Genomic DNA, 57,671 nt, shown 5'->3' with positions numbered 1-57,671 from the left:
ACCTAAAATGGCTAGAGCGTGCGGATAGAACTTATTTATTATTTTCAATTTAACAAAATTTGGATTAAAGGAAAAGATTATTCAAAGCGCAAACTTAGTCTATTTCTTCGTAATCAACATAATCTCCTACTTTTTTGGTTTCCTTGGGATTTTTGGAGTTTGTAGTGTTATAAATTACTTCATCTGTTGTTTGCGTTTTTTTCCAATTATTCTGTTGTTGCTGTTGCTGATGTTGCATCTTCTGACCTGCCTTTTCGACTACTTTTTTTACAATTAAAGGCAAAAACAGTTTTGCTAAAAATCTAAATATGTAGTAGAAAGCAATCATATAAAAAAGTACTTTCAGAAAACCAGTAAAAGAGGCTATTTGCATAAATTTGTATTTTTTGTCAAAATTAATAAATCCTGAGCTAATCTTGAGGACAAAAATAAAATATCATTCTTAATTAAATGATAAATTACAGTACATTTGGAAAGCCTAAATTCTATTTAAATTTAAATTTATATGTGTAAAATAAAATATTTCATCTTATTTGCGACGATCTTATGTCCATTTTTGCATTACGGACAATTTACAGATCAAATTAACTCCAATCGGCCCGGCGAAACAATGTCGGCATTCTCAGTAGGTAAATCAGTTTTTCAAATTGAAACAGGTGTTTATGGAATTCACGAAAAACACAGCATTCTAAACTATACCAATAATGGATTAGGAGCAGACATGATGCTTCGGTGGGGATTATTTGTAGAGGAATTAGAAATTATAGCCAATTTTCAATACCAAGACCAACAGCAAACAAGCAGATTTCAAAATGAACGACAGTCAGGATTAAAAGAAACTGTTTTTGGAGCAAAATATCTAATATACGATCCGTTTAAAAACTATGAGAAAAAAGTAAACTTATACAGTTGGAAAGCAAATCGAAAATTCACTTGGCGTCAACTAGTTCCTGCTGTCTCTGTATTTGCAGGAGCAAATCTGACTCTTGCTGATAATCCATTCTCTTTTTCTCCTGAAGCCAGTGTATCTCCAAAAATAATGTTGATCACCCAAAACCATTTAGGCGATGGAAAATGGGTTTTTGTAACAAATATAATCGCTAATTATTTAACTACTGACTTCCCAAGTTACGGTTACGTGCTCACACTTACAAGAGGTTTTGGTCAGAAATGGTCGGGATTTATTGAAAATCAAGGATATAAAAGTGATTTTTACAGCGATGCAATTGTTCGAGGCGGTGCTGCATACTTATTCAATAATAACCTTCAAATTGATGCATCGATTAGTAATAGTTTAAAAAATACTCCTTCTATTTTATATGGAGGAATTGGACTATCATGGCGATTTACAGGAAATTATAAAGAAGTGAGAATGGATATTAAGCCAGAAGATTCTAAAAAGAAGGCATCCAAAAGAGTTCGCAAAACAAAAAAAGGTTAAATACAGAATTTAAATTATAGCATGATTACAATACACGAAGCAGTAACTAAAGGTGAATTAAAAGAATTTGTAAAATTTCCTTTTTCACTGTATAAAAATAATAAATATTGGGTTCCTCCTCTTATTGTGGATGAACTTGAAGGTTTTGATAAAACAAAAAACCCAGCTTTTGAAACGGCAGAATCTTATTTCTATATTGCCAAAAGAAATAATGAAATAGTAGGTCGGATAACTGCAATTATCAATTGGAGTGAAGTAAATGATCAAGGAAAGAAGAAGGTACGTTTTGGTTGGTTTGATGTAATTGACGATATCGAAGTCACAAAAGCACTTTTAGAAAAAGTATATCAACTTGGGCGTAAAAATAATTTAGAATATGTAGAAGGACCAATGGGTTTTTCAAATCTTGATAAAGTAGGCGTTTTGACAGAGGGTTTTGACGAAATTGGAACAATGATAACGTGGTACAATCATCCTTATTATGCTACTCACTTTGAAAAACTTGGATATTTAAAAGAAAAAGAATATATCGAAAGTAAATTTCCATTTGAAAATGTAAAATTGGAGTTTTTTGAAAAGGCAAATGATTTAGTTAAAAGAAGGTACCAACTAAGTCCGCTAAACTTTAAAACTACAGCGGAAGTAATGCCTCATGTAGATAAAATGTTTGATTTATTCAATAAATCGTATGCCTCTTTATCATCATTTGTAGCCATTTCGGATACTCAGAAAGAATATTTTAAAAAAAAATATATCAGTTTTATCAATCCTGAATTCATAAAGTTTGTAGAAGATAAAGATCATAATATAATTGCTTTTAGTATCGTGATGCCTTCGTTTTCAGAAGCCTTACAAAATTCAAAAGGTAAACTATTTCCTTTTGGATTTCTGAGGATGTTAAATGCAAAGAAAAATAGCAAAGACGTAATTTTCTATCTAATTGGGGTTTTGCCTGAATATCAAAACAAAGCCGTTACCGCAGTAATTTTTAAAGAATACTACGAAACGTTTAAGGAAAAAGGAATTCTTAATTGCTACAGAACCCCTGAACTAACTGACAACGCTGCAAGCCTGAATTTATGGAAGCATTTTCACCCTGAAATTCATAAACGAAGATGCACTTTTAGAAAAGAATTATGAACAGTGATGCGCTTTAAAAAAGTCAATTTTTAAAACCTTACACAAGCAAAAAATCCATTAGCTCACACTAATGGATTTTTCATTTATTGTATAAGAAACTTTTTCTATTTCATTGCTACTAAGGTTACACTTACAACAAAGATATTAAGCGTCTAAATCAACTTTAGTTCGAGAAGCGATTTCCTTGTATGTTCCGTTAACTAATTTCTCACGAATTGCTTCAAAAGCAACTAAAGTCTCATTAATATCATCTAACGTATGAGGTGCAGTTGGAATAACACGCAATAAAATCATTCCTTTTGGAATAACTGGATAAATTACAATTGATAAGAAAATACCATAGTTTTCTCTTAGATCATTTACCATAACCATTGCCTCAGGTACACTTCCTTCCAGATAAACAGGAGTTACACAAGTGTTTGTATCACCTATATTAAAACCTCTACTTCTCAATCCAGTTTGTAATGCGTTCACATTTTCCCATAATTTATTTTTCAATTCTGGGTGGTCACGCAATAGTTGTAATCTTTTTAACGATCCAATAGTTTGGATCATCGGCAACGCTTTAGCAAACATTTGAGAACGTAAATTGTATTTTAAATAATCAATTATGTCTTTATCTGCAGCTATGAAAGCACCAATATTGGCCATCGATTTTGCAAAAGTAGAGAAATAAACATCAATTCCGTCTTGACAGTTTTGTTCCTCGCCAGCTCCTGCTCCAGTTTTACCAAGTGTACCAAAACCGTGCGCGTCATCGACCAATAAACGAAAGTTAAACTTTTCCTTCATGGCAACAATCTCTTTCAATTTTCCTTGTTGACCACGCATTCCAAAAACTCCTTCTGTAATAAAAAGAATTCCTCCTCCAGTTACTTCGGCTAGTTTAGTAGCACGCTCCAAGTTTTTTTCCATACTTGCAAGATCGTTATGACGGTACGTAAAACGTTTTCCCATGTGCAAACGAACACCATCAATAATACAAGCGTGTGCATCTACATCATAAACAATTACATCATTTTTTGAAACCAAAGCGTCAATAGTTGACATAATTCCTTGATAACCAAAATTTAATAAATAAGCTGATTCTTTCATTACAAAAGCGGCTAATTCATTTTCTAATTGCTCGTGATACTTAGTGTGACCACTCATCATTCGGGCTCCCATTGGGTAAGCTGCGCCAAATTCGGCAGCCGCATCAGTATCTGCTTTACGCACTTCAGGATGATTTGCAAGACCTAAATAGTCATTCAAACTCCAATTCAAAATATTTTTTCCGCCAAACTGCATTCTTGGACCCAACTCACCTTCTAACTTTGGAAAAACAAAATAACCCTCAGCTTGTGAAGCCCATTTTCCTAACGGTCCCTTATTGTTTTGAATCCTTTCAAATAAATCTTTTACCATAATATATCAAGTAATAATATTAATTTTAAGCAGTTGCAAAAATAATTATTTAAAGTTTAAAAAGGACTTGAAAGCAAAATTATTTTTAGGGTTTGTTATCATGGGTCTACAAGAAATTTCTCTTTTGGTATGGTTTTCTAATAGTAAATTTTTCTACATTAAGAATTGTTATTGTTTACCGCAAAACAGTGTTGCAAGAAGAGGTTGAACAAACACGTAATGGCACTATCTTAAAACTATATTTCTTAATAAAGTTTGTATATTTGATTAACAATTTTCAAAAGATTTATAATGTCTCAAAATACAAAAGAATTAAAATTAGCAGTACTCATCGATGCTGATAATGTACCCTATAGCAATGTAAAGGGAATGATGGAGGAAATTGCTAAATATGGAACACCAACAACAAAACGTATTTATGCTGACTGGACAAAGCCAAATGCTAGCGGCTGGAAAAGTGTTTTATTAGAACATGCCATCACTCCTATTCAACAATATAGTTATACTGTAGGTAAAAATTCATCAGATTCAGCAATGATTATTGATGCGATGGATTTATTGTACTCAGACAAAGTGGATGGTTTTTGTATTGTTTCTAGTGATTCTGATTTTACTCGATTAGCAATTAGATTGAGAGAATCAGGAATGAAAGTAATAGGAATTGGCGAACAAAAAACCCCAAATTCTTTTATTGTTGCTTGTGATCGATTTATTTATATCGAAGTTCTAGACGGCGCTATTAAGAAAAAAGCTAAAAAACCTATCGCTGATTCAAAAAAGCAACTGGAAAAACCAATTGGAAAACCAGTTGAAAAAGCGCCAAATAAGATTGAAATGCAAACTATAGAACTTATTGAAACTACAATAGAAGATATTTGCGATGATGATGGATGGGCATTTCTGGGCGATGTAGGAAATCTAATTGTGAAAAGAAAACCAGAATTTGATCCAAGAAGTTATGGTTTTACAAAATTAACGCCCATGCTAAAATCATTAACCGACATATTAGAAATTGACGAAAGAGAATCAGATAAAAAAGGAATAAAACATGTTTATGTGCGGTTGCGCTTTAGTTAAAATTGTACCTGATAAATTCTAGTTCTCTAAGCAGACCTCGTAAAATAATAATCTAAAAATCATAAAAAAAGTCCCAAGATGAAAAATCAGTTGGGACTTTTTTTAAATTTTGAAGAAGGAATTATTTTTTAGCTAATGCTGCACTCATTTCCATTGAGATAGCAGAACGCTCCATTTTTAGTTTTCCTGACATGGTTTCAATCACAACAGTTGTATCTGCTAATTCAGAAACTTTTCCGTGAAGTCCACTTTTAGTGATAATTTTATCACCTACTTTTAGAGCGCTTTCAAATTCTTTCTCACTTTTAGCTTTTTTTTGCTGTGGTCTTATCATGAAAAAATAAATCACGACAAACATTAATATAAAAGGTGCAAATTGAGTTAACTGTTCCATAATTTTAATTGTCTTTTTTTGTTAGTTATTACATTAAACCGCGACCGGCTTTAATGATTCTTTTATTACTGTTTAATTCTTTAACCAAATTATCTAAAATTCCGTTGATAAAAATACTACTTTTCGGTGTAGAATATTCTTTTGCAACCTCTAAATATTCGTTAAGGGTTACTTTTACTGGAATTGACGGAAATTTCAAAAATTCACAAATGGCCATTTTCAAGATTATTGTGTCAATTTCGGCAATTCTATCAGCGTCCCAATTTGGTGTTTTATCAAGGTATTCCTTTGCTAACTCTTTTTCGTTTAAAACTGTTTTTCGAAACAAATCTTTCACAAAATCCCTATCCTCATTGTCTTTATACAATTTAGGAACTCTAAAATTATCATTTTCACCTGCTTTAATCGCTTTCAATTGTTTGATAATATGAGTGTTTACAAGCGGAATATCGTCAACCCATGTTAGTTTGTCATCTTCTAAATAATCGTATAACTTTTCATTTGGTACAATAACATCCATGAATAAATCAACAATAAATTGGCGATCTTCTTCAAATGTATTGACTGCATTAGTCATGTAATCAGCATATAATTTGCTTGTTTTCACATCATTTAAAAGCAGTAAAATATAATCATCGTTTAGCGACCAATTATTAATTTTGCGAGTTTCCAGCGCAATACTCAGCGAATTATTGTCTGACAGAATTTGGAAAATTTGATTTTTGATGAATTTCTCATTCGGCTTGCGCTCTTCAGGAGTTGCAAGGTGCTTTAGACTTGATTTATGCAAAAAGATCGATTCTGTTTTGCAAATTTCAATTAGCGATGATAACATAACAAGGTATAAATCTTGGATATTTTCGATACTATAAAAAAGAAATTTTTCTTCTTTCTCTAGGTTATCTGAACCGCTTTGATGCATCGCATAAATGGACTGCATAACTTTAACGCGAATGTGTCTTCTATTTACCACCTTGTAAGAACTTTTTATAAATTAGGGTGCAAAAATAAGTATTTCATTTTTCTAAATAAAATATATCGGTACTTTATTTTAAAGTGTTCAGTGGTTAGATTTAAACAATCAATTGCTCAAGAAAACAGATAATTCATTCATTTTCTACAATTAATTTAATAATCTTTCAGCATTTAATTTACTCCATTCACTGAACACGAATCACTAAACACTAAACACTGATCACTATCTTCTACTATTCTCGATTTTTCTTTGATTAATACGGTTTTGAGCAATAGTCAAGGCTGCTGTGTGAGTTGTCATTTTATTTGCAATGGCAAAATCAAAGATTTCTAATGTTGTATCATAAATGTTTTCCGTTCTACGTGTAATCTCTGCTTTGTCATAATGTGCTAATTCTGCGTAGACATTAATAATTCCGCCAGCGTTAATCAAGAAATCTGGAGCGTATAAAATTCCTCTTTCTTGAAGAATTGCGCCGTGAATATTCTCATCTGCTAATTGATTATTAGCCGCACCAGCAATTACTTTAGCTTTAATTTTGTAAACAGTATCATTATTTATTGTAGCTCCCATCGCACAAGGCGCATAAATATCAACATCAGCAGCGTATAAATCTTCGCCTCTAAAAATTGTTGTATTGTATGTTGCAGCGACTTCATTTAATTTTTGTTCATTGATGTCAGCAATAGTAACAATAGCTCCTTCCTTGACTAAATAAGCGACTAGCGTTTCACCTACATGGCCTATTCCCTCAACCAAAACCTTTTTACCACTTAAATTATCAGAACCAAATTGCCTTTTTGCAGCTGCTTTCATTCCCATAAAAACACCATAAGCTGTGACTGGTGAGGGATTTCCAGCACCACCTCTCTCCTCAGAAATTCCTGTTACATATGGTGTAACATCTCTCACAATATCCATGTCTCTAGTTTCCATTCCCATATCTTCGGCGGTAATATACCTTCCGCTTAAAGAATGTACAAATTCACCAAATTTACGCATCAATTCTGGCGTTTTTTGAGTTTTTGGATCGCCAATAATAACTGCTTTTCCTCCACCAATATTCAGTCCTGTAATTGCTGCTTTAAAAGTCATACCGCGAGAAAGTCGTAATACATCATTTAATGCTTCCCATTCATTTGAATAATTATACATTCTAGTACCACCTAAAGCGGGCCCCATAACTGAATTATGAATACCAATAATTGCTTTTAAACCTGTATCTTTGTCGTTGCAAAATACAATTTGTTCGTGATCATCAAATGACGTTTGACCAAATACGGGATCCATTTTTTGAAGTTCGTTGCTAGTTGTGAAAGCTGCATTCATAGTATAGTTTTTAAAGGGGTGAAATTATGAATTTATTAAAAAGACAATCCAAAAATACATAAAAAATAAATTTATGTTACGCTATTGCAAAAGAAATCGCTAATCCATTAATATATAAGACATTTGTACAATTAATCAAATTAGCAAAAAATATCCTTTACTCTAAAATTAATATCGTTTCAACACAGAATATCTTAATAAAATGAAAGAATTACAATATTTAAACAAATACTTTGTCAAATACAAATACAGTTTTTTGCTAGGTATTGTTTTTACAATTATTGCGCAAATCTTTATGCTTTTCACACCAAAGTTGATAAGCAAATCCTTTAAGGTTATTGAGGCTTTCGCCAAAGATAAAACCATCGCCAAATCAGTTATTCAGGCAGAGCTAGTTTCAAACATACTTTTAATCATCGCAACAACAATCATTGCGGGTTTTTTAACGTTCTTGATGAGACAAACCTTAATTGTAATGTCACGCCACATTGAATTTGATCTTAAAAATGAGGTGTTCCGTCAATATGAAAATCTGTCACAAAATTTTTATAAACAAAATCGTACAGGAGATTTAATGAACCGAATTAGTGAAGATGTTTCTAAAGTGAGAATGTATGTTGGTCCCGCCGTTATGTACACCATAAATACAGCAATCCGTTTTACTATTGTGATCGTTTATATGTACAATGTATCGCCAAGATTAACATTATATACATTATTGCCGCTGCCAATCTTATCTTATGCGATTTTTAAATTAAGTTCTGAAATAAATGTTAGAAGTACTATTTTCCAACAATATCTATCTAAAGTTTCCAGTTTTTCGCAAGAAATATTCTCAGGAATCCGAGTAATAAAAGCATATTCAATGGAAAATCAACACCAGAAAAACATGGTCAATTTAGCAAACGAAAGCAAAAGTAAAAGTTTGAATTTAGCTAAAGTGCAATCATTATTTGGACCTTTAATGCTAGCGCTAATTGGAGTTAGTAACTTAGTTGTTATCTATTTTGGCGGATTAATGTACATTGACGGAACGATAAAAAACATTGGAACCATCGCCGAATTTATTCTCTATGTAAATATGCTAACTTGGCCAGTTGCCTCCTTAGGTTGGGTTTCCTCTATGGTTCAAGAGGCAGAAGCTTCTCAAAAAAGATTAAATGAATTCCTAAAAGTAGAACCAGAAATAAAAAACAATAACGAAAATAAGTCGGTTATTGACGGCTCCATATCTTTCGAAAACGTCAGCTACACTTATGAAGACACAAATATAACCGCTTTAAATGGAATTTCTTTCACAGTAAAAAAAGGGGAAACACTTGCAATTTTAGGAAAAACTGGCTCTGGAAAATCGACTATCTTATCATTGATTTCAAGAATGTACGACGTGTCAGATGGTAAAATTACTATTGACAAAAACGAAATAAGTACGATTAATATTTTTGATTTGAGAAATAGCATAGGAATTGTTCCACAAGATGCTTTTTTATTCTCAGATAGTATCAAGAATAATATCATGTTTGGTAAAGAAAATGCAACTGACGAAGAAGTAAAATCAGCGGCTAAAAGTGCTGTTGTACATGATAATATAATGGGGTTTAATAAGCAATATGAAACTGTCCTAGGAGAAAGAGGAATTACACTTTCTGGCGGTCAAAAGCAAAGAGTTTCTATTGCCCGCGCAATTATTAAAAATCCACCCATATTGCTGTTTGACGATTGTTTATCTGCTGTAGATACTCAAACAGAAGAGGCTATACTCAATAATTTAGATGAAATATGCAAAGATAAAACAACCATTATTGTTAGTCATCGTGTATCATCAGCGAAGAATGCCGATAAAATCATTATCATTGACAACGGACAAATTGTGCAACAAGGTTCTCATAATCAATTGATAAATCAAGAAGGGTATTATTCAGCTTTATATTTGAAACAACTTTCAGAAAAAGAAATGATATAAATGTTGTTTTATATCTATTTTTTATAGATTTTTGATTGCTAGTTAACAACCATAAATTGACAGAGAGGATTATGAGAGAACATGACATGTTAGAAAAAGAGGAAATATTTTCTAAAGTTTTACGAGCTGGAAGAAGAACTTATTTCTTTGATGTAAGAGCAACAAAAGCAGATGATTATTACATCACAATTACCGAAAGTAAAAAATTTACCGAAGAAGATGGCTCATTCCATTTTAAAAAGCATAAAATCTATTTGTACAAAGAGGATTTTACAGCTTTTGCAGAGATTTTAGGAGAAATGACGTCTTATGTGTTAAACCATAAAGGCGAAGAAGTTATATCAGAAAGACATCAAAAAGATTTTAAAAAAGATTTCACATCTGAAAAATCAGATGATTATATCATACCAGAAACCTCAGCTTTTACAAATTTAGAGTTTGATGATATTTAAAAATAAAAAAAAAACTTAAACGATAGTTAAAAGCCTGAACTTCACTTGAACGTCAGGTTTTTTTTATTAAGTTTGACCATATAAAAAATCAGATGACAGAAACAAGATCGTTATTTTCAGTTCTTTACACCATACTTTTATCAGAAAAAACAAAAAAAAGAGCTGAAATTTTCTTTGTATCAATAGCAATACTTAGTTTTCTGCTGCATTTATTGGTTATAACTTTAGTAGATTTAGATCTAATTTTAATAAACGATCGTACAAATTTACTTAGTGATCCTATAACTGCAATTTACACACCATTCTCCTTTATCTTAATTTATGAAGTTTATTTACTCGTTTATTATTTACCAAAGTCTACAACCATTTACATTGGGAAGCAATACGAAATAATAACTTTAATAATTATCCGTAGAATTTTTAAAGATATGACTAAATTAGAGTTTAGTGAAAACTGGTTTAGTATAAAAGCAAATGTCAATTTCGCCCTTGATATTGTTGCAACAACAATTCTGTTTTACTTAATTTTTGTGTTTTACAACCTCAACAGAAAAAATGAAATTAATCAATCTAAAATTCAAAAAACAATTGTAATTACTAAATTTATCAAACTCAAAAATGTTTTTGCAATGGTTCTGATACCAATATTTTTAGTTTTATCAATTTATAGTTTAGGACATTGGATTTATGAAAGTTTCTTTTCAATAACAGAAATAGTTGATCATATTAAGGATATAAACACAATTTTCTTCGAACAATTTTTTACAATTCTTATAATTATGGAAGTATTTTTATTACTATTTTCCTTCTTCCTTTCAGATAAATTTAGCAGAGTAATTAGGAATTCGGGCTTTATAATTTCAACGATATTAATAAAAATTTCTTTTGGTACAGATGGAATTTTGAATACAATTTTAATTGTTTCGGCAGTTCTGTTTGGTGTCCTAATCTTGTACATCCACAATAAATACGAAACTTTAGAAGTAAAAATGGAAAGCCCTTTTGAGACATAAATCAACCTATCCGTAATCCATTTTCTATTTTAAAATCTGGAGTAAGTAAAATAACATCGCCATCCGTTCCTACTGCTCCTAAAACTAGGCATTCACTCATAAATTTTCCAATTTGTTTATTTGGAAAATTTATTACGGCAATAATCTGTCTATCAGTCAACATTTCCTTTGAATATCGCTGCGTGATTTGCGCAGAAGATTTTAGAATTCCTATTTCTGAACCAAAGTCTATTGTGAGTTGATACGCTGGTTTTCTCGCCTCAGGAAAATCAGTTACTTTTAGAATTGTTCCCACTCGCATTTCTACTTTTTCAAATTCAGTCCACGTTAATTCCATATTGATTGATGTTAGATGTTTTTAAAATTATAGATAAAAGTACTTTTCAAAAATAACCTTTTTTTTACATGTTTATCAGTTGTACCCTTTTCAAATTGCTCTTAGTTGATTTGTTAATTAGAAACAAATGCACTAATACAAAAAAAATGAGTTTACATTTGTCTGACGTATTTTGCATTATTTTAAATTGTTTCTTGATTACGAAAGTGGTTTTTTTATAATTTTTAAATAATTGAAATACTAAACAAGCCTTTTTTTGATTCTTAAAAAGCTTATTTTTTTAAAAAGAAATACCCCCAAATAGCAAATCACTTTTTGGGGGTAGTTCCAGTATAAACGAACATGAATGTTAGATTTAGAATTAAAACTTCTACATCAAATTTCTAACCTCGTAGCTCATAATTAACACTTTGTATTTCAAACCTCGTACTTCAAACATCGTACCTCAAACCTCGAACCTCTAAAATCGTATCTCATCCTTAACACTTTGTATTTCAAACCTCGTACCTCGTACCTCGAACCTCGAACCTCTAACCTCGTACCTTATTTAACGTCCATTAGTTCAACATCAAAGATCAAAGTTGCATTTGGTGGAATTGCTCCTCCAGCACCACGAGATCCATAACCTAAATGCGATGGAATTACAAAACGTGCTTTATCACCCACTTTTAGCAAAGCAATACCTTCATCCCAACCTTCAATAACTTGACCTTGGCCTAATGTAAAATCAATTGGTTTTTTTCTTGGATAAGAGGAGTCAAAAACTTTACCGTTTTCTAATGATCCTTCATAATGAACGGAAACCGTTTTACCACTTTCTGCTTTTTTGCCCTCACCTCTTTGAATAAACTGGTAACGCAAACCACTTTCTGTTTTTTCAAAACCAGCTGCAAGTTTTTCCATTGCTTCTTCAGCATCTGCTTTTAAAGCTATATCACGTTTGTTGCGAGCTCCCTTAAAATTTATAAAAGCCTCAACTGCATTCCAATTTTTAGCTTCTTCGCCCTCTCTAATGATTTCCAAAGATTTTAATACATCTCCTTGCTCAACAGCATCAACAATATCTTGACCTTCTATAACATGACCAAAAACGGTATGCTTGTTATCCAACCAATCTGTTGAGATGTGCGTAATGTAAAACTGAGAACCGTTTGTTCCAGGTCCAGAATTGGCCATAGCCAAAACTCCCGGACGATTATGCTTTAAACTTGGATGAAACTCATCATCAAACTTGTACCCAGGATCTCCAGTTCCTGTTCCTTGTGGACAACCACCTTGAATCATAAAATCAGGAATTACACGGTGAAATTTTAATCCGTCATAAAATTTAACTCCTTGTGGTTTTACTTTATTTTCGATATTCCCCTCAGCAAGTCCTACGAAGTTTCCAACAGTTCCTGGAGTCAAATCGTGCGTTAGTTTCACTACTATAGCACCTTTAGTAGTGTTGAATTTAGCATATATTCCGTTTTCCATTTTTGTATAATTTTTATTGAAGGGCAAATTTACGAATTTAATTAGAGAATTACCAAAGCGATTATAACACAAATTGGCAATCTAAAAATATCAGATAAAATTATAAATGTAAAAAAAATGACATTTCCAGAGAAATGCCACTTTTCTAAATTTAAAATAAATTACTTATTTTACGTTCAATCCTGCGTTATTCAAATACGATTGAACTTGCATTTCTTTACCAATAAAATCCTTGAACGCTTTGTTCAAATCGACACTGTTACCAACAGACAAAATGTATTTTCTAAATCGTTCTGAATTTGCTCTTGTCAGCCCGCCATTAGCTTGCATCCAATCATAAACAGTATAATCTAAGGTTTTTGACCAAGTGTAGGCATAATAACCTGCAGCATATCCGCCACCCCAAATGTGAGCAAAATAAGGTGAATGGTATCTTGGCGGAACTTCATCAACTAGCAAACCATACTTGGCAAGAGCTTCCTTTTCAAATTCTAATGTTGGTTTAAAATCCGACTCTTTTTCTACGCTATGCCAAGCCATATCTAAGGTTGCAGCCGCTAAAAGTTCTGTAACCACATACCCTTTATTAAAAGTATCTGCTTTTTTAATTTTATTAATCAATTCTTGTGGAATGACCGCTTTCGTTTTATAATGAATTGCGTAATTTTTTAAAACTGTGGGATCTAATGCTGCGTGCTCATTGATTTGTGATGGAAATTCTACATAATCCCGCGGTACAGACGTTCCCGAAAGAGATTCGTATTGTTGATTCGCAAATAAACCGTGTAAGGTGTGGCCAAACTCATGAAACATAGTCGTCACGTCATCAAAACTGATTAAAGAGGCATTTCCATCTGTAGGTTTTGAGAAATTATATACATTTACAATTACAGGCTTTTGTTTCAAATAATGCGACTGGCTCACAAAATTACTCATCCACGCACCGCCATTTTTATTATCTCTGGTATAAAAATCTAAATAATAAATCGCAAGTGATGATCCATCATTATCAAACACTTCATACACTTTTACATCAGGATGATAGACCGGCAAATCATTTCTTTCTTTGAATGTGATTCCATACATCTGCTTTGCAGCAAAAAAGACTCCTTTTTCTAAAACAGTCGCAATTTCAAAATAGGGTTTTATTTCGCTTTCGTCCAAGTCGTATTTAGCTTTACGAACTTGCTCTGAATAAAAATCCCAATCCCAAGGCTCTAATTTAAAGCCACCTTTTTGAGTATTTATCAAATCTTGAATTTCTTTAGCTTCTACTTTAGCTTTGGCAACAGCCGGAGCAGCAATTTTTGCTAAAAGATCCATTGCTGGAGCGGGTGATTGTGCCATTTGATCTTGCAATTTCCATTCAGCAAAGCTTTTTTTACCCATTAAATTTGCTTTTTGCAAACGCAATCTCGCAATTTTTTCCAAAACTTCACGTGTATCACCATCATCGTTTTTTTCTGCACGAGACCATGACGATTTGAATATTTTCTCTCTGCTTGCTCGATTAGTTAAGCTAGCAAGAACGGGTTGTTGTGTGGTATTTAATAAATTAATTAAGTACTTTCCGTCACTTCCTGCCTCCGTTGCTCTTGCTTTTGCAGCAGCAATTTCACCTGGGGTCAAACCATCAAGTGCTATTGCATCATCAAATAATAGGGCTCCGTTTTTACGAGCGATCAAAAGTTTGTTGCCAAAAAGCGTGCTCAAACTCGCTAATTCTCCATTAATTTGCTTCATTTTATCTTTATCAGCAATAGATAAATTGGCTCCAGCCAATTCAAATTTCTGCAAATAATATTGAGTTAGTTTTTTGTCTTCTCCTTTTAAGTTTGCTAAATTAATTGCTTTAAAACGATTGTACAATTGGCTGTTCAAGTAAATTTTGTCGTTATGAGCTGAGAAAATTGGGGCGTATTCCGCTTCTATAGATTGCAGCGTGGGATTAGTATTTGAACCTGTTAAGTTATAAAAAGCACTAGTCGCACGAGACAAATCGACACCGCTAGTTTCCAGAGCAACAACCGTGTTCAAGAAAGTAGGTTTTGCTTTATTTGTAGCAATTTTGCCAATCTCTTCATCATGAATTTTTAAACTGTACTCAAATGCAGGCTTGAAATGCTCATCTTTAAATAAATTAAATGGAGGTGCTTGATACTGCAACGTACTTTTTTGTAAAAGAGGATTTGTCATTTTTACAGATTGCGTTTGCGCATAAATAGTTTGTGTTGACAAAGCAGCGGTAAAAATTACCGAACTGGCCAATACAATTTTTGAAAAAAATCGCATAATTAGTTTTTTAAATTTGGGTATAAATATAAGGAAAAAACAACGTTTGTAAATTGACATTATAAAATATCATAAAAACTTTATTACTTTCGTAGTTCCAAATTATTCTAAATTAAAAACCAGTAAACCACGCTTTAATGAAACAATTTTTATCTTTTTTCCTTTTATTTTGCGGATTAATTAATGCCCAAAATAAAACTACTTTAGCATATTATCTTCCTGAAAATACAACTTATAATAAAAATATTCCGACTCCTAAAAGTATATTCCATTTTGAATTGGGAGAAATGCATACTGATCATACACAAGCGGCAAATTACATGAACGAAGTAGCTAAAGCATCTGATCGAATTTCTATTGAAATTACCGGTTACACTTATGAAAACAGACCGCTACAATTACTTACGATTTCGAGTCCGAAAAATTTAGCGAACATTGATGAAATCTTGAAAAGACATCAAGCTGTAGCTGATGCTGGATCTAATAATAATGATCTTTCTGACTTGCCGATAGTTGTTTATCTGGGATATTCAATTCACGGAAATGAATCCAGCGGAACTGGTGCCGCTATCGCATTAGCATATTATCTTGCAGCGGCAGAAAGTCCTGAACTTGAAAAAACACTCGATAAGACTATTATTTTACTAGATCCTTGCTTTAATCCTGACGGTTTGCAGCGTTTTTCTACTTGGGTAAATAGCAATAAAAGTACACATTTAGTGACTGATCCAAATGATAGAGAATTCAATGAAATGTGGCCTAGAGGACGTTTTAATCACTACTGGTTTGACATGAACCGAGACTGGCTTCCTGTGCGACTTCCAGAAAGTCAAGCCAGAATAAAATCATTTCGTAAATGGTTACCTAATTTATTGTGCGATTTTCACGAAATGGGAACTGATGCCACATATTTCTTCCAACCAGGAGAACCAAGTAGAACTAATCCGCTGACTCCAGAACTCAACCAAAAATTAACTAGAAAAATTGCCAGTTACCACGCTAGAGCTTTAGATAAAATAGGAAGCTCTTATTTTATCGAAAAAAATTACGACGATTTTTATTACGGAAAAGGCAGTTCTTATCCTGATATTAATGGTTCAATAGGAATTTTATTTGAGCAAGCTAGTTCGCGAGGTCACGCACAAGAGAGTGCCAATGGGATTTTGACTTTTCCCTTTACGATTAGAAATCAATTTACAACTAGTTTATCTTCGTTACAAGCGGCTTATGAAATGCGAAAAGAACTTTTAGAATATCAAAGAGATTTTTATGTTAAAGCCCGAAATGACAGTAAAAAAAATACAACAAAGGCGTATGTTTTTGGGGATGAAAAAGACCTAACGCGTGTTAACGAGTTGGCAAAAATACTTCATCAGCATAAAATTGAAATGCTGAAATTGAAAGAAGACATCACAATAAATAAAACGAAATTTGATAAGAATCTAAGTTATATAATTCCTGTTGAGCAACAAAATACCAAACTGATAAACGCTATTTTTGACCGGGAAACTAAATTTAAGGACAGTTTGTTTTATGATATTTCCACTTGGAGTTTTGATTTGGCTTTCAATCTAAATTTTGAGGGATTGAATTCTCTTTCTCAAGCTGGAGCTAAATATGAGCCACTTGTAAAAAGTGGTTTTGTTTCTAAGAAAAGTAACATTGGCTATCTAATCGAATGGACTGATTATGAGTCGCCAAAACTTTTATATCAAATACTTGTTAAAAATTTACGCGTCAGAACAACCAAACAACCCTTTATATCCGCTGGAAAAACATATTCTTATGGAAGTCTTTTCATTCCGGTACAAAACCAAGAAATGGATTCGGATGCGATTTTTGTATTCCTAAACAAAATAATTGCCGATTACTCAATCGAAATTGCAGCAGTAGAAACTGGTTTTACAGACGGAATTAATTTAGGAAATCCAAACTTTGTTACAGTAACTCAACCAAAAGTTGCGATGGTCGTTGGGCAAGGAGTTGACGCTTCTGACGCAGGTGAAATTTGGCATTTACTAGATCAAAAAGCGGCAATGCCTTTGACTAAAATAAATTTGGAACAATTACAAAATGTAGATCTTAGTAGATACACCACTTTAATTTTATCCAATGGAAATTATACTGGCTTTTCAAGTAAAGCGATTTCGAAAATTGAGCAATGGATACAAAATGGAGGAACTCTGATTGCGTATCAGGATGCGATTAAATGGTTAAACGATACAAAGTTTATAGATGTAACTTTTAAAACTATAAAAAGTGAAGCAAAAGAAGTTTCATTTGAAAATGCAGATGATTATCGAGGTGCAAAACTAATTTCAGGCGCGATATTTAAAACCAAATTAGATTTATCACATCCTATTAATTTTGGAATGCCAAGAGGTACACTACCAATTTTTAGAAATACATCGATCATCATTGAACCGAACAAAAACAGCTTCAATAATCCCATTCAGTATACGAAAAACCCATTAATTAGCGGGTACATTTCAAAAGAGAATTTAGAGTTATTAAAAGAAACTGTACCTTTTCAAGCGATAAAAAAAGGAGACGGGAAAATTATTATTTTTACAGATAACACTAATTTTAGAGCATTTTGGTTGGGTACTGAAAAATTATTATGGAATGCTATTTTCTTCAGTAAGTTGATGTAATTAGTGAAAATCATTCCTTTTCGCCACAAAACTTAGTCCATTGGACATATTCCTAATTTGAATGAAAAAGATTAATTTCTTATCCCACGGTTTTAACCGTGGGTGTTTAGTCGAATGAATGAATATAATATAAAGAAAATGTTGGCTGACCACTAAAAAAAAATAGATAGATGCCCACGGTTAAAACCGTGGGCAATGTGTCCTTAATATCAGTAATTTTCTACAATTCAAGTCCTATGAAACTTTTTCCTTTAGTACTAATACGCCTTATTTTTTAAAATAAATCTCGTAAGCCATCCATTCAATGATTAAAAAACATTAAAAACATTAAGATCAACAAAACTTAATGCCACTTAATGTACTTAATGGTTTAAAAAAATAAAACAGTTTTTGGGTCATAATTGGCATCTTGATTTTGAATAAAAAAGATTAATTTCTTATTCCACGGTTTTAACCGTGGGAGTTTAGTCGTATAAACATAATACAAAGATATCAATGGCTAATTACTAAAAAAACAGATAGATGCCCACGGTTAAAACCGTGGGCAATGTGTCCTTAATATCAGTAATTTTCTATAATTCAAGTCCTATGAAACTTTTTCCTTTAGTACTAATACGCCTTATTTTTTAAAATAAATCTCGTAAGCCATCCATTCAATGATTAAAAAACATTAAAAACATTAAGATCAACAAAACTTAATGCCACTTAATGTACTTAATGGTTTAAAAAAATAAAACAGTTTTTGGGTCATAATTGGTATCTTGATTTTGGATAAAAAAGATTAATTTCATAACCCACGGTTTTAACCGTGGGTGTTTAGTCGTATAAATGAATATAATACAAAGATATCAATGGCTAATTACTAAAAAAACAGATAGATGCCCACGGTTAAAACCGTGGGCAATGTGTCCTTACTATCACTAATTTTCTACAATTCAAGTCCTGTGAAACTTTTTCCTTTGGAACTAATACGCCTTATCTTTTAAAAAAAATCTCGTAAGCCATCAATTCAATGATTTAAAAACATTAAGATCAACAAAACTTAATGCCACTTAATGTACTTAATAGTTTAAAAAAATAGAACAGTTTTTGGGTCATAATTGGTATCTTGATTTTGAATAAAAAAGATTAATTTCTTATTCCACGGTTTTAACCGTGGGAGTTTAGTCGTATAAACATAATACAAAGATATCAATGGCTAATTAATATAAAAACAGATAGATGCCCACGGTTAAAACCGTGGGCAATGTATCCTTAATATCAGTAATTTTCTACAATTCAAGTCCTGTGAAACTTTTACCGTTTAATCTAATACGCCTTATCTTTTAAAAAAAATCTCGTAAGCCATCCATTCAATGATTAAAAAACATTAAGATCAACAAAACTTAATGCCCCTTAATGTACTTAATGGTTTAAAAAAATAAAACAGTTTTTGGGTCATAATTGGTATCTTGATTTTGAATAAAAAAGATTAATTTCATAACCGACGGTTTTAACCGTGGGTGTTTAGTCGAATAAACATAATACAAAGATATCAATTGCTAATTACTAAAAAAACAGATAGATGCCCACGGTTAAAACCGTGGGCAATGTGTCCTTAATATCAGTAATTTTCTACAATTCAAGTCCTATGAAACTTTTACCGTTTAATCTAATACGGCTTATCTTTTAAAAAAAATCTCGTAAGCCATCCATTCAATGATTAAAAAACATTAAAAACATTAAGATCAACAAAACTTAATGCCCCCTCATGTACTTAATGGTTTAAAAAAATAAAACAGTTTTTGGGTCATAATTGGTATCTTGATTTTGAATAAAAAAGATTAATTTCATAACCCACGGTTTTAACCGTGGGTGTTTAGTAATCACTTTAAATTCAAATTCTTTTAAAAAACTATATTCCTATAAACTTCAATCCTGTTTGGCAAAACCAGACAGGATTTTTTTCAACCAAATATCAACAGAAGCTCACTTACTAAAAAACCGAATTCAAAAACAATAGTAGCTCCTCAAAAACATTGTACATTTGCATTTTCATATCTTACAAATAAAATTATGCGCATTGATATTGTTACTGTTTTACCTGAATTGTTGAGAAGCCCGTTTGAAGCTTCCATTATGAAACGTGCTATTGAAAAAGGATTAGTCGAAGTTCACTTTCACAATTTACGGGATTACACAACTAACAGACAGAAAAGTGTAGATGATTATCCTTATGGCGGTGGTGCAGGAATGGTTATGACAGTGCAGCCCATAGATGCTTGCATTACGCAATTGAAAAGCGAACGAACCTACGACGATATTATTTATATGTCGCCTGATGGGGAAACTTTAAACCAGAAAATGGCAAATACAATGTCGATGTATGAAAATATTATAATTCTCTGCGGACATTATAAAGGAGTAGATCAGCGGGTTCGTGATCATTTTATTACGAAGGAAATTTCAATAGGCGATTACGTTTTAAGCGGCGGAGAATTAGGAGCTTTAGTCCTATCAGATGCTTTAATCCGGTTAATTCCTGGTGTTTTGAGTGATGAAACCTCAGCATTGACCGATAGTTTTCAAGATGGATTACTGTCCGGACCTATTTACACAAGACCAGCAGACTATAAAGGATGGAAAGTTCCCGAGGTGCTAACCAGCGGAAATTTTGCTAAAATTGACAAATGGCGCGAAGATATGGCTTACGAACATACTAAAAATAGACGTCCAGATTTATTGGAGGAATAGAAAGTGCTTAGTGGGCAGAATTTAGTGTTCAGCGTTTTAGTGATCAGCGAGTAGTGACCAGTTTTCAGTTTTTATTTGTTACTAATATAACTTTCAGTGACAGTTAGAAAACTATATTTTTTACTTTCAAATTTTAAATTCGTAAACTTAGTCGATACTATAAAATGTGTCAGTGAATACTAAATATAAAACTTGTAAATTAAAACAATAGTTCTATATTTGCACCCAAATTCAGATTAACCTCTGGCGAGATCCGCGAATGTTGATTTGATAGAAACCATAATTAAAGATATCATGGCAGATTTAATGAAATTCGTTCAAGACGAATTAGTTGCAAAAAAAGATTTCCCGGTTTTCGCAGCAGGAGATACAATTACTGTTTACTACGAAATTAGAGAGGGTGAAAAAACTAGAACACAGTTTTTTAAAGGAGTTGTTATCCAAAGAAGAGGTTCTGCTAATACAGAAACTTTTACTATCCGTAAAATGTCAGGTGCTATTGGAGTTGAGCGTATCTTCCCAGTAAATTTACCAGCTTTACAGAAAATTGAAATCAACAAAAAAGGTGCAGTTCGTAGAGCTAGAATTTTCTACTTTAGAGAACTTACTGGTAAAAAAGCAAAAATTAAAGACAAAAGAAGATAGTTTACTGTCTCTTTACAATAAGAAATCCTCAACATTGTTGGGGATTTTTTTTGGTTTAAAACCAAAAATTTAAACGTCATCAAGTGATTTGTTAATCAGAATGATTATAAAACGTAAAAACAATAAAAGTGTTTTTACGTTTTAAAATTTTACAAGTAATTATTATATTTAGTCATAAAATAGTAAAACGCATTAAAAAATAATACTGTGTGTTTTTAGACTTCTCAATTTCTTATTTCCACTCGGCAATCATCCCATTCTCAAACACCTTACTTTTGGCAATAATACGATCGCCTTTATCTCTAGTTTGCAAAATAATTAATCTCTGATCAAGGCACTGAAAAATCTCATCTTTTATGGATTCTCGGTCGCTATAGATGTAATGCCATTCCTGTTTTGAATTTACTGTTGAAAAAAATTGAAATTTGTTAGGTTGAGCACGTCAGCATGATTTTTATGAAGCACGAAACGTTGTTTGTAAGCCGTTCGTTATCTCGACTGCGCTCGATTTGACAAAAACACGACAGAAATTTCAAAGACTAATTGGTACACATTACTTTTTACATTGCGCGACATACCGCAAAAAACTTGATATTAATATAAAATCAATGATTTAATTCTTCAAAAGCAGTGCTCAAATAGCATTAGTTACTAGTTATGTTTATTTACTTAATAATAAAGCTTTACGCTATATGAATTAATGTATATGAAGTACTTCTTCCTACACCTTGCTGCAGTAAAATACCTTTAGATATCAAATCTTGTAAATCCCTTAACGCAGTATCAGTAGAAACGTTAGTTATCTTTGCGTATTTAGAAACCGTCAATTTCCCAAAAAAAGTATCAAGTAACAATTGAGTAACCTTTTGTTGACGGTGATTAAAGTCAATAGCGTGATTAGTTTCCCAAAATTGAACACGTTTTAAAGTCATTGCAATAGTTTGGTCTGTTTGCTTCATAGAACGCAATAAACAGTCTAAAAACCACTGCAACCAGTCTGTTATATCTAAATCACCTTTTTGTGTTTTTTCTAATATACTGTAATATGTTTTACGCTCAATTTGAATTTGTGCTGACATAGAGTAAAATCGTTTTTTACTTTGATCGGCTCTTGCTAACTGCATATCAGTAATAGCTCGGGTAATACGACCGTTTCCGTCGTCAAAAGGGTGTATTGTGACAAACCATAAATGAGCAAAAGCCGCTTTCAATACAGGATCAAGTGATTGATCGGAATTAAACCAATTCAAAAATAGATTCATCTGATAGGGGACTTTATCCGCTACAGGTGCTTCAAAGTGGACTATTTCTCTCCCCATTTCGCCTGATGTTACTTGCATACTACCATCGCGCCAGTCCGCAGTTTTTATTTTATACATTACGCTTCTACCTGTTGGAAAAAGAGCTGCATGCCACCCAAATAAACGCTCCTCGCCTAGCAGTTCTTCGTACCGTTGTGTGGCATCTAATAACATTTCTACAACACCATCCACATTACGATCAGCTGGTACAGCTTCAGCGCTCTCAATACCTAGTCGTTTTGCAATCGAAGATCGTACTTGATCATGATTTAGTTGTTCTCCTTCAATCTCGCTTGACTTAATTACATCTAAAGTCAGTGTTTGAAGCACTGTTTCTTCTTGAAAACGAAAGCTAAGTCCTTGAATAACGCCAAGTATAATTCCTTGCTGATGTCTTACTTTCCCAAGCAATGGCGTAATGATAGCAGCATCCCAGGTAAAATATGGCCACTCTTTCTTTTGATGAATATACATATTACCGCATTTTTGCGGTAAATATAGAGTTTATTTACCGTATAAAAATAAAACTGCGGTGTGAACTGCAATTTTAGTCCGCAAAATTGCGGTGATAAAAAGTAGTTATCACCGCATTATGTGAATATTTGTAACTATTTCTAAATAAAATAACGCAAATGATGATTTTTACTGACTTAGCAGTAATTAGAAAATTTTGAAATCGAAATTATCAGTATTTTATACTTGTATGACAAATATTACTGTTATAACAGTAATATTTAGGCTTTTCTGTTTGAAATATTGAAACAATAACTAAATAACGTATTTTTACCGCTTAAACAGTATAAAATGAAAGATTTCAATTTAGGAACTTTAATAAAAGAGCATCGAAAAGAAGCTGGACTTACCCAACTGGAGTTGGCAAACCTTGCAGGAGTGGGAAAAACTACTGTTTTTGACATTGAAAAGAACAAAGAAACGATACGTTTTAATAATCTGCTTGCAGTCCTTCAGGTATTGAATATAAAAATAGAATTCATCAGCCCTCTAAATAAATAAACATGAGACATGCAATAGTATATGTTCACGGTAATAGAGCTGGAATCTTATCTGAGATTACGAATAAAGAGTATCATTTTGAATATGATCTTGATTATTATAGTGAATCGGTTTCTTTGACTATGCCTACAACGCATAAAAAATACAGTTATAACTCTTTTCCTCCATTTTTTGAAGGATTACTACCCGAAGGTGCGATGCTAGAAGGATTGTTGCGCATTGGCAAAATTGATAAAAAAGATTACTTCGCTCAACTGATAACAACAGGGAATGATTTAGTAGGATCTGTAACGGTTAAAGCATTAGAAGATGAATAGATGTCCCATTACTTACGAACTGTGCGGAACAGATAAATACAGCGTAAAAGGAATGCGTCTTATCGCTCCCAAATTAACACACTTAAAAGATCTGCCCTATACTGCTGTCGAACTTCGCCAAGAAGCTGCTAATAGAGCCAAAAAACTATCCATCCAAGGGGTACAACCAAAACTTAGTGCTGCGGTTTCCATTGTAGATCAAGAGTTTAAAATTGTAGATCAATTTGGAACGTATATCATTAAACCGCAAAATGATTTATATCCACAATTGCCCGAAAATGAGGATCTAACCATGCGAATGGCAAAAGTATTTGGTTTGGACGTTCCTTTTCATGGAATGTTGTACGGAAAAGATGGAAGTTTATCTTATTTCATTAAACGTTTTGATCGTCACGGTAAAGGAAAAAAATGGGCAACCGAAGATTTTGCACAACTAACGGGAAATACAAGAGATACCAAATACCGTTTTACCATGGAAAAACTAATTCCGGTACTGGATGAATATTGCTCCTTTCCTGCCATTGAAAAAGCAGATTTTTTTAAAAGAATTCTTTTTTGTTTTTTGACTGGAAATGAAGATATGCACTTGAAAAACTTTTCGTTAATCACCAAAAATGGTAAAACTACCCTCTCACCTATTTATGACTTTCTAAATTCTACCATAGCAATTAAAAATCCTACTGAAGAAATGGCACTCCCCTTGAAAGGAAAAAAGAGCAACCTGAAAGCCTCTGATTTTATAGAGTATTATGCTAAAGAAAGATTACAGCTTAACGAAAAAACAATAGCTACAATTCTCGAACAAATGAAAAAAGCAACTCCTAAATGGAAGGAGTTGCTTGAAATTTCTTTTCTTTCTGATGAATTGAAAGAGAAGTATTTGGAGTTGTTGGAAGCTAGAGTGATGATGTTTTTATAACCTGAGTAAAAAATGTGGTGATAAAAGTTAATTATCACCGCATCTTGTCGTGGTTTTAATGTATGAGTTTTTAAATTTAATGATAGCGATTACAAATCCTGACGAGAAATTGCTTTGACCTAAAAGGGAAAGAAAAACAGGTAATAATTGACATAATAATTCCATGAAAAATGTTACAATTAAATTAATTATAAAAATATAACTTAACTTTATATGTACTTTTTATTTGCTTATCCAGTTAATAAACTATCGTTTACCAATTTCCTGAAATCTTTAATGTCCATTTTAAATTATTATATACTTTTTATAAGTTCCTTCCATTCAATTTCAAAAGAATTGTAAGAAAGAGAACCTTCTAATACTTTTACTTTGTTATCATAAACTTTTTTAACTATCGATAAAATTTCCTCTCTTACCTTTGGTTCGCAATTAACACCTAAGTAAATAGATTTTATATCTTCTTTTAAAAAACTAATCTTTCTTGATTCAAAATCTGTAAAATGAGTATTTATAATTCTTAACTCTTCTTCATATGCCCACTGTTTTGCTTTTGTGAAAACCATATGAAATAAAGCTCTTTGCTTTTCCTTATAAAAATTAGCTTTTACAAAGGAATCAGTATAATTTACATCTAATGGATTTAAACCATTCTGACTTTTGTTCGTATAAAATTCTATGCAAAATCCTTTATGGTTATTAGCATAATGAGACCACATTAAAATGGAATCATGCTTTCGGCTAAAACAGCAGATACCAATTGTCGGAAACCTATCTTTTATACTAATTTCTAAAGTTTTTTCTTTTTTAGATTTACCTACCTTTTGAAAATCGATTAGTTCAACATTACAATCAAATGGATCGTTAAAACTAGTAAACTCAGAATAAAATAGATATTTATCACTTAATGAGGATAAATGATAATCCTCAGTGCCAAAATATTTAAAAACTGTTTCAGGAATACCTTTACTTTGCCTTATTCTATTTGCGATTTCGGGGTTCGTAATTTGAGGTTTAGAAATAGTTATATACTTTTTTAAACCAAGATAAGTTCTAAGAAAATTATATTCTTGTTCACTAATCTTAAAGTTGGGATTGGCTTCTACTTGAATATCAGCAGTTTTAAATATGTTCACCGCCCTGTCTAGGCTAATATTTAATTCTCGAAGAACTTTATTTATTCTTATGTTTCTCTCTGCATTCATAAAATCCAAATTACGCCACCATCCCATTCTCAAACAACTCCACAAACTCCTTCATCTTGGCAATAATTCTGTCACCGATAACTCTCGCTTGCAAAATACTCGGTCTATTATCTAAGCATTGAAAAACCTCGTCTTTTATGGGTTCTCGGCCGCTGTAGATGTACGCATCGATTAGGGCTTTGAACTGGGCTTTGTCTAGGTGTTCTTCTTCGCAGAGTTTTCCCAACGCTAAGACTTTTTGTTCTTGCCAGTATTTTTCGAATTCCTCTTCGATGTCATCACCGTCTTTGATGAATGGCATGTTTTCATCAATGAATTTCTGGATCAATTCTCGTTTGCTTCGCAGCTTGATGTCTCCACCTAATAAATCGATTATGGCTTTTCGTTGCGCTTTGGCTTCCGAGGTGTTTGCGCCTTTTAATTGTGATAATAATTTCAGAATATAAGCAATGCCTATTTTATCCCTGTGAATTAATTCCAATTCAAAATCAATATCATCTAATATCGATGTTTTTTGGACCTCACTGTCTCGCTTGACTTTCTCGTACAAGTCCAAGTATTTGCTTTTGTAATCTTCAAATTCTTGCTCGTCGATTGCAATGTCTTCCCAGTCAAAATCAGTGTAGGATTGCAACACATTCATGTTTCGCAACAGTTTCCGGAAGGCTTGTACAAACAAGGCTTCGGCTTCTTCGGTTTCTAAATCGTTTACACTTTGATACGTTGGTGTAATGTCTCGTAACGCTTTTAACGCTTCTTCGAATTTCTCTGCAATTTTTTCATAATCCGGCAACGTAACTACATCTATCGCATCTTTGTTTGAAAATAACGTAATCGCATCATCAGTAGCTTTTTTGAGGTTTCTAAACGATAGAATGTTTCCTTGTGATTTCTGTTCACCTAATATTCTGTTAGTTCTCGAATAGGCTTGAATTAATCCGTGTTGCTTCAAGTTTTTATCTACGTACAAGGTATTCACTTTTTTAGCATCAAAACCGGTAAGCATCATGTTTACGACAATGACAATATCTAAACGGTCTTTCTCGTCATTGAAGTTTTTTCGCTCTCGGTCTTTCAATCGCTTGCTAATGTCTTTAAAATAGGATTCAAATAATTTGGAATCTTTGGTCGTAAAACTACCATTGTACATTTGGTTATAATGCCCAATATACGTTTCTAGTTTGTCTCGGCTGTGTCTGGATAAATATTGGCTTGGTGCTTCTGCGGCCATGTCAAAATCCGAATCATAATCGGCAGGGAGAAAATCTTGCGCATCATCTGAATCTTCATTGGCGCCATAGGTAAAAATAGTCGCAATACGCAAATCGTGCAATCCAGCTTCTTTCTTTTCTTGGAAGAGGTCGTAATACTGCACCGCATTTTCAATACTGCTTACCGTCAACAATGCCGAATATTGTTTATTAAACGTTTTCTGATCGTGGTACGCAATAATATAATCTACAATTTTCTCGATGCGCTTAGGCGAATCCAATACTTCTTGCTTGTCAATATCTTCTACTTCAATATCGATAAAAGCTTTGCTCTTGTTCTTGTATTTTCCAACATATTCAATCCCAAAACGCAATACGTTTTGATCCCGAATCGCATCGGTTATCACGTATTTATGCAAGCAATCGCCAAATAAATCTTTGGTGGTGCGTTTTCCTTTGTCGTTTTTAGAAGCATTTTCGGCAAAAATAGGCGTACCGGTAAAACCAATCAGCTGACTTTTATCAAAAAATTTCGAGATGCGTTCGTGGGTTTCCCCAAATTGCGAGCGATGACATTCATCAAAAATAAAAACAATTTTCTTGTGGCGTAACGGCTCAATACTGTTTTTAAAACGGTCTGAAACGGCATTGTTTAATTTCTGAATCGTAGTTAAAACCAGTTTGGTATTATCCGTCAGTTGTTTTACTAAGGATTGTGTGTTATCGGTCACATCAACGCTGTCTTTCTTAAAGGCGTTGAATTCATTCATGGTCTGAAAATCCAAATCCTTTCTATCTACAACAAAAACTACTTTATACACGTCTGGCAAATCCATCACAATCTGACTGGCTTTGAACGAGGTTAAGGTTTTACCCGAACCTGTGGTGTGCCAAATATAAGCGTTATCACTCGTGTGCGTGACTTGCTGAATAATGGCTTCGGTAGCAAAATATTGGTACGGACGAAGCACCATCATCACTTTGTGCGTTTCATTGATCACAATATAATGCGCGATCATTTTGCCCAAATGCGTTGGGTTTAAAAACGCTTTCGCAAAAGCGACTAATTCAGTGATGTTTTTATTATTGGCATCCGCCCAAAAGAACGTTTGTTTCACCGATTGCATTTCGTTATTTGCCAAATATTTGGTGTTTACGCCATTGCTAATCACAAAAAGCTGCACGTATTGAAACAAACCATCGCTGCTCCAAAACGAATGTTTTTGATACCGATTGATTTGGTTAAAAGCTTCTTTTATTTCAGTGCCTGAGCGTTTTAGTTCAATTTGTACCAAGGGTAAACCGTTGACTAAAAGCGTCACATCATAACGGTTTTTATAGCTGCCTTCTAAGCTTACTTGATTGGTAATTTGGTATAAATTAGCAGTTGTATCCTCATTATTAAAAAACCGAACATAAAACGAAGTGCCATCTTCTTTATTTAATTGAAAACGATCGCGTAAGGTTTTGGCTTTTTCAAATACATTGCCTTTAGCTAAATGATTCAAAATCGAATCAAACTCTTTAGTGGTAAAAATAGTTTGATTAAACAATTCTAGTTGACTTTTCAAGTTAGCGATCAACGCATCGCTATCTTGAATTTTTACAGACGCATAACCTAAAGCCCGCAATTGCTGGATTAAGTTGTTTTCTAATTGTGCTTCAGATTGATGGCTCATAGTAGCTTTTGTTCAGATTTTTTAGGCTTTTTTGCGTTATTAACTATTCAATTTCTTTTGCTCTTTTATAAAAGCATCTTCTGAAAGTTTTTGTAAAGATTTCATAGCATTACTCTTATCTAGTATTGATAATTGTTGCAATGCTGTCCTATGTAGGTATTGAAATCTTTGATTTTTAAGCATTTTATTTTTTATCATTTCTGAATTTAGTACTTCGAGGTTAGACAATACAGTTAATTGATTTATGCTTGCAAAATCTCTCATGTTATGTCCTTTCATTGCCAATTCTGGATTTGATGTTTTCCACTGTTTTGCTGTACAACCAAACAACGCAACATTTAAAACATCAGCTTCTTCAGCGTAGGTAATCCATTCTTTATCTTTTACCAAATTGAGTAATGGAATGATATGATTTTTTATAGCGTCAGTATGAATACTGTAATTGGCTTTAGTTAAAATACGTTTTACATCCCATTCCAAATTGAACTGATTGCTTTCAATTTCTTTTAGGCGTTGATATTCTTTAATTAAATACAACTTGAAAACAGGACTAATTGCAGAACCAAATTCAAAGGCAATATCTTTGTGTGCATACGTACCACCGTAACGACCAGATTTAGAGACTATACCTATTGCACCTGTTTGCTCTACCCACTGTGAAACGCTTAAAACAAAAGTAGGTAAACCTGCTTCTTTTTTAAAGTGGTCAAATTCGACCACTTTAAAATTTGGATTATTTATCATTTCCCAAGTACCTATGAATTCGATGGTTCCTCTGTTACGCAACCAGTTTTTAATTATATCAGCCGAACGATTTTCACCCTCTTTTGCTTTAGCCATGTCCGTAAGACAAATAAAATCATCTTCCTTAAACATGTTAATTGTAATTGGAAATTCGTTTACTATTATTTGTTTTATTTTGGCTGTCATCAGTTAATTTTGTTTAATTTTTATTTTTTGAAGGTATTGAATTCGACTCCTTTAGTTTTTATAGTTTTTTTTAAACAAACAATTGTTGCAACAACCCCTTTTTCCAAATCGTGGCCTTTTCTATTTGACCCTGACAATGATTGATTTTTTCATCGATTGCAGTTAGAAAATTTGCGATTTTGGTTTGTTCTGGTAATGATGGAATTTGAATTAAAAACCCTTTTACACTATGAGCATTTAGATTCCCTTGAGTGCCTGTTGTTATAAATTGTGCTATATTTTTTTGAAAATCTATTAAAGTGTAATACATAAATTCTAAATTTACTTCACTTTTAAAAATAAGATTTAAAACTGCCTGAGATGTTGCTAATGGAACTTTATTAATTGCTACAAATCCAACTGAAGCATACATTGAATAGATAATTGAATCAGTGGGAACGAGCCAAGAGGAAGAATTTTTCAATCCTAATGCACTAATATGATTAGAAGTAAAATATAGATATTTACCTTGTGAAGTCATATCGCTAATTGATAAAAATGGTATGTCCCCGTTATAATATTCTTTATTAGTTGAAGTTGGAGTTCCTCCACTTTTTGCAATTTCACAAATCTCCCCCAACTTCTTTTCTTCCCAATCCGCAAAATCATTCCCTGAACCTGTGCTGAGCGAAGTCGAAGTATCATCTTTAAATCTCAGTTCTTGCGAGAAAATTTGCTGCATCACGCCTTTTTTGTATTGCTCTAAAAGGGATTTCTTTTGTTTTAAGGCGGTAAGTTTTTCGTCAACTGCGGTTAGGAATGTGGCGATTTTTGTTTGTTCGGGAAGGTATGGGAGATTTAATTTTATTGAATTTAGAATTTCTTGTCCAATATTATATCTTGTACTTCCTCCAGACTTTGAAGTCATTGCATCTCTTGATAGATCAGTTTTCAAAAGTTTATTTAGAAATACTGGTTCATATTCACCAATTTTTTTTCCTCTAATAACAAAACCGCCAAATGTCGCAGAAATATCTTTGTCAAGATAAACACAAGCTGTTCCAACTTCCTCTCTTGTCTCTGAACTTCTTTGAAAAAGAATATCTCCATAATTCACAGAAAACTTATCAGCAAGGCTCTGATCAACATCAACACTTCCAATAATTTTTTCATGAGTAATAAAATCATTATTTAAAATATCTAAAACATTTATAAACTTTACACCTCTGCCATATTGCTCTTTTGTAGCATTTATGCCGTTTTTAAACTCTAATAAGTCCCCTAATTTTTTACTTTCCCATTCCCCTTTAAACGCAGGAAACCGCAATTGTGGTAGTAATTTTTCCATAGTTATTTTTTTGGGTTTTTAGGTTCTAAGAGCGATTTAGCGTTTGTACTGGTTATTACTTTTTTACCTGTTTTTGCTTCTAGTTCTTTCATAGCAACTTTGGCAACATTACCACCTTGTTGTGCTACTTTTTTACTTTCGGCAAAACCTTTTGGGTTTACCGCCTGCGAAATATCCTTAGTAGAAACTTCGGCAAGCATGTTTAGAATCAATTCTGTATTGGTCATGTTGTCTCGCAAGTTTTCTTTCTTTAGTCCTTTTAATACTTTATATTCTTTAGTATTTTTTCCAGCCCAAGCTTTGGTAATTATATCTGTAAGTGTAGCAAATTGCTGTCCCTCCTGTAGTCCTTTACTTTTCCATTCGTCGGTCAACTCTTTGCGTATTTCAATACTTTTTAGGCGTTGGTTAATCCAGTTTTCAGAATATCCTAATTCTAAATATTGTGCTAATGCTCTGTCAATAGTGATTTCGGGATCTTGCACTTCATCTAATTGTTCACTAGCAATTTGTGCTAACCATAATTTAAAAGGCTCTGCTTTTGGGGAAGGAATAGATTGAATTAACCTAAAAAGTTGTTCGGTATCGGCAACATCGGTCATTCGCAATTTGCCATCTGGAGCTTGCATTTTCAACTGTCCGATTTTTTCGGACAGTTCACTTCCTTCTTTAGTTAGTTTTGATTTTAAATCACTCCAATATTTTCTTGGTCGCTCACTATTAGTCAAGATTTCTATTACATCAATAATAGAAATATACCATTTTTCTTCAGCGCTATCCCAACAGGTACGCACTTTAGTATCTTCAAAAAGTTGAATTTTATTTTGTTTTTCCATCTTAGGTCAGTGTAAAAATGCAGTCCTATATTTCGTTTTACCAGCTGCAGTTGTCAAGTAATCCTTGCCAACTGAAATTGCTTCTAATTCCTTTTCTTTCAGGATGTTTATACTATGTAAACTTATATTTTGTTCAGCCGTGTCAAAAAGTTCCGTTAGTTGAATTTGATTCATCCAAACATCTCCTTTTCTAGCAAAAAAAGCTACTGATGCTTTACCGTATTCTGTATTATAAATAATAATTTCTTGTTCTTCTTTTATGTTTTACTATCTAAAAAGGAGTTGAAATATTCAATTCGGCACAAAAATTCGCAATCGCTTTATCAGTCTCTTCAATTTGAATATCCAATGCTTTTATTTCATTTGCGATAGCATTAATATCAATACTGTCTTCGGCTTCAAACGTATCTACATAACGAGGAATATTCAGGTTGTAATCCTGAGACAACATGAAATCTAGAGTTGCAATTCGGCTGTATTTATCTTCCTCGAGGCGGTTGCTGTATGTAGTTATGATTTTGTCAATGTGCTCTTCTAGCAAAACATTTTGGGTTTTTACCTTATCAAAATGTTGGCTGGCATCAATAAACAAAACGTCTTTTGGGTTTTGTCTTGTTTTTTTCAACACCAAAATACAAGTTGGTATTGACGTTCCGTAAAAGATATTCGCTGGTAAACCAATTACGGCATCGAGATAATTTTTATCTTCTATCAAATATTTACGAATGTGACCTTCGGCACCGCCACGAAACAAAACGCCGTGTGGCAGTACGATCGCCATGGTTCCGTTATCGTCTAGCTGGTGTACCATGTGTTGCACGAAAGCAAAATCAGCTTTGGAACTTGGTGCTAGTTTTCCATAAGCCGAGAAACGCTCATCAGTCATAAATAATGGGCTTGCACTCCAGTTTGCCGAGAATGGAGGATTAGCCACTATGGCTTCAAAACGCTGGTCAATGTGTTGTGGACGTTCTAAGGTATCTTCGTTCTTGATGTCAAAACGTTTGTAATGAACATCGTGCATAATCATGTTCATACGACAGAGGTTGTAAGTCGTAGGGTTCATTTCCTGTCCGTAAAAAGCACTGACGTCTTTCACTTCTTTGGCAACACGCAACAATAAAGAACCCGAACCACAAGTAGGATCATACACACTTTTTAGTTTGTCTTTACCCACGGTTACGAGTTGTGCAAGAACGCTACTCACTTGTTGAGGCGTATAAAATTCTCCCGCTTTTTTACCAGCGCCACTAGCAAATTGTCCAATAAGGTATTCATAAGCATCACCAAGGACATCGCTATCTGTGTTTTCTAAATCAAAATCAATTTCATCTAAATGGGTAAGTACTTTTACAATCAATTCGTTTTTATCGTTCTCCGATTTTCCGAGTTTGTGCGAAGTTAAATCCAGATCCGAAAACAAGTTTCCAAAATCTTCTTCGCTTTCTGATCCCATGGTGCTTTGCTCAATGTGGGTGAGCACTTTAGCTAGATCTCCTAAGATAAAATTATTTTTTCCACCGGCATTTCCTCTATGCGCCAATTCAGAAAACAGCTCGGAAGGTTCTAAGAAAAAGCCCAGTTTGTCAATAGCGAGTTGTTTTACTTCCTGCATTAGCAAAGCCTCGTCAGCATGGCCGATAATGCCCGCAAAAGTTAATCCGTCTGGTTGTAGTATTTGGTTGGCATACAAATCCATCTTGGTGCTAAGGTATTTGTAGAAAATAAATCCTAATATGTAATCTCTAAAATCGTCGGCATCCATTTTACCACGTAGGGTGTTTGCGATGTTCCAGAGTTGTTGTTCTAATTTTTGTTTTTGTTCGGCTGCCATTAAATGTATTGATTCAAAATTTATGTCGGTAGCTAAAATTGCTTTACCTATTATAATTATTTCTGTCTACTATGTTTATTGTAAATCAGTTGCGACTAAAAAGCATTTCTGAATTCCCAATATGCAAGAAATTTACTTTGCTAAGATATTGAAAAAATAAAGTTTATAAGTACGGGAATCCACAAAGAAGTCTTATTTGTAGAACTTTTTTACCCGGGAGGAATAAATGCTGACTGTTGATTTGCGTATTTTTTGCACTTTAGAAATAACGGTGCTGTTTTGGGACTGTAAATGTGCGCATTAAAAAGAGTAAAACCAAAAAACCCACTGTAATCAGTGGGTTTTATTGTGAAGGCAGAAGGATTCGAACCTTCGACCGCCTGCTTAGAAGGCAGGTGCTCTATCCAGCTGAGCTATGCCTCCATTGCTCGTGTAAAAAAAGTCGGGGTGGCAGGATTCGAACCTGCGGCCTCCTGCTCCCAAAGCAGGCGCGATAACCGAGCTACGCTACACCCCGAAAGCAAAATAAAAAAGCGGAGGGACAGGGACTCGAACCCTGGCACCGATTGCTCGGTGACAGTTTAGCAAACTGCTCCATTACCACTCTGGCACCCCTCCAAGCTCAAAGAAACGTGTCTTGTTTTGCGGTTGCAAACTTAGTACTTCTTTGCGTTACACACAACTATTTGAGTCCTTTTTTTTATTCTTTTTTAACAATTATATAAAAACACTTCACAGTCAAACATATAGAATCAAAATTAATTTAAAAGTGAATATCTCAGCCCCAAAATATGTATTTGGCTAAAAAAGTCTAAATTTGCTAGATAAACCAACATTATCATAGTTATGAACAAAAGAGTTGTTATCGTATCTGCCGTTAGAACACCTATCGGAAGTTTTATGGGGGGATTATCTACTGTTACTGCGCCACTATTAGGAGCAGCAGCCATCAAAGGTGCTTTAGATAAAATTAATTTAGATCCAAATTTAGTAGATGAAGTATTCATGGGCAATGTAGTTCAAGCTGGAACAGGTCAAGCACCTGCCCGTCAAGCTGCTATATTTGCAGGGTTAAATAATTCAGTGGCTTGTACCACAATCAATAAAGTATGTGCTTCGGGAATGAAAGCTGTGATGTTAGGCGCGCAAGCGATACAATGTGGAGATGCTGAAATTGTAGTAGCCGGTGGAATGGAAAATATGAGTTTGATTCCGCATTACCTCAACCTTAGAAATGGAACAAAATTTGGTCCAGCAACAATGATTGATGGAATGCAAAAAGATGGTTTGACTGACGCTTATGATAATAGTGCAATGGGAGTTTGCGCTGATCTATGTGCCACCGAATATAAATTTAGTCGTGAAGATCAAGACAACTATGCAATTCAATCTTATGAGCGCAGTGCAAAGGCTTGGACCGATGGTAAATTTGACAATGAAGTAGTCCCAGTTGCAGTTCCGCAAAGAAAAGGAGATCCTATAATGGTAACTAAAGATGAAGAATTTACCAATGTAAAATTAGATAAAATACCATCTTTAAATCCAGTGTTTACAAAAGACGGTACCGTTACAGCGGCAAATGCTTCTACTATAAATGATGGCGCAGCTGCAGTAATATTAATGACTGAAGAAAAAGCAATTGCTTTAGGCTTAAAACCCTTAGCTTACATTAAAGGATATGCTGACGCAGCTCAGGAACCAAAATGGTTTACAACGAGTCCGTCAAAAGCTTTACCAAAAGCATTAGACAAAGCTGGCTTAAAAATAACTGACGTCGATTATTTTGAATTCAACGAAGCATTTGCAGTGGTTGGATTAGCTAACAGTAAAATTTTAGGCTTAGACAATAATAAAGTAAATGTGAATGGTGGTGCTGTTTCTTTAGGTCATCCACTGGGCTGTTCTGGAGTTCGTATTATAGTTACATTGCTTAATGTACTAGAACAAAACAATGCAAAAATTGGGGCTGCCGCAATTTGTAATGGTGGCGGTGGAGCTTCGGCAATTGTTATTGAGAGACTGTAAAACATAGATGATTTGGGTTGGAAGTTTTGTTGTACTTCCAACCCAAATTTATTAACACCTAATGCCATATAGATGTTTGGAATTTGTAATCTAGCGATGATACCACTGCGGTTTGAACCTAGCGATAGAAGTGAAATTGTCTCCCAAGTGTTATTTGGCGAGCACTTTGAAATTTTGGAACAATTAAAGCAGTGGACACGTATTAAAATGCAATATGATGGATATGAAGGCTGGATTGATTTCAAACAGCTTCAGCTTATTTCTCAAATTAACTTTGATGAATTATCATCCAAGGAAATAGTTCTCAGTGCAGATTTGATTGAATACATTACAACTCCGTCAAATATTTTAATTCCAATTCCTCTCGGTTCTTCTTTGTCTTTTCTAAATGACTCGGAAATAAATACTTCTAATTTTATGTTTGAGGGAACAAGAGCAAGTGGGATAAAAGAAAAATCAAAGCTGATTAATACCGCTTTTATGTATTTGAATGCGCCTTATCTTTGGGGTGGAAAAACTCCTTTTGGCATTGATTGTTCGGGGTTTACCCAAATGGTTTATAAACTAAATGGATATAAATTATTGCGTGATGCCTCACAGCAATCAACGCAAGGAGAAGCACTAAGCTTTATTGAAGAAAGTGAAGCAGGAGATTTAGCGTTTTTTGATAACGACGAAGGTAATATCATTCACGTAGGCATTATAATGGAAGATAACTATATTGTGCACTCTAGCGGTAAGGTACGTATTGACCGTTTAGACCATTTAGGAATTTTTAATGCCGAGACCAATAAACATACTCATAAGTTACGAGTCATTAAAAAAATTATATAAAAAAGCCGGTTTGAAAATTTTCAAACCGGCTTTTTTTATTTTTAAAATACTATTACATTTTTGCTTTTAGCGCTTTAGCCTCTGCAGTCATTTCTAATGCATTATAAACACCTAGCAGTGTCTTAGTCACATCGTCATTTTTAGGATCAAGCTCAACTCCTTTTTTCAAAAAAGGAATTACAGATTTGAAAATATCTTCTCTTTTCTTTTTAAGCTCATCATAACGTTTTGTATCTTTCGTTGACGTGCCTAATTTATTCATTTCGTCAATAATTGCTTTTTCACCTTCTAATTTCAAAGCGGCAATATTAATATACGCATTGATATAATCTGGTTTGATTTCAATCGCTTTCAGGTAATACTTTTCGGCATCAGCTTTGTTTCCTGCAGTAGCACTTATAACACCTAAGTTAAAAGTCAAATCAGCATCGTTTGGATTTTGAGCTAAAATCTCTCCAATCAATTTTTTGTAAGTCTCAAAATCTTTTGTTTCTAAGTATAAATTAGCTTCTGTTAATGCTAAAGAACTGTCAGATGGATCTGCTTTTCTGGCTTCAGCAACTGCTTTTTTTGCTTCCTCAGTTTTACCATCTTGAACTAGAATCAATGCTATATTTTTATAGATTTCGCCTTTTTTAGACGGTATAGCTTCAGTTCTAGGTTTTTCATGTGTACCTAATTTTACCATTCTGTCTCTCTCTTCGGAAGTAGTGAAAAAATCTTCTTGAGAAGTCAATTTATTGATTGCAAAATAACTAGTTCCTTTTCCAGAATAATTGATTTTCTTCAAATTATCATAAAGCTCTAAAGCTTTGGTATACTGTTTTGCATTAACATAAGTTGATGCTGCATAGTATAGATTGATCGTATCTTTCTGGTCTAATAGATAAGCATTATACAATTTTGTTGCACTTTCTGCATGTTTATCAACTTTGGAATCTGCAATCGCAGCATTGATCAATTTGTATTTGATATCAGTGATCGAAGTAGCAGCTTGCGCAGAATACTTCATTTTTCCTGAACTTTTTTCAACTGCTAACAGATCCTGATAAGCCTTAGCGGCAAGCGACAAATTTTTATCTGTATCAATTTTTTTATTAGCTAAGTCCAGTAGAACATTTCCTTTTACAAAGAAATATTGCGCTTTTTCTGCATCTGGTGCAGCTGCTACTAAAGACTCTGCATCCATCAATATAGTTGCTGCTTCTTGAGCTTTACCACCTTTTAACGCTTTTTCCGCAGCTTTAATTTGATCTTTTTGAGCAAAAGTAGCTGCTGATATAAATAACGCTGTTGCTAGCAATACATATTTACTTTTCATAAAATTCTGTTTTTGTTTAATAATTATTCTTGGTTGTAAAATTTAAATTTAAGCATCTTCATCTGAATCATCCTCCTCAGACTCATCGTCAAGCTCTTCCTCGTTCTCCGCATCATCTTCGTCTTCTTCCTCTGAACCTTCATCTTCGAGAACTTCTAAAACCGGTTTAACTCTTTCGATCGTTTCTGTTTCAACTACATTACCATCTTCATCCACTACCACTTCAGCGACATCATCTTTCATTACTTTAGTAACAGCTGCTATAGAATCTTTTCCTTTTAAATTGATCAGCTTAACTCCTTGCGTTGCTCGACCCATTACACGTAAATCTTCGATTGCCATTCTGATTGTTAATCCTGATTTATTTATAATCATCAAATCATCAGCATCAGTAACCGCATTAATAGAGATTAAGTTACCTGTTTTCTCTGTAATATTTAGTGTCTTAACGCCCTTTCCACCACGGTTTGTAATTCGATACACGTCTTCTCCATCTTCATCAACTAATTTGGTACGTTTTCCATATCCATTTTCAGTTACAACGAGAATTTGAGAATCATTGATGTTTTCCTTATCTACAGTAACCATACCAATTACTTCATCAGTATTATCCTTTAATGTAATCCCGCGAACTCCAGATGCTGTTCTACCCATTGGACGAGTTTTAGTTTCTTCAAAGCGAACTAATTTTCCTGATTTTACAGCTAATATTATTTGGCTTTCTCCGTTCGTTAATTTGGCTTCTAGCAATTCATCGCCTTCTTTTATAGTAATTGCTGCAACACCATTCACTCTAGGCTTAGAATATTTCTCTAAAGATGTTTTCTTAACCTGACCTTTTTTAGTTACCATAATAAGGTTATGACTGTTGATGTAATCCTTATCTTTTAAATCTTGAGTACAAATAAAGGCTTTCACCTTGTCATTACTTTCTATGTTGACTAAGTTTTGGATTGCTCTACCTTTAGCGGTTTTACTTCCTTCAGGAATTTCGTAAACACGCATCCAGAAACATTTTCCTTTTTGAGTAAAGAACATCATATATTGATGATTCGTTGCTACAAACATGTGTTCTAAGAAATCTTGATCTCTTGTTCCAGCACTTTTTTGCCCTACTCCACCTCTATTTTGAGTTTTATACTCAGTTAAATTAGTACGTTTTATATATCCAGCATGAGAAATAGTAATTACCACATTTTCATCAGCAATTAAATCCTCGATACTTACGTCACCGCCTGAATATTCAATTACAGAGCGACGTTCATCGCCATATTTCTCACGAATTTCTTCTAACTCTTCTTTTATCAAAGCAGTTCTTAAATTTACATCGGCTAATAAAGCTCTTAAATGCTCTATCAACTTCATAATTTCGTCGTATTCTGCTCTCAACTTGTCTTGTTCAAGACCTGTTAATTGGCGTAAACGCATTTCGACAATCGCACGAGATTGAATATCTGACAATTTGAATCTCTCAATCAACTTTCCTCTAGCTTCCTCTGTATTTTTAGAAGCTTTGATTAACGCAATTACCTCATCAATATTATCAGATGCTATAATTAATCCCTCTAAGATATGCGCTCTTTCTTCTGCTTTACGCAATTCAAATTGTGTTCTACGAGTAACAACATCATGACGGTGTTCTACAAAATAATGAATCATATCCTTTAGATTCAGCATTTGCGGACGCCCTTTAACTAATGCAATATTGTTTACACTAAATGAAGATTGTAATTGCGTAAACTTATATAATGTATTTAAAACTACGTTTGGCGTTGCATCACGTTTCAAGATATATACGATACGCATACCGTTTCTATCTGATTCGTCACGAATATTGGCTATTCCTTCAATTTTTTTATCGTTAACTAAATCAGCAGTACGCTTGATCATATCTGCTTTGTTAACTTGGTATGGAATTTCAGTCACAATAATTGATTCTCGACCATCAACTTCTTCAAAACCAACCTTGGCGCGCATTACAATACGACCACGACCCGTTTTAAAAGCTTCGCGAACTCCCTCGTAACCATATATTATACCACCAGTTGGAAAATCGGGGGCTTTAATATAATTCATCAGTTCATCGATTTCAATTTCATTGTTATCAATGTAAGCTAATGTTCCATTGATAACTTCTGTAAGGTTGTGGGGAGGCATATTAGTTGCCATACCCACAGCAATTCCTGTAGCTCCGTTTATTAATAAGGTGGGAACACGTGTTGGCATTACTTTAGGCTCATATAACGTATCATCAAAATTCAGTTGAAAATCAACTGTTTCTTTCTCGATGTCGGCCATAATTTCTTCTGAAATTTTGCGCATTCGAGCTTCGGTATAACGCATTGCAGCTGGACTATCTCCATCTACAGAACCAAAATTTCCTTGACCATCTACTAGCAAGTACCGCATGCTCCATTCTTGAGCCATACGCACCATCGCATCATAAACTGAAGTATCTCCGTGAGGGTGATACTTACCTAAAACTTCACCAACAATTCTGGCAGATTTTTTATGGGCTTTATTTGAAAAAACTCCTAAATCATACATTCCATAAAGAACTCTTCTGTGTACAGGCTTCAAACCATCTCTAACATCTGGCAGTGCTCTTGATACAATTACCGACATCGAATAATCGATGTAAGCCGATTTCATTTCATCTTCTATGTTAATAGGAATTAACTTTTCTCCTTCAGACATATGCTGTTATATTAAAAAATTATATTAGTTTCAAAACGTGCCAAGATACGGCTTTCTGAAATTTTTAACCAACTTTTCCACTACTAATTTTAATGATTTATCAACATAAATACTGCACTATTTCGTTAATAATTTAAGGTAAATTTAACGCTGTAGTGACTATAATTTTTGTCAATTAGCTGACAAATGGTGTTACGGGAATAGTTTTTGTTTCTAAAATAGTAATTCACTAAATTTACGATATTAAATATATATTATGGATGATAATTTTTCACCGAGAGTAAAAGATGTTATTACGTACAGCAAAGAAGAAGCTTTAAGATTAGGTCATGATTTCATAGGAACTGAACATTTAATGTTAGGGATTTTGAGAGATGGCAACGGAAAAGCAATTCAAATGTTGAACAATCTTAACATTGACCTCGACCATTTAAGACGAAAAGTAGAAATTCTGAGCCCAGCCACAACTGGAGTTGAGATTAACACTGAGAAAAAAAACTTGCATTTAACACGACAGGCAGAGCGTGCCTTGAAAACAACCTTTTTAGAGGCTAAAGTATTTCAAAGTACCTCAATTAGCACCGCTCACTTATTATTGTGCATTTTAAGAAATGAAAACGATCCCACAACAAAGCTATTGAATAAACTTAAAATTGATTATGATATAGCTAAAGAACAATATATAGGTATGAATCCAAACGAAGAAGATTTTATTGAAAACTTGCCGCGAAATGAATCTTATAATGACGATTCAGGACAAGATGACAGTCCAAAAGAAGGAACTTTTAATAATCCCGCCAACAAATCCAACAAAAAATCTAAAACTCCAGTGTTAGACAACTTTGGGAGAGATTTAACAGAAATGGCTGAAGAAGGAAAATTAGATCCAGTTGTAGGACGAGAAAAAGAAATTGAACGAGTGTCTCAAATTTTGAGTCGTCGTAAAAAGAACAACCCTTTACTTATAGGTGAGCCTGGTGTTGGAAAATCAGCAATTGCAGAAGGTTTAGCCCTTAGAATTATTCAAAAGAAAGTTTCTCGTACGCTCTTTAATAAACGCGTCGTTACACTAGATTTAGCAAGTCTTGTAGCGGGAACAAAATACCGCGGTCAGTTTGAAGAACGCATGAAAGCGGTGATGAATGAATTGGAGAAGAATGAAGACATCATCTTATTTATAGATGAAATTCATACAATTGTTGGAGCTGGTGGTGCTACGGGATCTTTGGATGCATCCAACATGTTTAAACCTGCTTTAGCACGTGGCGAAATTCAATGTATAGGTGCTACAACATTAGACGAATACCGTCAATATATTGAGAAAGATGGCGCCCTTGAAAGACGTTTCCAAAAAATAATTGTTGAACCAACATCTGTTGCGGAGACAATCACAATTTTGCATAACATCAAAAATAAATATGAAGATCATCACAATGTAACCTATTCTGAGGAAGCAATTGAAGCTTGTGTAAAATTAACGGATAGATACATGTCTGACCGCTTTTTACCAGACAAAGCAATTGATGCTTTAGATGAAGCCGGTTCCAGAGTTCATATTACCAATATTGAAGTTCCAGAACAAATTTTAGATCTTGAGCGACAACTTGAAGATGTGCGCGAACTAAAAAATGTTGTAGTTAAAAAACAAAAATACGAAGAGGCAGCTAAACTTCGTGATGATGAAAAACGCATCGAAAAAGATTTGGCCATGGCCCAAGAAAAATGGGAAGAAGATGCTAAAAACAACCGAATTGAAGTTACTGAGGATAATGTTGCCGATGTAGTTTCTATGATGAGCGGAATTCCTGTAAATCGTATTGCACAAACAGAAAGCAACAAACTTGCTAAATTACCAGAACTCATTGAAGGAAAAGTAATAGGTCAGCGAGAAGCAGTAATGAAAATTGCTCGTTCAATTCAACGAAATCGCGCCGGATTAAAGGATCCAAATCGACCAATAGGTTCTTTTATTTTCTTGGGGCAAACTGGTGTTGGGAAAACGCAATTGGCTAAAGTTTTGGCTAAAGAATTATTCGATTCTGAAGAAGCTTTGATCCGGATTGACATGAGCGAATACATGGAGAAATTTGCAATTTCAAGATTAATTGGTGCGCCTCCAGGTTATGTAGGTTATGAAGAAGGCGGACAATTGACAGAGAAAGTTCGCAGAAAACCATATTGCGTTGTGTTATTAGATGAAATTGAAAAAGCGCATCCTGATGTTTTTAATATGCTTCTACAAGTTTTAGATGACGGTTATCTAACGGATAGTTTAGGTCGAAAAATTGACTTTAAAAACACAATTATAATAATGACTTCTAATGTAGGAGCTAGACAATTAAAGGATTTTGGACAAGGTGTAGGTTTTGGAACTGCTGCTAAAGTGGCGCAAGCTGATGATAATTCGAAAAGCATCATCGAAAACGCATTGAAAAAAACTTTTGCTCCTGAATTCTTAAACAGAATTGATGATGTAATTGTATTTAATGCCTTAGAAAAACATGATATTAATTTAATTATCGAAATTGAATTAAATAAGTTGTTCGCGCGTGTGGCTGAGTTAGGATATCAACTAAATCTTTCTGATGAAGCTAAAGCGTTCATAGCTGATAAAGGTTTCGATAGACAATTTGGCGCTAGACCATTAAAAAGAGCCATTCAAAAGTATGTTGAAGATGCACTTGCCGAAGAAATTATAACATCAAAAATAGGATCAGGAGATGAAATCTTTATGGATATTGAAGAAGGAGCTCAGGAATTGACAGTACAAGTTAATAAAGCTGGCGAAAAAACTAATCTATAAATTTAGTTTAAAGATTGCAATTAAACCCGTTACGTTTATATAATGTAGCGGGTTTATTCTTTACTAAAAATACTCATTTTTTTAAAAACAAATATTTACTTTTGGTTTTTAGAAAATAGAACAAAAAAATAATGTATGTCAGATAACAAAGTAATTTTAGGGAGCGAAGAGTGGTGCTCTTTTCCAGAAATAGGTATTCCTACGATTAAAGCTCGCGTTGATTCGGGTGCAAAAACATCTGCCCTGCATGCTATTAATATTGCTCCGTTTATCAAAAATGAAAGCAACTGGGTTCGCTTTGACATCAATCCGATACAGAATAATTTAAAAACAGTAATTCATTGTGAAGCACCATTAATTGACAAACGCATAGTAAAAAGTTCTAGTGGATTTAGAGAACAACGTTATGTTATTCAGACCGATCTACAAATAGGCAGTTCAACATGGCCAATTGAAATGACACTGACTAACCGCGATTCGATGGGTTTTAGAATGCTTTTAGGACGGGAGGCAATGGGCGGTCGAGTTCTTGTTGATCCCGCACAAAAATACCTTTTGGGTCAACCCACAACTGAAGTTTTAAAGTCACTTTACAAAAATTCCGAACAAGCTAGCTCAGGTTTGCGAATAGGACTATTAGCCAGTAATCCTGAATTGTATAGCAACAAGCGCATTATGGAAGCGGGTGAAATACGTGGACACGAAATGCACTTTTTAAATATTAAAGAATGCTATATGAAACTGGATGCTAAGACTCCCGAAATTCATTATCGAGGAGGGAAAATTTTAAATCAATTTGATGCAATTATACCTAGAATTAGACCAAGCATAACCTTTTATGGATGTGCTTTGACGAGACAATTTGAAGCATTGAAAGTGTTTTGCTTAAATTCCTCTAATGCGATCACACAATCTCGTGACAAATTATATTCCTTACAATTACTCTTAAATCATGGGGTTGAAATCCCAACTACAGGTTTTGCTAATTCGCCTTTGGATACTGATGATTTAATAAAAATGGTAGGTGGATCGCCTTTGATTGTCAAATTGCTAGAAGGAACTCAAGGAAAAGGGGTTGTTTTAGCTGAAACTAAAAAAGCTGCGGAAAGTGTTATCAACGCTTTCAAAAGTTTAAATGCCAATATCTTAGTTCAAGAATTTATAAAAGAAGCAAATGGAAAAGACATTCGCTGTTTTGTAATAGATGGAAAAGTGGTTGCGGCAATTCAGCGTGAAGCAATGCCTGGCGAATTTAGAGCAAATATCCATTTAGGAGGAACTGCATCGATCATTAAAGTTACCGCCGAGGAAAAACGAATCGCTATAAAAGCAACAAAAGCAATGGATTTGAAAGTAGCAGGCGTTGACATTATTCGCTCTGCAAAAGGCCCATTGTTATTAGAAGTAAATTCTTCGCCAGGACTAGAAGGAATCGAAGGTGCAACTAATAAAGACATTGCTGGAGAAATGATTAAAGCAATTGAGAAAAATTTTAAACAAAAAATAGATTTAAAATAATCTATCATTCCGCTTTGTATTGCTTAAAACTTTTTTGAGTCACAACTATTGGCTGCGACATCTGTATAAAACCTAAAAAAAATGAATGAGTATCTTACTATAATTCACCGAAGTAGTGCCGTTTATTTTTTTATGGTTATTGCATTGCGCCTTTTTGGCAAGAAAGAATTGTCGTAAATAAATACTGCTGATGTAATATTGATCTAGCTCATCAGTAATTCGGTTCAAAATGCAATTGTGGGAGAAAATATCGCTTTATGGACAAGTTTAGCTGCAGCTGCAGTATTATTTATCATAAATTTTATTCCAAAAAAATTGATGTATAAATTCCCAAAATTTAGTGACTTTATGTAAGAAGAACCAGAAATTTTAGTACACAATGGAAATCTTGATCATCAATCTTTAGGCGGGATTGAAAATTTTAAGGATGTAAAATTAGTTATGCTAGAAATTGAAGTTAATATTAGTTTTATTTCTGGAGTGGAAAATTTAAAACAGACTTATCACAAACGCAAACTTATTCACAAGATTTTAAGTTGATTAAATAATCTAAAAATCACTCTCATTCAATAAATCTGGAAGAATTTCAGTTATTTAGCATTTACATTTTTAACTGGCAAAAAGATTATAACATTGATATAAAAGTTGATCTAATCTCGAAGACAATATCTTTAGGACAGATCATAAACTTTACATCAGAGTAATTTGAGACATTGATCCAAAATTATATTTTATGTATCGCAGATAAACTAAACAAGATTTAAAATTACATTAAAATATTATTGATAATAGAACAATCAATACCTTTTGATAACTTTAAATATTTTTAAATAAATAGTATTTTAAGTTACATTTTACTTATTTACAAATTGATAATTCATCAAACGGATACAACACCTTATATTTATGAAAAAAATACTGATTGCGACATTACTTTTCACTTCTTTTATGCAAGCTCAAAACTATACTGAAATTCTAGGTAAAGTTTTAGATGATAACGGAAAATCGATTTCGGGGGCAACAATCACAATTAATGAATTATCCCTCGAAGCATTATCCGATGAGAATGGATTTTTTAAGTTGGAGAACATCGCCCCAAAAACCTATAATATTAGTGCAAGTGCTATTGGTTATGAAACCGAAACCAAATTTAATGTTATTATAAAATCAGCAGGAAACAGTGACATAATTTTTAATCTGAAAGCCGTTTCTACTATACTAGATGAAGTAAAAATAGTGTCAAATCCGTTTAAACGCAAAAAAGAATCGCCTCTTTCCATTCAGAGTTTGTCACCGGTAGAAATTGCAAGCTATCCAGGCGGAAATAATGATATTGCCAAAGTGGTGCAAACATTACCTGGAGTTTCAGGTTCTGTTGGCGGTTTTCGAAACGACATTATTATTCGTGGTGGCGCTCCCAATGAAAACGTGTATTATCTTGATGCGATCGAAATTCCAAACATTAATCATTTTAGTACACAAGGAAGCGCAGGAGGTCCTGTTGGATTACTTAATGTTTCTTTTATTGAAGGTGTTACGCTTTCAAGTTCTGCATTTGAAAGTAAATACAACAATCCACTTTCGGGCGTATTGCAATTCAACCAGAGAAACGGTAATAATAAAAAATTTCAGGGCAATTTGCGGATAGGAGCCAGTGAAGCGGCAATTACCGCCGAAGGACCTTTATTTAAAGGAAAAAATGAAACTAGCAACACGACGTATTTATTGTCAGTTCGTCGCAGCTATTTGCAATTTTTATTTACATTGATTGGTTTACCTATTCGTCCTGATTTTTGGGATTATCAATATAAAATAAATTCTAAATTAGATGCTTACAACGAAATTAACTTCCTGGGAGTTGGTGCAATTGATGACTTTTCGGTTAAAGCACCAGATGATTTTGATAACCAACAACAAATTACGTTAGACCAAGTTCCAGTTATAAAACAATGGAGTACAACCAGTGGTTTGAGTTGGAGAAGACGTTTTAAAGACGATTCAGGATTTATGATTAACTCCATAAGCACCAATATTTTGAATAATAATTTCCAACGATTTACTGACAATGAAAATGAACAAGGTCTATTTTTTTCTAATAATTCTCGTGAAACAGAAGTAAAATTTAGAAATGAAGTTACTAAAAATATAGGTGACTGGAAAATTGTAGCTGGTTTTAATGTTGAAAATGCGCTGTACACAAACGACACACAAGACATTATATTAAATAGTTTTTACAGCACCCAAATTAATTTTATCAAATCTGGTTTTTTTGTGCAAACTTCTACAACAGTTTTAAATGATAAATTAGATGTTTCATTTGGTTTTAGAACAGATGCTAATAGTTTTACGACTCAAAAAAATCAATTACTTAACACTTTTTCACCAAGATTAGCACTGTCGTATGCCTTAACAGATGAAAAAGATTGGAAGTTAAATGCAACTGTAGGTAAATATTTCAAAATTCAACCGTATACCATTTTGGGCTATAAAGATAATTCGGGCAATTTTGTGAACAAAGATGTTGACTATACAAGTAACATACATTACGTTGTTGGTTTAAGTAAAATTCTAAATCCCACGACCCAAATTACTCTTGAAGGATTTTTTAAAGATTATAAAAATTATGCTGTTTCAATCAATGATGGTGTTTCATTAGCCAATAAGGGTGGAGGTTTTGAGGTTTTGGGTAACGAAGATGTAATCACAAACGGACTTGGTAGATCGTATGGTTTAGAATTTTTATTCCAACAAAAATTAACTAAAAACTTCTTTGGAATTTTCGCTTATACTTTATTTAAAAGCGAATTTACTGGCTTGGATAATATTTATAGACCATCGGTTTGGGACAGTAGAAATTTAGTTTCCGTTACTGCTGGATATAAATTCAAACGCAATTGGGAAGCAGGGATACGCTACAGATATGCAGGAAAAACACCATTTGCGAAAGTGAACGAAGCCGAAACATTAGAAAATTATCCTCAGGTAGTTCTAGATTTTACTAATTTGGGAGAGCAAAAATTAAATGCCTTCAACCAATTGGATCTACGAATAGATAAAAAATGGAATTTTAAAAAGTTTGCCTTTAATTTGTTTTTAGATGTTCAAAATGCATTGGGACAAACAATTCCTCAGCCAATAGAATTTGGATTAAACAGAGACCAAAATGGGCAAATTACGAATCCAAGAAGTTTGGTAGGTGTTGATGGCGCAGAAGGAACTGTCATTCCATCTTTGGGGATTATTTTAGATTTTTAACGATTAAATATTAATTATATAAATATTTTACATTGATAACGTGGCATCTTAGTTTGAACTATTATAATCAGGAATTCGCAATTATTGTTGTTTGAGCCATTGGTAATTAACATAGAAATTTATTTTGTACCTTTTCGAAAATAAAAAAAACCTAAAACGTATAGATTTTAGGTTTTTTTTTGGTCTCACTTGTACCTGAGATATTAGAAATCAGATTTTGATCTATAAATTTCGTTTTAGGCTTTTTTCTAGTTGTTTTATTGAAATAAAACTTTAAAAAAGCTATTAGAGTTAAGATCTTTTAAGTTGCTTTACCGACCTTCGTTGCTTCAGGAATTTCGATTAATTTTCCAGATTTTACATCGTAAATATATCCGTAAACTGGAATATAGGATGGTACTAATGGATGGTGTTTAATTCTTTGGACGTCTTCGATAATACTTTCTGTTTGGTTGGCAATGGTTAAAAAAGAAATATTATTTGCTTCTTTAGAGCCACCGTCTTCGCTCACATTTTTCCATCCGTCTTGATCGACCGATGCGGTTGAGAGACTTTTAGAAAGTAAACTGCGTATGATTTCATCAGTGAAATATTCCATTCCACAATCCGTATGATGAATAACAAACCACTCGGCAGTTCCTAAAAGTTTGTGCGAAATTACTAATGAGCGAATGGCGTCATCACTTGCCCGACCGCCAGCATTTCTAATCACATGTGCGTCACCCTCCGATAAACCTGCATATTTTGCCGGATCAAGACGTGCATCCATACAAGTAAGGATTGCAAATTTTCGTGCAGGAGGCAATCCTAAATCTTTTTTTTCTCCAAAATTAGCAGAATACTTTTTATTGGCATCTACTACCTCTAGGTGTACTTTACTGGTTTCTTTTTGTAATAAACTATTTTCTTTCATACTACTTGAATGTTATTGTTTATATTAATTTTTGTACGTATTCATATGTTGGTGAATAATTTTGTTTTACTACTTTATTTATTATTCCTTCTCCTAAAACTATCTTTATAATTTTTATTCTTTTAACGATCAATAATTTTACCTATCATATAATATCCTACTATACACACCACAACTACCACTATCTTCGTAGGCATTTATATATTGCAAAATCAGAATCCTAAAATACTATTTCCTTTACTTGAAATTACTGAACTCCCTTTTTGACACCTCTTTATCCCTGAGCTATAAGTCTTAAAAATGTTTAAACGTAAAAAACCATTCATAACAGAATGGTTTTTTTATAGAAAAAATTGATTTTCTTAAATAAAAATACTTAAAAAACAATAAATAATAGCTGCTAAAATTGCTGAAATTGGAATAGTAAGAACCCAAGCCCAAATCAAACTTACGGTCATTCCCCATCGCACTGCTGAAACTCTCTTAGTTAGTCCTACTCCAATAATAGAACCCGTAATGGTATGTGTTGTACTTACAGGCACTTTAAAATGCTCTGTGAAATATAAAGTCAAAGCACCGGCAGTTTCTGCTGCAACTCCCTCAAATGAAGTCACCTTCGTGATTTTTGATCCCATGGTTTTGACTATTTTCCAGCCTCCGGATAAGGTTCCAGCTGCAATAGCCGAGTAACAAGCTAATGGAATCCATTCTGGCATTTTGAAATCACCATCTTCATTTGGAAGCACCACATCAAGCCAATCTGGCAGCATATCTTGAGAAATTCCGCTAGTGTGAATGTACACAGTAACAGCCGCTGCAATGATTCCCATCACTTTTTGAGAATCATTTCCACCGTGACCTAAACTAAATGCTGCCGATGATAATAGCTGCATTTTTTTTAACCAGTAGGTAGATTGGTACAAATTTAAACTACTAAAAAGTAAGCAAAAACAACTAATTGACAAAATAATAAAAGCCACTAAAAACCATTTTATGTTGTGCGATTCAAAAACTACACTCCATAAATGCGAATCAAACCGTGGTTTTTTAATATCCGCAAAATAAATCATTTGACTTTCTACGAACCAAATAGTTACTAGCATTAACGCAATTGTAAAAAGTTTCGGATAAATACTTTTTCTAGATGCGTTTAATAACCAAATCGAAATTAAATACGACATCAAAGCACCAATAAGTGGAGCTAAAACAATAAATGCAATAATTACTAATACTCCTGATGGAAAACCACCATCTTTACCCGCTGAATACCAGTTTACAGTATCATACCAGTAAGCAGTGTGAACTTGCGCGTTCTCTACCACCGTGTAACCAAAAAATCCATGAACTGCAATTGCGTGTGCTATAGCTGCGCCTGCAAAACCACCAATGAGTGTATGAGAGGAACTTGATGGAATTCCTTGCCACCAAGTGAATAAGTTCCAAATTATTGCTGCAATAACTCCTGCGAGAATCACAACCAAATCAATTTCTAGAGTGTTAGCAGTTTTGGCAACCGTATCAGCTACACCAAAACCAAAAACCCAATATGCTAGAAAGTTAAAAAAAGCGGCCCAAACAACCGCCTGAAAAGGGGTTAATACTTTTGTAGCAACTACGGTTGCTATAGCATTGGCGGCATCATGAAAACCATTGATATAATCAAAGATTAATGCGAGAACAATTATAACTAGAAGTAAGGTAAATTCCATAAATGTAATGTCAGAATAGAACTGAGTATGTTAAGAATGTTTTACAGAAATTGACTCTAATACATTAGCCACACTTTTACATTTATCAGTTGCTGTTTCTAAAACAGACAAAACTTCCTTATATTTTATAATGTTTTTCGCATCTGTTTCATTTTCGAATAAATCAAGAACAGCTTTATCATAAACATTATCTGATTTATTTTCAAGTTTATTGATCTTTACAATAGCATCAGTAATATTTTTAATCTTTTTCAAATCTCTTAATTCCCTTACCGCGGTATCAATATTTTGACACGCTTCAAGGTTAATTTCAGTAAGTTTTCTAATAGATTTTGTAATTTTATCAACTTGGTATAATTTCATTCTACTAGCAGCACCATGAAGATTATCTGCAACATTATCTATAGAAACAATTAAAGCATGAATATCTTCTCTATCAAAAGGTGTTATGAAATTCCTACTTAATTCGAGATTAGTTTGACGTGTAATATCCTCTCCTATTTGCTCTAAAAGATCAATCTTTTGGAATAAAACATCACGCTCTTTCAAAGGTAGGTTTACTGCTTCATGTAAATTAGTCGCAATTTCAATTAAATTACTTGAAGCTTGTTCAAAAAGTGGAAAGAACTTTTTATCTTTAGGAACAAGAAATTGGAAAAAATTATTGATGTTCATTATTAAAATTTTAGTTCGGCAAAATTACTGTATTCTTACCGTCTAATGTTAAGCTAGTGTTAACAAATCACCGTCGATTTGAAAAGTATTTAAAAAAACAACCGTCTTTTCTATATCATAATGTAAGATTCTGTCTTCCTTAATCAGAGAAACTTCATCGCGATAAGCACTTAAAAACATTTCTATAAAATCACTAGACTTCAACGGACGCCTAAATTCGATGCCTTGAGAAGCGTTCATTAATTCAATTGAAAGAATGCGTTCTAGATTATCAAGAACTTTTAATGCTTTAGTAGCTGCATTTGCGCCCATACTTACATGATCTTCTTGGCCATTACTTGATACAATACTATCAATACTTGCTGGAGTTGCCAACTGTTTATTTTGACTAGCTATGCTTGCCGCAGTATATTGTGGAATCATTAAACCTGAATTCAATCCAGGATTGTCTATTAAAAATGCTGGCAGATTTCTAGCTCCTGAAATCAATTGGTAGGTTCTTCGCTCCGATATACTTCCTAATTCTGCCAATGCAATTGCAATAAAATCTAGTGCTAAAGCCAAAGGTTGCCCATGAAAATTGCCGCCAGAAATGATTTGGTCACTTTCGATAAATATATTTGGATTGTCAGTGACCGAATTGATTTCTGTTTTAAAAACTTTTTTAACGTAATCAAAAACATCCTTGGAGGCTCCATGAACTTGAGGCATACATCTAAAAGAGTATGGATCTTGAACATGATTTTTAGATTGCTCGATGATTTCGCTGCCTGCTAAGAATTCTGTGATACGCCTTGCAGTTATAATTTGTCCTTTGTGAGGTCTAATGAAATGAATTGATTCATTAAATGGCTCAATTCGTCCGTCAAAAGCTTCTAATGAAATAGTTCCAATTAAATCAGCTAAATAGGAAAACTTGCTCACTTTCATTAATATATGTACTCCGTAAGCACTCATAAATTGAGTTCCGTTTAGCAATGCCAAGCCTTCTTTTGATTGTAAAACTATAGGTTGCCATTTAAATAGTTTCATAATTGTACTTGTATGTACTTTTTTACCTTCATAATAAACATCGCCTTCTCCTAATAATGGTAATGATAAATGAGCTAACGGCGCCAAATCTCCCGACGCACCTAATGAACCTTGAGTGTAAATTACTGGCAAAATATCATTATTGTAAAACGCAATCAAGCGATCAACGGTTTGCAATTGAATTCCTGAATATCCGTAACTTAATGACTGAATTTTTAACAACAACATCAATTTCACAATTGAACTTGGAACTTCATCTCCTATTCCGCAGGAATGTGATTTGACCAAATTCTCTTGTAATTTAGATAAATTTTCAGGTGATATTTTCACATTGCATAGCGATCCAAAACCAGTGTTAATGCCGTAAATAGCCTCCGATTGTGAATCCATTTTTTTGTCTAAATAATCTCTGCATTTTAGAATATTGACTTTTGCCTCCTCAGATAAAGCTAGTTTTTTATGATTTGAAATAATTTGTTCTACTGTTTCTAAGCTAAGCAATTCAGTGCTAACATAATGCGTATTATCCATTTTGGTATTGTTTAGGGAGTAAAATTGAGCAAATCTTTATCAACAAGCACTATATATTATTGATAATTTAACGATTGCGGTTAAACAAAACTAAATACTATTATAAATAATATTTTTAAGTGCTTGCCCATCAGATTAATAAATTGACATCAACGCTTCATTATAATTGTTTTTCCCATTAAGTGTTTAAAATCTTAGACTATCGAAACTCAAAATATCTTAAAGTTCAGTTGACATTAATTTTTTAAATCAAAATTACTATTATAAGTTAATTATCTGAATTGTATCTCCAAAGGTTTATTTATTACTTAACAACTCTTTGGATATTAATAATTTAAAATCAGTTTTAATTTAAATTTACTTTTTCAAAAATTAAAAATAGAGAATCTTGGCATTTTTTTTTAATAAAAGAGAATAAAAAGCTTTTGAAGTATCACGAAATAATCGAATAGTATAATTATAACCATTTTTTGAAATGCAATATTTAATTATAAGTAATTTGACTTCTAGTTTTTGCACTATTCGCAAAAGAGTCTCAGTTGCTTCAATCTAAGTTAAAAAACTGTAAGTTTGTAAAGCAAAATGAAAAATAATACAGCTACATATCAATCTTCGATTATAACTCAAATTTGGGTTTTAACTGCTGTTACATTTACAACAATGACTACTACCCCTTTGGGGTAACACTCTACATATAATCCTGTTTATTACTTCCTTTTTTTGGAAGAAAAATTTTGAGTGTATAAAACATCTAACTCCTGAATTCAGCATAAACATTTTCATTATCGTTATTTAATTAAATAATGATGATCGCAATTACAAAACACAAAACAACTTGTTATGAAAGTATTAAAATTTGGTGGAACTTCGGTTGCCAATGCTCAAAATATAAAATTAGTATTAAATATCGTTAACAAAAAAGCAGCAAACGAAAAATTAGTGATTGTGGTTTCCGCATTAAGTAAAGTAACCGATATGCTTTTAATTGCTTCTAAAAAAGCAGCTGCAGGAGACGAAAGTTTCAAAGTAACACTAACCGAGATAGAAAAAAAACATTTAGAAATTCTTAAAGAACTTATTCCAGTGAGTGAACAAAGCAGTTTGTTAAGTCACGTCAAGAGAATTGTGAATCATCTTGAAACTTTATTGGATGGTTGTTATCTTCTGGGTGAACTTTCATTGCGAACTTCAGATACGATTTTGAGTTTTGGAGAACTGCTATCTTCTTATATATTTGCTGAAGCGTTGAAACAAAATTTAAAAAACAGTAGTTATAAAGATAGTCGCGAACTGATAAAAACAAATAGCAATTTTGGTAAAGCTGCAGTAAATTTTGAGATTACTAATGAGTTAATAAATGATTTTTTTGCGTCGAATGAGGATCAGGTGGTTGTGATCCCAGGATTTATTGCAGCTTCGATAGACGGAATTAATACAACGCTCGGCCGCGGCGGATCTGATTATACTGCGGCAATTATCGCTGGCGCACTGCATGCAAATGAATTGCAAATTTGGACGGATGTTAACGGAATGTTCACTGCAAATCCAAAAGTGGTCAAGCAAGCGCAGCCTATTGCTTTTATTTCGTACCAAGAAGCAATGGAGTTATCTCATTTTGGTGCCAAAGTTTTATATCCGCCAACGATCCAACCCGTATTAAGAAAGAATATTCCAATCCTGATTAAAAACACTTTTGAACCAGAAGCAGAAGGAACTTATATTTCAAATCAAGAAATGGCAAATACAAATCCTGTAAAAGGAATTAGTCATATTGATAAAATTACTTTAATAACGCTGGAAGGTTCAGGAATGATTGGAGTTTCTGGTTCTTCTAAAAGACTCTTTGAAGTACTTTCAACTCAAAATATAAATGTGATTTTTATTACTCAAGCTTCCTCAGAGCATTCTATTTGTATCGGAATTCTAAACGCTGACGCAGCCGTTGCAGAAGAAGCGATCAATAATGCTTTTGAAGTTGAAATAGCACAAAATAAAATTGATCCTTGTATTGTAGAAAGAAATCTTTGCATCATTGCACTCGTTGGTGAAAATATGAAAAATCATCAAGGTTTAAGCGGTCGAATGTTTAGCACTTTGGGCAAAAACAATGTTAACATCAGAGCAATTGCTCAAGGTGCCTCCGAAAGAAATATCTCGGCTGTTATTAATGAAAAAGATGTAAAAAAAGCATTGAATACTTTGCACGAAAATTTCTTTGAAGAAAATACAAAACAGTTGAATTTATTTGTAATGGGTGTGGGAAATGTAGGTGAAAAATTTATCGAACAAATCCACCAGCAAAAGAAATTTTTGAAAGAAAATCTAAAAATCAATCTTCGTGTTATCGCTCTGTCAAATTCCAAAAAAATGTATTTTGATGAAGAAGGAATCGCATTAAAAGAATGGCAATTTTTGCTAGAAACAGGAGAAGCTGCGGACAAAGAAAAATTTATTGCAAATGTAATAGAACTCAATTTACGCAATAGTATTTTTGTAGATATAACAGCAAATGAAAGCATCTCCAAAGTTTACGAACATTTTTTAAAACGCAATATTGCTGTGGTAACCTGTAATAAAATTGCTTGCGCCTCTGAATATGACAACTATAAGAAACTAAAGAAATTATCCCAACAATTTAATGCTCCGTTCCTTTTCGAAACGAATGTTGGCGCGGGTTTACCTATCATAGATACCGTTAAGAATCTAGTTGCATCAGGTGATAAAGTAAATAAAATTCAAGCAGTTTTATCTGGAAGTTTAAACTTTATATTTAATAATTTTGATGAAAACAACACTTTTCACGACGTTGTAAAAGAAGCTGGTGCGCAAGGATTTACAGAGCCAGATCCTAAAATTGACCTAAGCGGAATTGACGTAGCGAGAAAGATCTTAATTCTAATTAGAGAAAGCGGCTATAAAATGGAAATAGATGAAATTACAAATGAATCATTTATGCCTGCAGAATGTTTAGAGACAACAACAAACGAAGCGTTTTTTGAATCATTAAAAGAACATGCTTCACATTTTGAAGCCATTTATCAAGAAGCGCTTAGCAAAGATTCCCGACTTAAATACGTGGCACAATTTGAAAATGGAGTAGCAAATGTCAGTTTACGTTTTATCCCTAAAGATCATCCCTTTTATAACCTAGAAGGAAAAGACAATATTGTTTTATTCTTTACAGATCGATATATAGATCAGCCGTTATTGATAAAAGGCGCTGGTGCTGGTGCTGCTGTTACCGCGTCTGGGATTTTTGCAGATGTAATACGAATCGGAAACATATAGATTGAGACGCGATAAATCATTTCTCTACAAAAAAATAAAATTTATGAATGAAATAAAAATATTTTGTCCCGCGACAATCGCTAATCTTTCCTGCGGATTTGATGTACTTGGGTTGTGTTTAGAAACGGCAGGGGACGAAATGATTATCAGGAAATCAATAGTAAAAGGCGTTCGAATCACTAAAATAGTTGGTGCCGATTTACCGTTAGAAACAGAAAAAAATGTTGCAGGTGTTGCAGCTCTGGCAATGCTGGACAATGTAGCAACTCCCTTTGGATTTGAAATTGAGATATACAAAAATATTAAAGCTGGAAGCGGAATCGGGAGTAGTGCTGCTAGTTCTGCAGGAGCTGTTTTTGGAATTAATGAATTATTAGGTCGTCCTTTTACTAGAGAAGAACTGGTTTTATTTGCGATGCAAGGGGAAAAACTAGCCAGCGGAAACGCTCATGCTGATAATGTTGCTCCTGCCCTTTTGGGCGGCTTTGTATTGGTTCGCAGTTCGAATCCATTAGATTTAATTAAAATTGAAAGTCCACCGGAATTGTATGCCACAGTGGTTCATCCCCAAATTGAGTTGAAAACATCAGATGCACGTTCTGTATTGAAACAAAATGTGTCTTTGAAAAGTGCTATTACGCAATGGGGAAATGTAGGCGGCTTGATTGCTGGTTTATACATTAAAGATTACGAATTAATTGGACGATCACTTCACGACGAAATTATCGAACCCGTGCGCAGCGTTTTGATTCCTGGATTTGATTTAATTAAAAAAGCCGCTTTAGAAAATGGCGCATTAGGTTCAGGAATATCTGGATCTGGGCCTTCTATTTTCGCTTTAAGCAAAGGAAAGGAAACCGCCGAAAAAATTGGTGTAGCAATGAGCGAAGTCTATGAAAATATGAATTTACCTTATGAGATTCATGTTTCTAAGGTGAATGATGAGGGAATTAAAGTTATTATTTAAGATTTTGATTAACGATTTTTGATTGCAGATGTAAATGCGTTGCGAAAAATTACAAATCGTCAATCTCTTTTCTAAAGTACATGTTAAGAATAAAATAATTTAAAAATTTTTTAAGTACATGACAAAAAACTGAACATATTGTTTTCTAATGAATTAAATCCCGTTAAAAGGAATTTGGATAAATAATCTAATCCATATTTGAAT

42 protein-coding genes and 3 tRNA genes (1 of these 45 running past the window's edge) are annotated in these 57,671 nt (G+C 33.4%); 19 read left to right on the top strand and 26 right to left on the bottom strand.

What is annotated here, in order from left to right:
- Positions 1 to 48, bottom strand: the start of a protein-coding gene (locus BUB42_RS05345; protein WP_073017960.1) for a YfhO family protein. It extends 2,367 nt beyond the left edge of the window; the window shows 48 of its 2,415 coding nt (coding positions 1–48); its start codon is at positions 46 to 48; its stop codon lies off the left edge, out of view.
- A 46-nt stretch (positions 49 to 94) separates the two neighbouring features.
- On the bottom strand, positions 95 to 373 hold the full coding sequence (locus BUB42_RS05340; RefSeq protein WP_073017959.1) for a DUF4834 family protein: 279 nt from the start codon (positions 371 to 373) through the stop codon (positions 95 to 97).
- Between the two features lie 132 nt (positions 374 to 505).
- Here BUB42_RS05340 and BUB42_RS05335 point away from each other — a divergent pair, with 132 nt between their 5' ends.
- Positions 506 to 1,441, top strand: a complete 936-nt coding sequence (locus BUB42_RS05335; RefSeq protein WP_073017957.1) for a transporter — start codon at positions 506 to 508, stop codon at positions 1,439 to 1,441.
- 21 nt (positions 1,442 to 1,462) lie between these two features.
- A complete protein-coding gene (locus tag BUB42_RS05330) occupies positions 1,463 to 2,581 on the top strand; it encodes a GTP cyclohydrolase (RefSeq protein ID WP_073017948.1) in 1,119 nt (372 codons plus the stop codon).
- Positions 2,582 to 2,725: 144 nt separating this feature from the next.
- On the opposite strand, the gene BUB42_RS05325 is transcribed toward BUB42_RS05330, so the two are convergent.
- Positions 2,726 to 3,988: a cysteate-C-fatty acyltransferase gene (locus BUB42_RS05325; protein ID WP_073017946.1), complete on the bottom strand. Its 1,263-nt coding sequence runs from the start codon at positions 3,986 to 3,988 to the stop codon at positions 2,726 to 2,728.
- A 291-nt stretch (positions 3,989 to 4,279) separates the two neighbouring features.
- Between BUB42_RS05325 and BUB42_RS05320 the strand changes: the two genes are divergently transcribed.
- Entirely contained in the window at positions 4,280 to 5,065 is a 786-nt protein-coding gene (locus tag BUB42_RS05320; RefSeq protein ID WP_073017944.1) for an NYN domain-containing protein, read from the top strand.
- Positions 5,066 to 5,186: 121 nt separating this feature from the next.
- On the opposite strand, the gene yajC is transcribed toward BUB42_RS05320, so the two are convergent.
- The 3 genes from yajC to BUB42_RS05305 form a co-directional block, all read right to left on the bottom strand.
- Positions 5,187 to 5,459 carry a preprotein translocase subunit YajC gene (gene yajC / locus BUB42_RS05315; protein WP_073017942.1) on the bottom strand — a complete coding sequence of 91 codons (273 nt, stop codon included), beginning with the start codon at positions 5,457 to 5,459 and terminating at the stop codon, positions 5,187 to 5,189.
- Between the two features lie 28 nt (positions 5,460 to 5,487).
- Entirely contained in the window at positions 5,488 to 6,399 is a 912-nt protein-coding gene (gene nusB, locus BUB42_RS05310; protein ID WP_073018227.1) for a transcription antitermination factor NusB, read from the bottom strand.
- Positions 6,400 to 6,657: 258 nt separating this feature from the next.
- Positions 6,658 to 7,764: a Glu/Leu/Phe/Val family dehydrogenase gene (locus BUB42_RS05305; RefSeq protein WP_073017940.1), complete on the bottom strand. Its 1,107-nt coding sequence runs from the start codon at positions 7,762 to 7,764 to the stop codon at positions 6,658 to 6,660.
- A 202-nt stretch (positions 7,765 to 7,966) separates the two neighbouring features.
- Between BUB42_RS05305 and BUB42_RS05300 the strand changes: the two genes are divergently transcribed.
- The 3 genes from BUB42_RS05300 to BUB42_RS05290 all read left to right on the top strand — a co-directional run bounded on the left by BUB42_RS05300 (position 7,967) and on the right by BUB42_RS05290 (position 11,192).
- Positions 7,967 to 9,727, top strand: coding sequence for an ABC transporter ATP-binding protein (locus BUB42_RS05300; RefSeq protein WP_073017938.1), 1,761 nt, complete (start codon positions 7,967 to 7,969; stop codon positions 9,725 to 9,727).
- Between the two features lie 71 nt (positions 9,728 to 9,798).
- Positions 9,799 to 10,179: a PUR family DNA/RNA-binding protein gene (locus tag BUB42_RS05295; protein ID WP_073017937.1), complete on the top strand. Its 381-nt coding sequence runs from the start codon at positions 9,799 to 9,801 to the stop codon at positions 10,177 to 10,179.
- A gap of 92 nt (positions 10,180 to 10,271) precedes the next feature.
- On the top strand, positions 10,272 to 11,192 hold the full coding sequence (locus BUB42_RS05290; RefSeq protein ID WP_073017935.1) for a hypothetical protein: 921 nt from the start codon (positions 10,272 to 10,274) through the stop codon (positions 11,190 to 11,192).
- A gap of 1 nt (position 11,193) precedes the next feature.
- On the opposite strand, the gene BUB42_RS05285 is transcribed toward BUB42_RS05290, so the two are convergent.
- The 3 genes from BUB42_RS05285 to BUB42_RS05275 all read right to left on the bottom strand — a co-directional run bounded on the left by BUB42_RS05285 (position 11,194) and on the right by BUB42_RS05275 (position 15,297).
- Positions 11,194 to 11,529, bottom strand: coding sequence for a tRNA-binding protein (locus tag BUB42_RS05285; RefSeq protein ID WP_073017933.1), 336 nt, complete (start codon positions 11,527 to 11,529; stop codon positions 11,194 to 11,196).
- A 543-nt stretch (positions 11,530 to 12,072) separates the two neighbouring features.
- Positions 12,073 to 13,005, bottom strand: coding sequence for a peptidylprolyl isomerase (locus BUB42_RS05280; protein ID WP_073017931.1), 933 nt, complete (start codon positions 13,003 to 13,005; stop codon positions 12,073 to 12,075).
- A 165-nt stretch (positions 13,006 to 13,170) separates the two neighbouring features.
- Positions 13,171 to 15,297 carry a M3 family metallopeptidase gene (locus BUB42_RS05275; RefSeq protein ID WP_073017930.1) on the bottom strand — a complete coding sequence of 709 codons (2,127 nt, stop codon included), beginning with the start codon at positions 15,295 to 15,297 and terminating at the stop codon, positions 13,171 to 13,173.
- Between the two features lie 137 nt (positions 15,298 to 15,434).
- Here BUB42_RS05275 and BUB42_RS05270 point away from each other — a divergent pair, with 137 nt between their 5' ends.
- The 3 genes from BUB42_RS05270 (at position 15,435) to rplS (ending at position 21,329) form a co-directional block, all read left to right on the top strand.
- Positions 15,435 to 17,951 (top strand): M14 family zinc carboxypeptidase, encoded by a 2,517-nt coding sequence (locus BUB42_RS05270; protein ID WP_073017928.1) that lies wholly within the window; start codon positions 15,435 to 15,437, stop codon positions 17,949 to 17,951.
- 2,055 nt (positions 17,952 to 20,006) lie between these two features.
- A complete protein-coding gene (trmD, locus tag BUB42_RS05265; protein WP_073017926.1) occupies positions 20,007 to 20,684 on the top strand; it encodes a tRNA (guanosine(37)-N1)-methyltransferase TrmD in 678 nt (225 codons plus the stop codon).
- Positions 20,685 to 20,978: 294 nt separating this feature from the next.
- Complete coding sequence (gene rplS / locus BUB42_RS05260; RefSeq protein ID WP_072990863.1) at positions 20,979 to 21,329, top strand: 50S ribosomal protein L19; 351 nt, start codon at positions 20,979 to 20,981, stop codon at positions 21,327 to 21,329.
- Positions 21,330 to 22,012: 683 nt separating this feature from the next.
- Here rplS and BUB42_RS05255 read toward each other — a convergent pair.
- Positions 22,013 to 23,104, bottom strand: a complete 1,092-nt coding sequence (locus BUB42_RS05255) for a Fic family protein (protein ID WP_073017924.1) — start codon at positions 23,102 to 23,104, stop codon at positions 22,013 to 22,015.
- 330 nt (positions 23,105 to 23,434) lie between these two features.
- Here BUB42_RS05255 and BUB42_RS05250 point away from each other — a divergent pair, with 330 nt between their 5' ends.
- From BUB42_RS05250 to BUB42_RS05240, 3 genes are read left to right on the top strand one after another with little or no spacing between them, the layout of a single operon-like run.
- Entirely contained in the window at positions 23,435 to 23,644 is a 210-nt protein-coding gene (locus tag BUB42_RS05250; protein ID WP_073017922.1) for a type II toxin-antitoxin system Y4mF family antitoxin, read from the top strand.
- Between the two features lie 2 nt (positions 23,645 to 23,646).
- Positions 23,647 to 23,961 (top strand): HipA N-terminal domain-containing protein, encoded by a 315-nt coding sequence (locus BUB42_RS05245; RefSeq protein ID WP_073017920.1) that lies wholly within the window; start codon positions 23,647 to 23,649, stop codon positions 23,959 to 23,961.
- Complete coding sequence (locus BUB42_RS05240) at positions 23,954 to 24,880, top strand: HipA domain-containing protein (RefSeq protein WP_073017918.1); 927 nt, start codon at positions 23,954 to 23,956, stop codon at positions 24,878 to 24,880. Before BUB42_RS05245 ends, BUB42_RS05240 begins: the two co-directional genes overlap by 8 nt.
- Positions 24,881 to 25,173: 293 nt before the next feature.
- On the opposite strand, the gene BUB42_RS16695 is transcribed toward BUB42_RS05240, so the two are convergent.
- The 10 genes from BUB42_RS16695 to BUB42_RS05190 all read right to left on the bottom strand — a co-directional run bounded on the left by BUB42_RS16695 (position 25,174) and on the right by BUB42_RS05190 (position 34,517).
- The gene (locus BUB42_RS16695; protein ID WP_244533888.1) at positions 25,174 to 25,596 is read right to left on the bottom strand and encodes a DUF2971 domain-containing protein; all 423 of its coding nucleotides are present in this window, start codon (positions 25,594 to 25,596) and stop codon (positions 25,174 to 25,176) included.
- 496 nt (positions 25,597 to 26,092) lie between these two features.
- Complete coding sequence (locus tag BUB42_RS05230; protein ID WP_073017914.1) at positions 26,093 to 28,972, bottom strand: type I restriction endonuclease subunit R; 2,880 nt, start codon at positions 28,970 to 28,972, stop codon at positions 26,093 to 26,095.
- A gap of 39 nt (positions 28,973 to 29,011) precedes the next feature.
- Positions 29,012 to 29,902, bottom strand: coding sequence for a KilA-N domain-containing protein (locus BUB42_RS05225; protein WP_073017912.1), 891 nt, complete (start codon positions 29,900 to 29,902; stop codon positions 29,012 to 29,014).
- A 70-nt stretch (positions 29,903 to 29,972) separates the two neighbouring features.
- The gene (locus BUB42_RS05220) at positions 29,973 to 31,229 is read right to left on the bottom strand and encodes a restriction endonuclease subunit S (protein ID WP_084118292.1); all 1,257 of its coding nucleotides are present in this window, start codon (positions 31,227 to 31,229) and stop codon (positions 29,973 to 29,975) included.
- 2 nt (positions 31,230 to 31,231) lie between these two features.
- Positions 31,232 to 32,065 carry a BRO family protein gene (locus tag BUB42_RS05215; RefSeq protein ID WP_073017910.1) on the bottom strand — a complete coding sequence of 278 codons (834 nt, stop codon included), beginning with the start codon at positions 32,063 to 32,065 and terminating at the stop codon, positions 31,232 to 31,234.
- 6 nt (positions 32,066 to 32,071) lie between these two features.
- Entirely contained in the window at positions 32,072 to 32,239 is a 168-nt protein-coding gene (locus BUB42_RS05210) for a virulence RhuM family protein (RefSeq protein ID WP_244533883.1), read from the bottom strand.
- 97 nt (positions 32,240 to 32,336) lie between these two features.
- Complete coding sequence (locus BUB42_RS05205) at positions 32,337 to 33,899, bottom strand: type I restriction-modification system subunit M (RefSeq protein ID WP_073017908.1); 1,563 nt, start codon at positions 33,897 to 33,899, stop codon at positions 32,337 to 32,339.
- Between the two features lie 349 nt (positions 33,900 to 34,248).
- A tRNA-Arg gene (locus tag BUB42_RS05200) sits at positions 34,249 to 34,322 on the bottom strand.
- A 19-nt stretch (positions 34,323 to 34,341) separates the two neighbouring features.
- Positions 34,342 to 34,416: transfer RNA gene (locus BUB42_RS05195), tRNA-Pro, on the bottom strand.
- A gap of 17 nt (positions 34,417 to 34,433) precedes the next feature.
- Positions 34,434 to 34,517 (bottom strand) — tRNA-Ser (locus BUB42_RS05190).
- A gap of 228 nt (positions 34,518 to 34,745) precedes the next feature.
- On the opposite strand from BUB42_RS05190, the gene BUB42_RS05185 reads away from it, so the two are divergent.
- Complete coding sequence (locus tag BUB42_RS05185) at positions 34,746 to 35,924, top strand: acetyl-CoA C-acyltransferase (protein WP_073017906.1); 1,179 nt, start codon at positions 34,746 to 34,748, stop codon at positions 35,922 to 35,924.
- Between the two features lie 72 nt (positions 35,925 to 35,996).
- On the top strand, positions 35,997 to 36,758 hold the full coding sequence (locus BUB42_RS05180; RefSeq protein ID WP_073017904.1) for a C40 family peptidase: 762 nt from the start codon (positions 35,997 to 35,999) through the stop codon (positions 36,756 to 36,758).
- Positions 36,759 to 36,810: 52 nt separating this feature from the next.
- On the opposite strand, the gene BUB42_RS05175 is transcribed toward BUB42_RS05180, so the two are convergent.
- Together BUB42_RS05175 and gyrA are read right to left on the bottom strand one after the other, a co-directional pair.
- The gene (locus BUB42_RS05175; RefSeq protein ID WP_073017903.1) at positions 36,811 to 38,079 is read right to left on the bottom strand and encodes a tetratricopeptide repeat protein; all 1,269 of its coding nucleotides are present in this window, start codon (positions 38,077 to 38,079) and stop codon (positions 36,811 to 36,813) included.
- A 48-nt stretch (positions 38,080 to 38,127) separates the two neighbouring features.
- Positions 38,128 to 40,776, bottom strand: coding sequence for a DNA gyrase subunit A (gyrA, locus tag BUB42_RS05170; RefSeq protein ID WP_073017901.1), 2,649 nt, complete (start codon positions 40,774 to 40,776; stop codon positions 38,128 to 38,130).
- 256 nt (positions 40,777 to 41,032) lie between these two features.
- Between gyrA and BUB42_RS05165 the strand changes: the two genes are divergently transcribed.
- The 3 genes from BUB42_RS05165 (at position 41,033) to BUB42_RS05150 (ending at position 48,352) form a co-directional block, all read left to right on the top strand.
- On the top strand, positions 41,033 to 43,579 hold the full coding sequence (locus BUB42_RS05165; protein WP_073017899.1) for an ATP-dependent Clp protease ATP-binding subunit: 2,547 nt from the start codon (positions 41,033 to 41,035) through the stop codon (positions 43,577 to 43,579).
- A 135-nt stretch (positions 43,580 to 43,714) separates the two neighbouring features.
- Positions 43,715 to 45,097 (top strand): 30S ribosomal protein S6--L-glutamate ligase, encoded by a 1,383-nt coding sequence (gene rimK, locus BUB42_RS05160; RefSeq protein ID WP_073017898.1) that lies wholly within the window; start codon positions 43,715 to 43,717, stop codon positions 45,095 to 45,097.
- Between the two features lie 906 nt (positions 45,098 to 46,003).
- On the top strand, positions 46,004 to 48,352 hold the full coding sequence (locus tag BUB42_RS05150; RefSeq protein ID WP_073017896.1) for a TonB-dependent receptor: 2,349 nt from the start codon (positions 46,004 to 46,006) through the stop codon (positions 48,350 to 48,352).
- Between the two features lie 301 nt (positions 48,353 to 48,653).
- Here the strand turns inward: BUB42_RS05150 and BUB42_RS05145 are convergent, their stop codons facing one another.
- From BUB42_RS05145 to hutH, 4 genes are all read right to left on the bottom strand, one after another.
- Complete coding sequence (locus BUB42_RS05145; RefSeq protein WP_073017895.1) at positions 48,654 to 49,265, bottom strand: beta-class carbonic anhydrase; 612 nt, start codon at positions 49,263 to 49,265, stop codon at positions 48,654 to 48,656.
- A gap of 362 nt (positions 49,266 to 49,627) precedes the next feature.
- Complete coding sequence (locus tag BUB42_RS05140; RefSeq protein WP_073017893.1) at positions 49,628 to 50,974, bottom strand: inorganic phosphate transporter; 1,347 nt, start codon at positions 50,972 to 50,974, stop codon at positions 49,628 to 49,630.
- A gap of 30 nt (positions 50,975 to 51,004) precedes the next feature.
- Positions 51,005 to 51,649: a DUF47 domain-containing protein gene (locus BUB42_RS05135; RefSeq protein WP_073017891.1), complete on the bottom strand. Its 645-nt coding sequence runs from the start codon at positions 51,647 to 51,649 to the stop codon at positions 51,005 to 51,007.
- A gap of 48 nt (positions 51,650 to 51,697) precedes the next feature.
- Positions 51,698 to 53,212, bottom strand: a complete 1,515-nt coding sequence (hutH, locus tag BUB42_RS05130; RefSeq protein ID WP_073017889.1) for a histidine ammonia-lyase — start codon at positions 53,210 to 53,212, stop codon at positions 51,698 to 51,700.
- An 840-nt stretch (positions 53,213 to 54,052) separates the two neighbouring features.
- Between hutH and thrA the strand changes: the two genes are divergently transcribed.
- On the top strand, positions 54,053 to 56,500 hold the full coding sequence (gene thrA, locus BUB42_RS05125; protein WP_073017887.1) for a bifunctional aspartate kinase/homoserine dehydrogenase I: 2,448 nt from the start codon (positions 54,053 to 54,055) through the stop codon (positions 56,498 to 56,500).
- Between the two features lie 43 nt (positions 56,501 to 56,543).
- Complete coding sequence (locus tag BUB42_RS05120; RefSeq protein WP_073018225.1) at positions 56,544 to 57,467, top strand: homoserine kinase; 924 nt, start codon at positions 56,544 to 56,546, stop codon at positions 57,465 to 57,467.
- Positions 57,468 to 57,671 lie beyond the last annotated feature (204 nt).

It is taken from the genome of Flavobacterium micromati, from assembly GCF_900129585.1.
GTDB lineage: Bacteria > Bacteroidota > Bacteroidia > Flavobacteriales > Flavobacteriaceae > Flavobacterium > Flavobacterium micromati.
The sequence above is the reverse complement of the archived record's forward strand: the minus strand, read 5'-3'. Positions and strand labels throughout refer to the sequence as shown.

Coding starts and splice junctions, on each gene's coding strand:
- BUB42_RS05300 (WP_073017938.1), top strand. CDS start 7,967: ATGAAAGAATTACAATATTTAAACAAATACTTTGTCAAATACAAATAC.
- BUB42_RS05165 (WP_073017899.1), top strand. CDS start 41,033: ATGGATGATAATTTTTCACCGAGAGTAAAAGATGTTATTACGTACAGC.
- gyrA (WP_073017901.1), bottom strand. CDS start 40,776: ATGTCTGAAGGAGAAAAGTTAATTCCTATTAACATAGAAGATGAAATG.
- BUB42_RS05295 (WP_073017937.1), top strand. CDS start 9,799: ATGAGAGAACATGACATGTTAGAAAAAGAGGAAATATTTTCTAAAGTT.
- BUB42_RS05215 (WP_073017910.1), bottom strand. CDS start 32,065: ATGGAAAAACAAAATAAAATTCAACTTTTTGAAGATACTAAAGTGCGT.
- BUB42_RS05270 (WP_073017928.1), top strand. CDS start 15,435: ATGAAACAATTTTTATCTTTTTTCCTTTTATTTTGCGGATTAATTAAT.
- BUB42_RS05340 (WP_073017959.1), bottom strand. CDS start 373: ATGCAAATAGCCTCTTTTACTGGTTTTCTGAAAGTACTTTTTTATATG.
- BUB42_RS05180 (WP_073017904.1), top strand. CDS start 35,997: ATGTTTGGAATTTGTAATCTAGCGATGATACCACTGCGGTTTGAACCT.
- BUB42_RS05120 (WP_073018225.1), top strand. CDS start 56,544: ATGAATGAAATAAAAATATTTTGTCCCGCGACAATCGCTAATCTTTCC.
- BUB42_RS05280 (WP_073017931.1), bottom strand. CDS start 13,005: ATGGAAAACGGAATATATGCTAAATTCAACACTACTAAAGGTGCTATA.
- rplS (WP_072990863.1), top strand. CDS start 20,979: ATGGCAGATTTAATGAAATTCGTTCAAGACGAATTAGTTGCAAAAAAA.
- BUB42_RS05225 (WP_073017912.1), bottom strand. CDS start 29,902: ATGACAGCCAAAATAAAACAAATAATAGTAAACGAATTTCCAATTACA.
- BUB42_RS05335 (WP_073017957.1), top strand. CDS start 506: ATGTGTAAAATAAAATATTTCATCTTATTTGCGACGATCTTATGTCCA.
- BUB42_RS05175 (WP_073017903.1), bottom strand. CDS start 38,079: ATGAAAAGTAAATATGTATTGCTAGCAACAGCGTTATTTATATCAGCA.
- BUB42_RS05185 (WP_073017906.1), top strand. CDS start 34,746: ATGAACAAAAGAGTTGTTATCGTATCTGCCGTTAGAACACCTATCGGA.
- BUB42_RS05305 (WP_073017940.1), bottom strand. CDS start 7,764: ATGAATGCAGCTTTCACAACTAGCAACGAACTTCAAAAAATGGATCCC.
- nusB (WP_073018227.1), bottom strand. CDS start 6,399: ATGCAGTCCATTTATGCGATGCATCAAAGCGGTTCAGATAACCTAGAG.
- BUB42_RS05150 (WP_073017896.1), top strand. CDS start 46,004: ATGAAAAAAATACTGATTGCGACATTACTTTTCACTTCTTTTATGCAA.
- BUB42_RS05210 (WP_244533883.1), bottom strand. CDS start 32,239: ATGAATCAAATTCAACTAACGGAACTTTTTGACACGGCTGAACAAAAT.
- BUB42_RS05320 (WP_073017944.1), top strand. CDS start 4,280: ATGTCTCAAAATACAAAAGAATTAAAATTAGCAGTACTCATCGATGCT.
- BUB42_RS05205 (WP_073017908.1), bottom strand. CDS start 33,899: ATGGCAGCCGAACAAAAACAAAAATTAGAACAACAACTCTGGAACATC.
- BUB42_RS16695 (WP_244533888.1), bottom strand. CDS start 25,596: ATGTGGTCTCATTATGCTAATAACCATAAAGGATTTTGCATAGAATTT.
- rimK (WP_073017898.1), top strand. CDS start 43,715: ATGTCAGATAACAAAGTAATTTTAGGGAGCGAAGAGTGGTGCTCTTTT.
- BUB42_RS05245 (WP_073017920.1), top strand. CDS start 23,647: ATGAGACATGCAATAGTATATGTTCACGGTAATAGAGCTGGAATCTTA.
- BUB42_RS05285 (WP_073017933.1), bottom strand. CDS start 11,529: ATGGAATTAACGTGGACTGAATTTGAAAAAGTAGAAATGCGAGTGGGA.
- BUB42_RS05275 (WP_073017930.1), bottom strand. CDS start 15,297: ATGCGATTTTTTTCAAAAATTGTATTGGCCAGTTCGGTAATTTTTACC.
- hutH (WP_073017889.1), bottom strand. CDS start 53,212: ATGGATAATACGCATTATGTTAGCACTGAATTGCTTAGCTTAGAAACA.
- BUB42_RS05330 (WP_073017948.1), top strand. CDS start 1,463: ATGATTACAATACACGAAGCAGTAACTAAAGGTGAATTAAAAGAATTT.
- BUB42_RS05240 (WP_073017918.1), top strand. CDS start 23,954: ATGAATAGATGTCCCATTACTTACGAACTGTGCGGAACAGATAAATAC.
- BUB42_RS05325 (WP_073017946.1), bottom strand. CDS start 3,988: ATGGTAAAAGATTTATTTGAAAGGATTCAAAACAATAAGGGACCGTTA.
- BUB42_RS05230 (WP_073017914.1), bottom strand. CDS start 28,972: ATGAGCCATCAATCTGAAGCACAATTAGAAAACAACTTAATCCAGCAA.
- trmD (WP_073017926.1), top strand. CDS start 20,007: ATGCGCATTGATATTGTTACTGTTTTACCTGAATTGTTGAGAAGCCCG.
- BUB42_RS05145 (WP_073017895.1), bottom strand. CDS start 49,265: ATGAAAGAAAATAGTTTATTACAAAAAGAAACCAGTAAAGTACACCTA.
- thrA (WP_073017887.1), top strand. CDS start 54,053: ATGAAAGTATTAAAATTTGGTGGAACTTCGGTTGCCAATGCTCAAAAT.
- BUB42_RS05255 (WP_073017924.1), bottom strand. CDS start 23,104: ATGTATATTCATCAAAAGAAAGAGTGGCCATATTTTACCTGGGATGCT.
- yajC (WP_073017942.1), bottom strand. CDS start 5,459: ATGGAACAGTTAACTCAATTTGCACCTTTTATATTAATGTTTGTCGTG.
- BUB42_RS05220 (WP_084118292.1), bottom strand. CDS start 31,229: ATGGAAAAATTACTACCACAATTGCGGTTTCCTGCGTTTAAAGGGGAA.
- BUB42_RS05250 (WP_073017922.1), top strand. CDS start 23,435: ATGAAAGATTTCAATTTAGGAACTTTAATAAAAGAGCATCGAAAAGAA.
- BUB42_RS05135 (WP_073017891.1), bottom strand. CDS start 51,649: ATGAACATCAATAATTTTTTCCAATTTCTTGTTCCTAAAGATAAAAAG.
- BUB42_RS05140 (WP_073017893.1), bottom strand. CDS start 50,974: ATGGAATTTACCTTACTTCTAGTTATAATTGTTCTCGCATTAATCTTT.
- BUB42_RS05290 (WP_073017935.1), top strand. CDS start 10,272: ATGACAGAAACAAGATCGTTATTTTCAGTTCTTTACACCATACTTTTA.